The following is a 57,671-nucleotide window of genomic DNA, read 5'->3' as shown; positions in this document are numbered from 1 at the left end:
GTTCATGGGATATTCCGGCGAAAAATTACAAGAAGAAAAAGTATTCAAGGATCCGGTGCACCGATATATACATGTTCGTGACCGGGTTATATGGGATTTAATAGGGACGAAGGAATTCCAGCGGCTTCGTAGGATCAAACAGCTGGGAACGACTTATTTAACCTTTCATGGTGCGGAACACAGTCGGCTTAGCCATTCGCTTGGAGTATACGAGATTGTCCGGAGAATCGTGGATGATGTTTTCGAGGGCAGACCGGAATGGAAACCAGAGGAGCGGTTACTATCCTTGTGCGCAGCCCTCCTGCATGATTTGGGTCATGGTCCTTTCTCTCATTCTTTTGAAAAAGTGTTTGATCTGGATCATGAGCAATTCACGCAGCAGATAATCGTCGGCGATACGGAAGTGAATAAGATCCTCCTTAGAGTTGGGCGTGATTTTCCAAAAAAAGTGGCAGAAGTCATCGCGAAAACCTATAAAGGCAAATTAGTAGTCAGCCTGATTTCAAGTCAGATCGATGCTGATAGAATGGACTATTTACAGCGTGATGCTTATTTCACTGGCGTGAGTTATGGTCATTTCGATATGGAAAGGCTTTTGCGTGTGATGAGGCCAAGGGAAGAACATGCCGTCATAAAGCAGAGCGGGATGCATGCGGTTGAGGATTATATCATGAGTCGCTACCAAATGTATTGGCAGGTTTATTTCCATCCAGTTACGAGAAGTGCGGAGGTCATACTTACCAAGATCCTTCATAGGGCGAAACATTTATATGAATCCGGTTATGAGTTTGCCCAAGAACCGCACCATTTTTATTCATTGTTCAAGGGAGAAGTGACTTTAACGGACTATTTGAAAATGGATGAATCGGTGATGCTCTATTATTTCGAAGCATGGGAAGAGGAAAACGATGCGATTTTAAAAGATTTATGCACTCGCTTCGTTAACCGTAAACTATTTAAATATGTGGAATTCCATCCGTCGAACAGTCAAATGAACAGATTGATGGAATTAAGGACGCTATTCAAGAAGGCAGGCATCGATCCGGATTATTATCTTGTCGTCGATTCCTCATCAGATCTGCCGTATGATTTTTACCGGCCGGGTGAGGAAGAGGAGAGACTTCCAATTCACTTGCTTAAAAATAATGGCGAAATTCGTGAATTATCACGTGAATCCGAAATTGTCGATGCAATTTCAGGGAAAAGAAGAACGGATCATAAGTTGTATTATCCAGCGGATTTATTGCGTGATGAATCTACGAAGAAAAATATTAAAAAACAGATCCGCAAGCTTTTGGAGCTATCGGATTAAAGTGGTACATTTTTGGTGAGGAGTGACGAGCCTTGTTTAAGGATCATGCAAACATTATCAATGCAATTTCTACTGCCGGTGAAATCTCGGGTCGAAAAAAATTACAAAAAATCGTTTATATCGCGAAGAAGCTGTCCTTCCCATTTCATGAAAAGTTTCAATTTCACTTTTATGGACCGTATTCGGAGGAGTTGACCTTACGGATTGAAGAGCTCTGCGAAATGGGCTACTTGAATGAAGTAAGGGAAAAAAAAGCAGGCTATTATCAATATTGTTATTCGATAACGGATGCCGGCCAGGATTTCCTATCCATACAGGAAGTGGAGATGCCGGCACTTGAGGCATGCTTACAGGATATGAACGAACAGAATGCCAGGTTTTTGGAGCTGGTTTCAACGGTATTATACTTCGACACGCTTGAAAAAGAGGAAGTCACCGAGAAGATTTTTACGCTGAAAAGCAAACAAAAATATACCCATGAAGAAATTGATGAGGCATATGAATATATTGAGCAGTTAAAAACAAAAGCTAAGCCGAATTGATGGCTTAGCTTTTCCCATTATGTAAATCTTATAGATCGCTTTTACGGACACCGGCTACTGCTAAATGATTTTTTGACATTTCTTCAATGAAAATCGTCACGGCTTCAGCTGGTGCTCCAGTTGTTTCCGTCACGGCTGCAGTCACCTTTTCGACTAAAGCCTTTTTTTGTTCGTCTGTACGGCCTTCAAGCATTTTGACTGTTACATATGGCATCTCTTTTCCCCCCCTTCCTCTCTTATCTTGTAGTGTTTCACAATGGAAAAAGAATTGCAAGACACGGAAGTCAGAGTTTTTTCACTTCATGAGCTTTTGATGTATACTAACGGTAATAAACAATGGGGGAGAAGCTATCGATGGAATTCATTGATCAAATAGAACGGTTTTTGGTTTATCCTTTGGAAATGCTTCCATATGTCATTGTGTCACTGTTGATCGCATTTACGGTTCATGAATTTTCCCATGCGTATGTGGCCTATAAGTTCGGTGACCCGACAGCTAAGAATGAAGGAAGAGTAACATTGAATCCGATTTCACATTTGGATCCGATCGGAACTCTGTTGATATTGATAGCCGGATTTGGTTGGGCGAGACCTGTACCGGTCAATCGTTTTCATTTCAAGAATCCAAAATTGGCAGGAGTGCTCGTCTCTTTTGCCGGTCCGTTCAGCAATTTGCTTGTTGCAATTTTGGGGTACTTGATTTTTTACTGGTTGCTGGCGGCAGGCGTTGGACCTGATTTACCGTTCTTCGTTAAGCCATTCTTCGAGGTGCTCATCAACTTGAATATCCTTTTGTTTGTATTTAATCTGTTACCGCTGCCGCCTCTCGATGGTTATAGGATCGTTCAGGATCTTGTTTCCGCAGACTTGCGAGCAAAAATGACCCAGTATGAACAATATGGCTCCCTTATTTTTTTGATTCTGATCATCACACCGCTGAGTCAATATACAATTAGACCGGTTTTGGGTACTGGTACTAAGTTTGTGGGAGACACCTTGAGTCAATTTTTTTCACTTTTGTTTTTTAACCAATAATAAGGAATGACAAACAATAAAGGGGGATATGAACATGGAAGAACAACCAAAGAAAAAGGTAGGCTTCAATATTATAAAAAACGACCCAACAGAAGGTCATGGCGGATATGGGGCAGGGGTATTAACACTCGATAATATTTCCCCGGTCATCATCGATGTGGATGCGGGTGAAGCAGAGGTCGATATCGGTGCGATGCACGCAAGGAGTGCAGTGGAAAAAGGGATCAAGTTCTTAAAGACTAAAGAGGAAGTTCCGAATGCCAAACCCTACTGGCTTGTTTGGGTGACCATTGAAGCCACTCAAAATGGTCCGCACTATGCAGGTGTGACAGCATGTGAAATGACGGTCGACAGGTCAATTAGACGCGGTTACAAATCGCTTCCGGAGCATGTTAACCGGATGGATAAATCGCTAAAACGAAAGATCATCGTTGAGGAAATGGACGATAAGTCAAAACGTGTGCTCGCAGACTTCCTGAAAAACCATGATGCGGGAATGTGGGAGCGTTCTTCAGATCAGCTGAAGGAGTCATTGACGGTTTGAATCTCGTTTGATGGATGAAATGTTAAGTTTAGTGAAAAATGCACTTGTAGGAAAGCGATAAAATCAGTAAACTTAAAGACAGCAGTTTAGTCACTGTGGAACTAGGACAGAAAAACCCCCGAAGCCTCTGCAGGCTTCGGGGGTTTTTTGTTATCCCCAAGGTTTTAAGATTTTCTTGTACCAAGGGGCCTTTTTAAGTTCTTCTTCTTTTGGGGCATGTTTCGGATTCCCGCCCTTAAAGTGCTCGGCACAGTATTCGACAGGCTCGGTTCCTTTAACATAATAAGTCATTCTTGAGACGGGACAATCCTTTGTGGCCAATTTTCCGCTTACGGGATTCACGTTTACCCCGATTACGTTTTCGGTTTCCTTAAATGATTTTGCCGGTTTACCTTTTAGACCCTTTTCCATATAGGAAGCCCAGATTTTCTTTGCATAGCCTTTTTCAGCAGGGATCTCGATTCTTTTGCCTTGGTCATATCCAGTCCATACTCCTGCTACGAGCTCCGGTGTGTAACCGATCATCCAGCTATCCGTCGGGGTGGAGCCTGATTTGCCGGCATATGGGCGGGTCAGCTGGGAACTGATGGTGCTGCCGGTCACTTTCGTATAGCCATTTAACGTTTCATCGAAAACACCTGTAAGCATCTGGGTCATGACAAATGCCTTGTCCTTATCCAGAATCTGTTTGGGTTTCTCCTTTTCATCAAAAATCACTTCACCTTTTTGATTTTCCACCTTTTTGATAAACACGGGTTCCACCTTCTTGCCGCCATTGGCCAGAATGCTGTATGCGTTCACCATTTCAATCGCCCTAACACCTGACGTACCGAGTGCCAGGGAAGGGACCGCATCCATCTTTGCCGTGATTCCGAATCGGCGCGCGGTATCGACCAATGACTGTTCCCCAAGGAACAAATGCGTTTTTACGGCAAAGATATTATCAGAAAGAGCAATGGCCTGAGCCATCGTGATTTCGCCTTCCGCATACTGATGGTTATAATTATGCGGTGTGTAAGATGAGTGACCATCATCGAAAGAAAAGGTAGTTGTCTCGCTTTTCAAGGTGGTGGACGGTGTGTAACCATTCTCCAGCGCTGAATAGTATAGCAATGGCTTCATGGTTGACCCAGGCTGGCGAACGGCCTGGGTGGCCCGATTGAATGGAGACTCGGAATAATCTTTACCGCCGACCAGCGCACGGACCTCCCCGGAATCCGGATCCATTGCCACTATCGAGGCTTGAATGCCTGAAGACTTGGGTATGGTACTGGAAAGGACCTCTTCGGCAGCATCCTGCTGGGTTTCGTCCAGTGTCGTATACACCTTAAGGCCGCCGAGCTCGATCGTCCGGTCATCTAAATGAAGCTGAGATTTTAAAGCCTGCTTGACGGCATCCTGGAAATAGGGAGCGGTCTTCTTGGTGACCGTTCCGTGTTCTCCTTTTAATGTAAGGGATGTTCGCAGCGCTTCCGCGATATCCTTTTCTGAAACGTAGTTTTTGCTTTTCATGGATTGCAGGACAACTTTCTGCCTTGATTTCGCTTTTTCAAAGTTATCCAATGGAGAATAGTTTGACGGCCCTTTTGGTATTCCGGCCAGCATGCTCGCCTCTGGAAGAGTCAAATCCTTGGCATCCTTGCCAAAGTAATATTGACTTGCAGCTTGGGCTCCATATGCGCCATGGCCATAGTAAATCGTATTTAAATAGCCTTCTAGAATTTCCTTTTTGGAGTAGTTCATTTCTAAACGTATCGTATAAAAGGCCTCATTAAGTTTACGCGACCACGTTTTGTCATGCCCAAGAAACAGGTTCCGGGCATACTGCTGAGTAATGGTGCTCGCACCCTGGACCTTGGACATTGCCTTAATATCGGCAAGGATGGCACCGCCGATCCGCTTTATATCAAATCCATAATGAGTGTAAAATTGGCGATCTTCAACGGCGACAGTCGCTTTGATGAGCTGTGGTGAAATCGACTCCATTCCGGCCCAATAACGCTTCTGGCCATTATCTGTTTCACCGATCACATTTCCATCATCACTATAATAGAGAGTGGACTGCGGCACGACCAAAGGAGGCGGACCTAATATTTTTGCGTAAATCAGTAAAGAGAGAAGCAATACAAAGAGTATTGTCAGCCCGATTGCTGCAAGGATAATGAAGGCCCGTACATATTTAGTTGTCCTTTTAAATCGTTCGCTTGGAATCAATTCCATTGCTTTCACCTCTCTTATCGGGTAAGAATCTAGTATCTATTACTATTATGGAAAAAAAAGAAAATTTTAAACATAAGAACTGCATTTAAGAAATTTATCTTGCAATTCTGCTAGATTCGTCTATAATTTTTCTAGCTAATGACTATACCGATTTTGGGGAACCTATAAGGTGACTGACAATATGAAATGGAAAAGGAGCGTTAATAAATGAGCATTTGGTTTACTGAAAAACAAACAGAGAACTTTGGTATTACGATGAAAGTGAATCGTACTTTACATACGGAGCAAACTGAGTTTCAAAAGCTTGATATGATTGAAACGGAAGAGTGGGGCAATATGCTATTGCTGGATGACATGGTAATGACTTCACAGCGCGATGAATTCGTTTACCATGAAATGGTAGCCCATGTTCCTTTATTTACCCATCCTAATCCAGAAAACGTTTTGGTTGTAGGTGGAGGGGACGGAGGAGTTATCCGTGAAATCCTTAAACACCCAAGCGTAAAAAAAGCTACATTGGTGGATATCGATGGGAAAGTCATCGAATACTCAAAGAAATACCTGCCGGAAATTGCAGGCATGCTTGAAGATCCGCGTGTAGACGTACAAGTTGGGGATGGCTTCATGCACATCGCCAAAAGTGAAAATGAATATGACGTGATCATGGTCGATTCAACTGAACCTGTCGGACCTGCTGTCAATTTATTCACAAAAGGTTTTTATGCCGGGATTTCCAAAGCTTTGAAAGAAGACGGGATTTTTGTGGCACAATCCGACAACCCTTGGTTTAAAGCGGACTTAATTCGCGATGTACAACGTGATGTGAAAGAGATATTCCCAATCACGAGCCTGTATTTAGCGAATATCCCGACGTATCCAAGCGGCCTTTGGGCGTTCACGATCGGATCGAAAAAATATAATCCATTAGAAGTGACTGAAGGTCGTTTCCATGAAATGGAAACTAAATATTATACAAAAGAACTTCATAAAGCAGCATTCGTTCTGCCTAAATTCGTTCAAGATTTAGTGAAGTAAGGGAGGCATGGACCATGAAATTCGATGAAGCCTATTCAGGCAATGTATTCATTAAAAGCCACCCTGTTTTTGAGGAATCTGAAGCTGTGCTATACGGCATGCCGATGGACTGGACGGTAAGTTTCCGTCCGGGATCTCGCTTCGGCCCTACCCGGATTCGTGAAGTTTCGATTGGTTTGGAAGAGTACAGCCCGTATTTAGATCGTGAATTAGAGGAAGTTAAATTCTTTGATGCCGGGGACATTCCATTACCATTTGGCAATCCGCAGCGCAGTATCGATATGATTGAAAAATTTGTCGACAGCTTGTTGGATGCAGGTAAGTTCCCGATGGGTATGGGAGGGGAACATCTTGTCACATGGCCTGTCATAAAAGCCATGTTCAAAAAGTATCCCGATATGGCCATCATCCATATGGATGCACATACAGATTTACGTGAGGATTATGAGGGAGAGCCGCTTTCCCATGCGTCCATCATCCGTAAATCCGCAGAACTTATCGGCCCGAAAAATGTATACTCTTTCGGCATTCGTTCCGGTTTGAAGGAAGAATTCCAATGGGCAAAAGAAAATGGCATGCACATCTCTAAATTTGAAGTTCTTGAACCTTTGAAAGAAGTACTGCCGCAGTTAGCTGGCCGTCCTGTATATGTGACGATCGACATCGATGTTCTTGACCCTGCGCACGCGCCGGGAACAGGCACCGTTGATTGTGGAGGCATTACTTCCAAAGAGCTTTTAGCTTCGATTCATGAGATAGCACGGTCTGAAATAAATGTGGTCGGCTGCGATTTAGTAGAAGTCGCACCAATCTATGATCCATCCGAGCAAACTGCGAATACGGCGAGCAAGCTGATTCGCGAAATGATTCTAGGGTGGGTTCAAAAAGGTTAATGATGGAAGAATTGACTGTTCCTGTTTTTTTAGCGGGAATGGTCTTTTTTTATCCGTGGATAGAATTAAGGGCTCTTTTTGAATAATTCCGCCCAATGAGTCATTATTGCGTTAAAATCAAATGGATTGCAACAACTTGATTTCGACAGCACACTTTTGGTTTAACACTTTATTTTCCGCTCCAAGTTGAAACTTCCTTGAAGAATATTTATACTTATAAAGTTAAGAACGACATGATGAAGGAAGTGTAGCTTTGACTCTTCATGATATAGATAAGCATGCTATTAAAGTGACTTTACAGACAAAAATCAAGCACGGTTCAGAAACGGAAACGTATGAGCTGGTCACATTTGGTACAAAAATGTATAAAGGTGCAGATTTATATTTGCAATATAAAGAGGAAAATGAAACCGGTCAAACACAAACGACCATCAAGCACAAACCGGATGAAACGATCCTGCTTAGAAATGGTGCCATTAAAATGAGGCAGCTTTTCCGCCTGCAGGAAGCGACAAATGGGCATTACGAAAGTATATATGGCAGGTTAGGATTACGGACGACTACGAAGAAGATCCATCATCAATGGGATGAGCAGTCCAAACAAGGGAAACTTGTCCTTAAATATACGTTACATATGCAGGGAAGCGAACCCGGTCAATATGAGATGACTATTTCCTACAAGGAGGAAGCATAACGCATGAATATAGTAAAAGAGGTACAGGAAAAACTGAAAGAAGAGATTAAAGCGGCAGTCATTAAAGCCGGTTTAGCAACGGAAGAGCAAATTCCGAATGTTGTATTGGAGTTGCCAAGAGATAAGACACACGGAGATTATTCCACGAATATGGCCATGCAATTAACGAAGATTGCAAAGAAAGCGCCAAAGATGATAGCAGAGGCAATCATCGAAAACTTTGACAATTCAAAAGCATCCATCGAAAAAATTGAAATTGCAGGACCGGGTTTTATCAATTTCTACATGGATAATGCTTATTTGACAGAACTGGTTCCTGTCATTTTGAAAGTGGATGAAGCATATGGGGAAAGTGACTTTGGTAAAGGCGAAAAAATCCAAGTGGAGTTCGTTTCCGCGAACCCGACCGGTGATCTCCATCTTGGTCATGCCCGTGGTGCAGCAGTAGGCGATACGCTATGTAATATCCTAGCTAAAGCAGGTTATGATGTTTCACGTGAATACTATATCAATGATGCAGGCAACCAAATCAATAATTTGGCCATTTCCATAGAAGCCCGTTATTTCCAGGCACTTGGACTCGAAAAGGATATGCCTGAGGGCGGTTATCATGGCGAAGATATCATTGGCATCGGTAAGACGCTTGCAAGTGAGTATGGGGATAAATATGTAAATGCCGATGAGAAGGAACGTTTTGAATTTTTCCGTGAGTACGGCTTGAAATATGAAATGGAAAAACTGAAAACGGACTTGGGTAATTTCCGTGTCGGATTTGATGTATGGTACTCCGAGACATCCCTCTATCAAGACGGTAAAATTGATGAAGCACTTAAAGTGTTGAGGGAAAGGGGCCATGTTTACGAGGAAGATGGGGCTACATGGTTCCGCTCTACGGAATTAGGCGATGATAAAGACCGGGTGCTTATTAAGCAGGATGGGTCTTACACATATCTGACACCGGATATTGCCTATCACCGTAATAAATTGGAACGCGGCTTTGAAACGCTGATCAATATCTGGGGTGCAGATCACCACGGCTATATCCCTCGTATGAAAGCGGCGATCGAAGCATTAGGGTACAACCGCGAGCAGCTTGAAGTGGAAATCATCCAGCTTGTCCACTTGTACAAGGATGGCGAGAAAATGAAGATGAGTAAACGTACCGGTAAAGCAGTTACGATGCGTGACCTGATTGATGAAGTGGGTCTGGATGCAACACGTTATTTCTTTGCAATGAGAAGTGCGGATACCCATATGGACTTTGATTTGGATCTTGCGGTCTCACAATCCAATGAAAACCCGGTTTATTATGCACAGTATGCCCACGCCCGTATTTCCAGCATTTTGCGCCAAGGTGTGGAACAAGGGATCAGCTATGAAGGAGTCACTGATTTCTCTGCCCTATCTACTGAAAAAGAAGTGGAGCTTTTGAAGAAATTAGGAGAATTCCCGCAGGCAATAGCGGAAGCAGCCGAAAAACGGATGCCTCACCGTATGACGAACTATATATTCGACCTGGCCTCTACATTCCACAGTTTCTACAATGCAGATAAGGTTCTGGATGTTGAAGAAATGGAAAGAAGTAAGGCGCGTCTTGGACTGGTCAAATCCGTCCAAATTACGTTAAAGAATGCATTGGCCATCATCGGGGTTTCGGCACCGGAAAAAATGTAATGGAAAAAAGCGGCTGTTTCTAGCGAAACAGCCGCTTTTTTAGGTTATTTAGCACTCAATGGCTCCGCCGCTCACCCTTTTTACACCTCGAATCTTAGCCATATCTTCAATCAGCTGCAACATTGCCCGATCCTTCATCTTGGCCTCGATCATGAAATCCGCGTCCTCTCCAAGATCCTTAAGCACTTTAAAAAGGGGCATGATGAAGTCCAAATCGATATAATCTGCATGCGAGCGAAATTCACCTGCCGATTTTGGGGATGAAATATGAATCTTTGGTACCGCCCCTGCTTGAATCCAAGTGGTGAACACCTCGGTGAGCAGCTCGTTAAGCGGCTCATCTGAAAGGTTTGCGAGATGATGGTGATAATCGAATACAAGCGGGATTCCCTCCCTTTTACATACGCCGAGGGTTTCAGATGCTGTATAGGTTTTATCATCATTCTCCAAAGTCATTCTTTCCTTGATATGCATAGGCAGTGATTTAAGGTTGTCATGAACCCTTACAAGGGCGGACTCTTTATCACCATAGGCCCCACCGACATGGATATTGATGAAAGAGGTGTCCGCAATGCCCATTGCATCAAGCATTTTATAATGGAACTCCATATCTTTCACTGCATTTTGTGTGATCTCGGGCTTAGGGCTGGTGAACAGAGTAAACTGATTGGGATGAAAGCTGAGCCTCATCTTGTGTGCAGTGGCCCAATCGCCAAGCTGTCTCCACTCTTTCTTAAAAGGAGTGACGAAATCCCATTCGATTTCGGGATGTGTCGCTAAAGGAACAATGGAACTGGACATCCGGTATACTTCTATTTGGTGTGCCGTGTTATATTGAAGGACCCTTAAGGTATTTTCAATGTTCTGCCTTGTCACATCCAGAAGCTTTTCCATTCCTTTTTCTGCGCCAAGTGTGCTATATCGCTTGAAAGTAAGTGTCTTAGCCGGAGAAGCCTCCCATAAACAGGTGGCATTGGATACGAACCCAAATCTTATTTTCATTATATTTTTCTCCTTGAGCAAAGGGTTGTCAAAGAAAAGGAGAAAGGATGGAAGCCAGCGATTCTTTTGCTGAACGGACTACATTCATGCTGGAAAGAGCGTCCCCGTTCAGCGGTTTGGATTCGGCCAGGTCCACTGCCAATTCCTTTTCTACATCTTTTATAAATGTCCGGTCAAATACGGTGCAGTTCATTTCACTATTTAAAAAACAACTGCGTTTATCAAAATTAGCCGTACCGATATCACACATTATATCATCGATCAGCATCACTTTAGAATGGTAGAACCCTCTTTGAAATTGCATGATTTCCGCCCCGTCTTTTATTAGTACCCGAAAATAGGGAAAAGAAGCTTCTTTTACAAGGGCGTGGTCTGAAATTTCAGGTACGATGACCGTAACGGAAACATTGCGTGCAAGGGCATCCCTCAATTCCTGAAATAAAGTTTCACTGGGAATGAAGTATGGAGTCCCGATAATGATTTTTTTAGTCGCTTGACGAATCATGTGTGTCAGTGACTGTTCAAGATCACTGCCATTCGAGACGACAAACTGATGGGCCTGCGTCCCGGGAGTCAATGTCGGAAAATAGGCAGGCGTTCCTCTGTAATCCTCGTTTGTATCATAGAACCAATCCGAGAGGAAGACTTCCTGAAGGTCCTTTACACCTTCCCCGGTCATTTTTAAATGGTAATCCCTCCATGGGTTCAGCTTCTCCCCTTGGTTTATATACTCCTTACCGATATTAAAGCCGCCAAGATAGCCGATCTTTCCATCTATCACCGAGATCTTACGGTGATTTCTTTTTTGTATGGTATAGAAAAGGAAGGGGAGTTTCGGTTTAAAGCTGAAAGAAAAATGAACGCCGCTTTCAGTCAGCTCCTGAATGGTTTGGCGGGACATTTTTTTACTCCCTATCCAATCGACTAAAAGCCGCACTTCCACGCCCTCTTCCGCTTTTGACTGCAGTAACTTCAAAAAGTCCTTGCTGAATTTATCGTTTTTTACTATATAAAAAAGGATATGGATGGAATCCTGAGCTTGCCTGACTTCCTTGATATAATCTTCAAACAGGATTTTCCCTGATGTGAATACAGTTATTTCGCTATTCCGAGGCGGATATTTAATGTTGGTTGCGTGCTTCGAATAACGGCTATGCCCTACCTTGAGATCAACCCAGCACCAAGAGAAGATCAATAAAAATATAGAGGCAATCGTGGTGATTATCTTCAAAAAAAATCCCCCCTAAATGATTATATTTAGTTTGGCTCTAATTCCCTGTCAGTAACCATTAAAAAGAGGGAAAGGGTCTTCATTTTTTTTGAATGCGGAAGGGGAATGCATGGATTTGTCGAATTATATAATTAAGGGGCAGAAAAATTAAATGATTTTTAAAAGAAAAAAGTTGACTGAATGCTCATTCATTATATAATGGAATTAATTAAATTTCAGAAAAATGCCAAATTTCCCATAATGGTACCTGGCATTTTGCAATTTACTAAAGAGGGGGAAAGACTGCATGGAAATGAATGGTTTACTGTGGATCAACTTAGTTGCATTCCTGCTTGTAACCGCTTACGCCGCCGGTTTGTTTATCTATTTGATAAAGACTCGTATTGCTTATATAAAACTTGGCAAAAAAGTGGAATTCGATAACCGTGTGAAAGATCGTCTTGTCAAAATAGGGGTGTATGTATTTGGACAGAAGAAGCTCTTTAAAGATAAAAAGAGCGGGATCATTCATGCCTTGTTATTTTATGGTTTCATATTAGTGCAATTTGGTGCACTTGATTTTTTCGTTAAAGGCTTAAGGCCGGGGTGGCATTTACCGTTCGGCCCTGTTTATCCGGCCTTTACTTTCTTCCAGGAAATTGTGACGCTTACCGTTCTTGTTGCAATCCTATGGGCGGCATACCGCCGTTATGTCGAAAAGCTTGTTCGCTTGAAAAGGGATTTCAAAGCAGGTTTGGTTGTCATCTTCATTACCGGTATCATGATCACCGTATTACTGGGGAATGGAATGGGAATGATCTGGCATGGACACGATGCAACCTGGTCAGAGCCAGTCGCATCGAGCATTGCATTTCTATTCGGCTGGATGGGGACAACAGCGGCAACCGTCGTTTTTTATGTAGCTTGGTGGCTGCATTTACTAATCATATTATCTTTCCTTGTGTATATCCCGCAATCTAAGCACGCTCATTTGATTGCCGGTCCAATAAATGTATTCCTTAATCGCCTGGACAATCCGGGGAAACTGAAACCGGTTGATTTGGAAGAAGAGATTCTCGACAAAGAAGGCAATCAATATTACGGTGCCAAATATATCGAGGACTTGACGCAATATCAAATGGTGGACCTCTATGCCTGTGTGGAGTGCGGTCGCTGTACGAATATGTGCCCGGCCACAGGTACCGGGAAAATGCTGTCTCCGATGGATATCATAATCAAGATGCGTGACCATTTAACTAATACAGGTGCTGCCGTTACAACGAAGCAGCCATGGGTGCCATCTTTTGTTTTTGGAAATACGAAGGGAAATAAGATCGCTCTGGCTGGTGCCGCGCAGGGGGTGCAGGAATCAGCTGCAGCAACAGAAGCATACAGTCCGAGCCTGATTGGCGAAGTCATTACGGAAGAAGAACTTTGGGCTTGCACCACATGCCGGAACTGTGAAGATCAATGCCCGGTAATGAATGAACATGTCGACAAGATCATCGATATGCGCCGTTATCTAGTGCTTACTGAAGGCAGACTTGATCCCGATGCACAGCGTGCCATGACGAATATCGAGCGTCAAGGGAACCCGTGGGGATTGAACCGTAAAGAGAGAGAGGATTGGCGAAGCCTTCGGGAAGATGTCAGCGTCCCAACCGTGAAGGAATTAAAAAAGGCAGACGAAGAATTCGAGTATTTATTTTGGGTGGGTTCAATGGGGTCGTACGATAACCGAAGCCAGAAGATTGCCCTTTCCTTTGCTAAATTATTGAATGAAGCGGGCGTCACATTTGCAATTCTCGGAAATAAGGAGAAAAACTCAGGGGATACTCCACGTCGATTAGGTAATGAGTTTGTTTTTCAGGAACTTGCCATGAAAAATATAGAAGAATTCCAGAAGAATGAAATAACGAAAATCGTGACGATCGATCCGCATGCATACAATATCTTTAAGAATGAGTATCCAGATTTTGGCCTGGAAGCGGAAGTGTATCACCATACTGAGCTGTTGGCCAAACTTGTCAGTGAAGGCAGGCTGGTGCCGCAGTATCCGGTGAATGAGACGATTACATTCCACGATTCCTGTTACTTGGGAAGGTACAATGAAGTTTACAGCCCGCCGCGTGAAATCTTACAATCCATTGATGGAGTGAAACTTATTGAGATGGAGCGTAACCGTGAGAAGGGTATGTGCTGCGGAGCTGGAGGCGGTTTGATGTGGATGGAAGAAGAAACTGGAAACCGCATTAATGTCGCCCGTACCGAACAAGCGCTGGCCGTCAGTCCAACAGTGATCAGCTCAGGATGTCCTTATTGCCTGACCATGCTATCTGATGGGACGAAGGCAAAAGAAGTTGAGGAAAATGTTAAAACGTATGATGTAGCTGAACTACTCGAAAAAGCGGTCATTGGTGAAAATAAATCGATTGCCTCTTAATTTTAAATGGAATTGCCTGCTTCCTCTAAATGAGATTCAAATGGAAGCAGGCAATATTTTCAATATTTATAAACTAAATATTTTCATTTTTGAGAAAAATGTGTAATATAATATAATATTAAGCGCTTACAACACTATTTTTTTAACTCCAAATTGAGCGAGCGTTCAATCAATGTTACTTATAGGGGGAAATAATGATGGCGAAAACAGTGATTATTAGCGGTGTGAGAACACCTTTTGGTAAATTCGGCGGTGGTCTTAGCAGTTTGACGGCATCACAACTTGGTGGAATAGCAATCAAAGAGGCACTTGTTCGGGCAGGGATTGAAGGAAGCCAAGTGGACGAGGTCATCATGGGGAATGTGCTTCAAGCAGGCCAAGGCCAAATACCGTCCCGCCAGGCAGCCCGTCATGCTGGATTGCCTTGGGAAGTGAAAACGGAAACCATTAATAAAGTATGCGCATCAGGACTTCGCAGTGTCACATTGGCTGATCAGATCATTCGCTTAGGTGAAGAAGAAATCATTGTTGCCGGCGGAATGGAATCGATGAGCAATGCACCTTATATCCTTCCAAAAGCAAGGTGGGGCCTAAGGATGGGTGATGGGGAACTGAAGGATACGATGATATCGGATGGACTTAGCTGCAGTTTTACGGGCGTCCATATGGGGACTTACGGTAACAGTACAGCCGAGGATCTTGAAATCACCCGTGAGGAACAAGATAACTGGGCTTATGAGAGTCACCAAAAAGCGATAAAAGCAATCGATGGCGGAATTCTTGCAGAAGAAATCATTTCCGTACAGGTGCCGGTCCGAAAAGGCGAACCAATTACCATCGAACATGATGAAGCCCCAAGAAAAGATACATCTGCCGGAAAGTTGGCTAAACTAGGTCCAGCTTTCAATAATGAGGGGACCATTACGGCTGGTAATGCACCAGGTGTCAATGACGGGGCGGGTGCTCTCGTATTGATGAGTGAGGAACGCGCTGAAAAAGAAGGGAAAACGCCTTTTGCCTATATTTTAGCTCATGCAGAAGTAGCAGTGGAAGCGAAGGACTTCCCTAAAACGCCAGGTCTGGTCATAAATGAACTTCTGAAGAAGACAGGTAAATCGATAGAGGAAATTGATTTATTTGAAGTGAATGAAGCATTTGCTGCGGTTGCATTGGCCAGCGGGAAAATTGCCAACATCGAGCCAGGAAAAGTGAATGTAAACGGAGGGGCCGTAGCATTAGGTCACCCAATCGGGGCAAGTGGTGCCCGCATCATCATTACGCTGATGCATGAACTGAAACGCCGCGGAGGGGGATTGGGCATCGCAGCGATCTGTAGTGGCGGCGGTCAGGGAGATGCCATTTTAATAGAAGTGCCTAAGCAAGGATAATAGTTTCATAGATAAATGAGGAGGGATATTCCCATGGGCATTCAAAAAGTGATGGTCATTGGTGCGGGACAGATGGGATCTGGCATTGCCCAGGTCTGTGCAATGAGCGGTTATGAAGTTCTTTTACACGATTTAAAAGATGAGTATGTAGAAAAGGGTTTAGGGACTATTGCCAAAAACCTATCGCGGCAGGTTGAAAAAGGGAAAATGGAATCCGAGGAGAAGGATGCAATCCTTTCCCGGCTTACTTCCTCAACGAATTTGAAAAATGCAGCTGCAGTAGATTTGGTGATTGAAGCGGCAGTGGAAAACATGGAAATAAAAACAAGAATATTCGCCGAGTTGGATGAAATCACGCCCCGGCACGTCATTCTTGCATCCAATACTTCTTCGCTACCGATTACCGAGATAGCCGCTGCCACGAAAAGGCCGGAAAAGGTAATTGGCATGCACTTTATGAACCCGGTTCCAGTCATGAAGCTGGTTGAGGTCATCCGCGGCCTTGCTACAGCGGATGAAGTTTATCAAGAGGTTGAAAAGATGGCTGAATCCATGAATAAGGTACCGGTGGAAGTCAATGATTTTCCAGGTTTTGTAGCGAATCGGATTTTGATGCCGATGATCAATGAGGCCATCTATACACTTTATGAGGGCGTCGCTACTAAAGAAGCGATCGATGACGTAATGAAACTGGGCATGAACCATCCGATGGGCCCGCTTACGCTAGCTGACTTCATCGGACTGGATACATGCCTATATATAATGGAAACCCTTCACCAAGGACTGGGAGACGATAAATACCGACCGTGTCCGCTGTTAAGGAAATATGTAAAGGCAGGGTGGTTAGGCAAGAAATCAGGACGGGGCTTTTATGAATATAACTAATCATGGAAAGATGTGCAGCCAGGGAGGGATGAAGGATGGATTTCAAGTTTACCGAAGAACATGAAATGATGCGGAAAATGGTAAGCTCTTTTGCGGAGAATGAGATCACTCCTCATATCGAGGCAATGGAAACAGGCGTGTTTCCAAAAACGATTCTGCAAAAAATGGGTGAGCTTGGTTTGATGGGAATTCCGATTTCAGAAGAATACGGTGGCGCGGGTATGGACTTCATGTCTTATATCATTGCCATCAATGAGATTTCCAAAGTAAGTCCCACTCTCGGTGTCATACTGTCGGTTCATACATCTGTCGGCACAAATCCAATCGTTTATTTTGGAACGGAAGAGCAGAAGCGAAAGTATGTGCCTAAGTTAGCCGCTGGTAAAAATTTAGGGGCCTTTTGTTTGACTGAGCAAAGCTCAGGTTCCGATGCTGCGAGTTTGAAATCGAAGGCAGTGGCAGTAAAGGAAGGCGGACAATATCGAATAAATGGGTCCAAGGTTTTTATCACCAATGGCGGGGAAGCGGATGTGTTCATTGTTTTTGCCTCGACCGACCCACAGAAGGGAAGCAAGGGAATCTCTGCTTTTATTGTAGAAAAAGGGACGCCGGGCTTAATCATCGGTAAAGATGAACGTAAAATGGGCCTTCATGGTTCGAGCACCGTGCAGGTGACGTTCGAGGATATGAAAGTCCCTGCAGCCAATCTCCTAGGTAAGGAAGGGGAAGGTTTTAAGATCGCCATGGCCAACTTGGATGCTGGAAGGATCGGGATTGCCGCTCAAGCGCTAGGAATTGCAGAAGGAGCCATGGAACATGCTGTCCGATATGCAAAAAGCAGGGAGCAATTCGGAAAACCCATTGCAGAACAGCAAGGGATTGGTTTCAAACTGGCCGAAATGGCAACGAGCATAGAAGCTTCAAGGTTACTCGTCTATCGTGCGGCGTTTTTACGCTCACAGGGATTAAAGTCCGGTAAAGAGGCGGCAATGGCTAAGCTATTCGCTTCGAGGACGGCCGTTGAGGTGGCGATAGAAGCCGTCCAAGTGTTCGGGGGCTATGGATATACAACGGATTATCCGGTCGAACGATATTTCAGGGATGCAAAGGTAACTGAAATTTATGAGGGTACAAGCGAAATACAGAGAATGGTCATCAGTAAAAGTCTGTAATTACGAGAAATTTAGGAGGCATTGCCATGCAATTTAAACTAACGGAAGAACATGAAATGATCAGGAAAATGGTGCGCGACTTTGCCCAGAATGAAGTGGCTCCGACTGCTGCCGAGAGGGATGAAGAAGAACGATTCGACCGTGAAATCTTCGATAAAATGGCTGAACTTGGATTGACCGGGATTCCGTGGCCTGAGGAATACGGAGGAATTGGAAGTGATTACTTAGCGTATTGCATAGCGGTTGAGGAACTTTCCCGCGTTTGCGCTTCTACTGGGGTGACTTTATCAGCCCATACTTCGCTCGCAGGATGGCCAATATATAAGTTTGGCACTGAAGAACAAAAACAAAAATACCTTCGCCCGATGGCACAAGGTGAAAAAATCGGTGCATATGGCCTGACTGAGCCTAGCTCAGGCTCAGACGCCGGAGGGATGAGAACGACTGCAAAGCTTGTGGGTGATGAATATGTTATCAGCGGTTCCAAAATCTTCATTACGAACGGCGGGATTGCGGATACATATGTCGTCTTTGCATTGACGGATCCTGAATCGAAGCAAAAAGGAACGAGTGCTTTTATCATTGAAAAGGACTTCCCGGGCTTCAGTGTTGGTAAAAAAGAGAAGAAGCTTGGAATCCGTTCATCACCGACTACGGAAATCATCTTTGATGAGTGCCGTGTTCCTAAAGAAAATCTCCTTGGAAAAGAAGGGGAAGGCTTTAAAATCGCGATGATGACGCTTGATGGCGGCCGTAATGGAATTGCAGCCCAGGCTGTAGGGATAGCCCAAGGTGCATTGGATGCTGCGGTTGATTATGCAAAAGAGCGCGTCCAATTCGGCAAGCCAATTTCTGCACAGCAGGGAATCGGTTTTAAATTGGCGGATATGGCAACGGGTGTTGAGGCTTCAAGGCTATTAACCTATCAGGCAGCCTGGTTGGAATCAGTGGGTCTTCCTTATGGGAAAGAGTCGGCCATGTCCAAACTTTTTGCCGGAGATACAGCAATGAAAGTGACGACGGAGGCCGTACAGGTTTTCGGGGGCTATGGATATACAAAAGATTATCCAGTGGAGCGGTATATGCGTGATGCGAAAATAACCCAGATTTACGAAGGTACACAGGAAATTCAAAAGCTGGTCATCTCACGGATGGTTACTAAATAGGGTTGAAACTGTGGTTTTCCGATGAGGCTCTGCCTTTACCGGAATTCCCTTTTCAATTTCTTCAGAATATCAATGGTTGAATAATGGGCTTTCAAAAGGAGTTTGGAAATGGAAAAAAGAGAGGTTCTTGCATCTGTAAAGGATGAGCGGCTGGTTGAAAAAAGGCGTACTCAAATGATTAAAGGAGCGGTGACCCTTTTTAAAGAAAAGGGATTTCATCGTACGACTACCAGGGAAATTGCCAAAGCGGCAGGCTTTAGCATTGGTACATTATACGAGTATATCCGGACCAAGGAAGATATATTATATCTCGTTTGTGACTTTATTTATGATGAAGTCCAGGAAAAGCTTCAGAAGGAAATAGAACAGAGTGATGGGACACTTGAAAGCTTGAAGTTGACGATCGCCTATTTTTATAAAGTGATGGATGATATGCAGGACGAAGTGCTTGTCATGTATCAGGAAGTGAAGGCCCTGACGAAAGATGCTTTACCATATGTTCTGAATAAAGAACTTCGGATGGTGGGCATGTTCGAAAAAGTGATAACGAAATGTGTTGAGAATGGGGAGCTATCATTAACGGAAAAACAAATAAGCCTTGTTTCACATAACATTTTCGTACAGGGACAGATGTGGAGTTTTAGAAGATGGGCTTTGCATAAACAGTACACACTTCAAGAGTATGTTGAACTGCAGACGCAATTATTGATTCAAAATGTATCGGGTTCCAAAGTGCACTGATATAAATAAGTTTCAATAAGGGGGAGCTAAATGAGTACAGTTGAGGTGTATAAACCGAAGAACCATATTAGATTCGTTACAGCTTCGAGTTTATTTGATGGACATGATGCATCCATCAATATAATGAGGAGAATCCTTCAGTCCAGCGGGGCGGAAGTAATTCACCTAGGTCATAATCGTTCGGTGGAAGAAATCGTGAATGCGGCCATTCAGGAAGATGTCCAAGGCATAGCCATGTCATCTTACCAAGGCGGACATGTGGAATATTTTAAATATATGTATGACCTGTTGATGGAAAAGGGAGCCGGGCACATTCGGATTTTTGCCGGCGGTGGCGGGGTCATCATCCCTAGGGAAATTAAAGAACTCCATGATTATGGGATTGCCCGTATCTTTTCACCTGATGAAGGGAGGGAATATGGTCTTCAAGGAATGATAAACGTTTTGATGGAGGAGTGTGATTTCTCGACAGTCAAACCATCTTTACAGGAACGTTTTGATGAATTGATTGCCGGGGTAACGAATGCCATTGCCCAATTCATTACCTTTGCCGAAAATAGACTCGATGTTTCACAGGAATCAGCGGCAGCGGTGGAGAGTCTTTTTGAGCAGATCAAGACTTCCGAAAAGAAGGTTCCTGTTCTGGGCATCACGGGGACTGGCGGAGCTGGAAAAAGTTCATTGACTGATGAATTGATACGACGGTTCATTAACGAAATTCCGAATGAGAGAGTCGCCATTCTATCTGTAGACCCGACCAAACAGAAAACGGGCGGTGCCCTTCTTGGTGACAGGATCAGAATGAATTCGATCTTTTCAGAGCGTGTTTATATGCGGAGCCTAGCCACGCGCCATTCAAAAAGTGAGCTGTCTTTGGCGATAAAGGATGCCATTTCCGTCGTGAAGGCAGCAGGCTTCGATTTAATCATCGTTGAAACGAGCGGGATCGGTCAGGGTGATGCAGAAATTGCCGAAATATGCGATGTATCCATGTATGTAATGACGAGTGAATTCGGTGCTCCTTCGCAACTTGAAAAAATCGATATGATTGATTATGCAGACTTGATAGTCATTAACAAATACGAGCGCAAAGGTTCCGAAGATGCAAAAAACCAAGTTCAAAAGCAATACCAAAGAAGCCGTACGCTTTTTGATCAAGATCCATCTGAAATGCCAGTATACGGTACAATCGCTTCCCAATTCAATGACCCAGGCACCAATGCATTATTCGCTGCACTGATTGAAAAGCTTAATGAAAAATCAGGAACGGCTTGGAGTACGGCCTTTTCGAAAGAAGCGGATGTTTACAAGCAAAATGTCATCATTCCAACTGACCGCCGGTATTATTTACGTGAAATCAGTGATACGGTCAGATCGTATCATAAGCGTGCCGCTGAACAAGTGCGTATTGCCCGGAGGCTTTTCCAGCTTGAAGGAGCCATTGATGCAGTTAAGGAAAATGATAACAACGGCGATATGGTGGCTTCTTTAGAAAAACTGAAAAAGGAAACCGCCTCGAATTTATCACCTGAATCTAAAAAAATCCTTTCTGGATGGATGGATTTAAAAGAAAAGTATGCAGGAGAGCAGTTTGTAACGAAAGTAAGGGATAAAGAAATCGTGACAAAGCTGAAAACGAAAAGTTTATCAGGTTTAATGATCCCGAGAGTATCACTGCCGAAATATGTGGATTATGGAGAGATTTTGGGATGGGTATTCCGTGAGAACGTTCCGGGCTTCTTTCCTTACACAGCGGGAGTCTTTCCATTCAAGCGTGAAGGGGAAGACCCGAAGCGGCAATTTGCCGGTGAAGGATCGCCCGACCGTACCAACAGGCGTTTTCATTATTTATCAAAGGATGATACGGCTAAACGGCTAAGCACGGCTTTCGATTCTGTAACTTTATATGGCGAGGACCCTGATCACCGACCTGATATCTATGGAAAGGTAGGAGAAAGCGGAGTCAGCATCTGCACGTTGGATGACATGAAAAAGCTGTATGCAGGTTTTGATCTTTGCCACCCCTCAACCTCTGTATCCATGACCATCAATGGACCGGCACCAATCATTTTGGCCATGTACATGAATACGGCAGTCGATCAGCAGATTCAACGGAAAGAAGAAGAGTTAGGCCGTCCCCTTACAGACGCCGAAGCTGAAGAAGTGCAGGCTTATACGCTTCAGACGGTACGCGGAACTGTTCAGGCGGATATTCTGAAAGAGGACCAAGGCCAGAATACATGCATCTTCTCTACGGAATTTGCTCTAAGGTTAATGGGCGACATTCAAGCATATTTCATCGATCGGAAAGTCAGGAACTATTACTCTGTATCCATTTCTGGCTATCACATTGCAGAAGCGGGTGCCAACCCAATTTCACAGCTGGCTTTTACATTAGCGAATGGGTTTACTTACATCGAATATTATTTAAGCCGCGGAATGAATATTGATGACTTTGCCCCGAATTTGTCGTTCTTCTTCTCAAATGGGCTCGACCCGGAATATACGGTGATCGGGAGGGTGGCAAGAAGGATCTGGGCGACAGTCATGCGGGATAAATATGGTGCGAACGACCGCAGCCAGAAGCTCAAATATCATATACAGACTTCCGGGCGCTCGCTTCATGCCCAAGAAATTGATTTTAATGATATCAGAACGACACTTCAAGCTTTAATGGCACTGCAGGACAACTGTAATTCCCTGCATACTAATGCGTACGATGAAGCCATCACGACGCCTACAGAAGAATCCGTGCGCCGGGCAATGGCCATCCAAATGATCATTACGAAGGAGCATGGTCTCTCAAAAAATGAAAACCCGATGCAAGGTGCCTTCATCGTGGAGGAATTGACGGATCTGGTCGAAGAGGCCGTCCTGCAAGAGTTCGATCGCATCAATGATCGTGGCGGTGTGCTGGGTGCAATGGAGACGCAATATCAGCGCGGGAAAATCCAGGATGAATCGATGCATTACGAAATGAAAAAGCATACGGGAGAATTGCCGATCATCGGTGTAAATACGTATTTGAATCCAAATCCTCCTTCCGAAGAAGCGGTGAACAGCATGGAAATTGCCCGTGCAACCAAGGAAGAAAAGGAAGGGCAAATCATAAATCTCCGGGCATTCCAGGAAAGAAATAAGGAGTTCACGGATGAAGCGTTAACTAAACTGAAATTGGCAGCCATGAATGGGGAGAATATCTTTGCTGAGCTCATGAACTGCGTGAGGGTGGCCAGTCTGGGTCAGATAACGAGGGCGTTATATGATGTAGGCGGTCAATATCGAAGAAATATGTAAGGCTTAGAAGGGGGCTCCGAACGTTTAGGGGCCCTTTTTTTAAATAATTCCCGTCTTTTTTAACAAAATGAAGATTTTACCTTATAATTATTCGGAAAAGGGGCAAAAATGAAGAATCAGCCCTATTGGAGTTGAGAAAATGAACCTGAAGATGATTGGGTTGATCATAGGTTACATTCTTGCCATCATTTTTTTATTTGAGCTGTATGAGCATCAATTGGGAGCCATTTCTTTTTTTATCCTGACTGTTGTCTTTTTTACGGCAGCCTATCGTCAGAAATCGAAAAAGAAAAAAAGGAAAGATCTTTAGCTTTTGGTTTCCTGTGAATGATAGACAATAAGGTAAATCTGTGAAAGTATCATATAGAACTAGCATAAACCCATTTAGATTGTTTATAATGGAGTATATGTCTAGCAGGAATTGTCGTTATTTTATCGAACTACTGTTTTAGATTATTTTTTTATGTGAAAAAACACGGAATTCAGTGTTTGAATAGAGAAGGGAAGTGCGGAATTTGAGTTTAAAACAATACTCAAAAGAGCAATTATTGGAAATGTCCTTAATAGAGATGGCATATGATTTGTTAGTTGAAAGAAATGAACCGATTCCATTTAAAGACTTAATTAGTGAATTAGCTTCGCTGCACCATTTATCCAAAGCGGAAGTGGAAAAGAAAATTGCCCAATTCTATACGGATTTAAATGTGGATGGCCGTTTCACTTCACTTGGAGACAACCGCTGGGGATTGAAAACATGGTACCCGGTTGACCAAATCGAGGAAGAAGTCGTACATGTTGTAAAACCTAAAAAGAAAAAGAAAGCCAAAAAGGCTGCTGTCGTCATCGATGATTTCGATGAACTTGAAGACGAAGACCTTGACTTTGAAGAGGATATCGATGATCTGGACGAGGATGAAGATGACGACGATGATGATATTCTAGGTGCTCCAGTCATCGACGAAGTGCTTTTGGATGATGACGTGGATGATGACGACGACCTGGAAGAAGAAATAATCGAAGATGATGCATTTGTCCTGGAAGATGATGAGGACGAAGATGAAGACGAAGATGACTTGGATGACTTGAATAAAGAGGATGAGAAATAAATAATCGCCCTTGACTTTTTAAGGCGAAATTTGTAGAATCATTTTTGGGCTCCTTAAAAAAGGACACAATGATTAAATTATATCGCTCCCTTACTTTTTTGTAAGCGGAGCGTTTTTGTTTTTAATGATGGAATGAATAAATGACATCATTTTTTTATTTTTAAAAATGATTTCTCGTAGAATTGTAAAAACTATAGAGAACATATTTATGTTAACTGTCATTTAAGGAAATTTATTCTTGTTCATGTATCCTGCATGACTCTCACTAAAGACCTTTAAGTGATTAATGGTTTGTACTGGTTACGGTTTTTAGCTTTTAACCGCTCATGTGGCGGAAGATTTGATTCAGGTTCCAATCTATTGAAGTGAAGAACTGAATTGGAAGAAAACATTCTATTAGGAGGATATAAGATGACAAAATATATTTTTGTGACAGGTGGAGTAGTTTCTTCCTTGGGAAAAGGGATTACGGCCGCTTCTTTAGGAAGATTATTAAAAAATAGGGGATTGAATGTTACGATCCAGAAGTTTGACCCTTATATCAACTTGGATCCTGGTACGATGAGTCCATATCAACATGGTGAAGTGTTTGTAACGGATGATGGTGCTGAAACGGATTTGGATTTGGGGCACTATGAGCGTTTCATCGATATCAACCTTGGTAAACACAGCAATGTGACTACAGGCAGAATTTATTCAACCGTCCTGAGAAAAGAACGCCGTGGCGATTATCTAGGTGGAACGGTTCAAGTCATTCCCCATATCACGAATGAAATTAAAGAACGGGTTTTCCGTTCAGGCAATGAAACGAATGCCGACATAGTCATCACTGAAATTGGCGGTACTGTAGGGGATATCGAGTCTCTTCCATTCCTTGAAGCGATTCGCCAAATCAAGAGTGATATCGGCATCAATAATGTTATGTATATCCACTGTACACTGGTTCCCTACATCAAAGCTGCAGGTGAAATGAAAACAAAACCGACACAGCATAGTGTAAAAGAATTACGCAGCCTTGGCATTCAGCCAAATATCATCGTTGCACGTACAGAAAGCCCGATTTCACAAGATATGAAGGATAAAATCGCTTTATTCTGCGATATCGATAAAAATTCTGTTATCGAATGTCTTGATGCGGATACACTTTACTCCATCCCTCTAGCGCTTCAAGCCCAAAATATGGACCAAATCGTTTGTGATCACTTGCAATTGGACTGTGGCGAAGCGGATATGGAAGATTGGAAGGAACTAGTCAAAAAGGTTACTTCTTTATCAAAGAAAACGAAAATCGCCTTAGTCGGAAAATATGTTGAATTGCAAGATGCTTATCTTTCTGTAGTGGAAGCACTTAAGCATGCTGGTTACGCATTTGATGCAGATGTTGAAATCGACTGGGTGAATTCCGAAGATGTAACTAAAGAAAATGTTGCAGAACTTCTTCAAGATGCAGATGGAATCCTTGTACCTGGAGGTTTTGGAGATCGTGGAATCGAAGGGAAAATTGCAGCGACTGAATTTGCCCGCACGACAAAAAAACCATTCTTCGGAATTTGCTTAGGCATGCAGTTGGCGTCCATTGAGTATGCACGCAACGTCTTGGGATTGCCAGAAGCACATTCAGCTGAAATTAAGGAGGATACTCCTGATCCAATCATCGATCTTCTTCCTGAGCAGAAGGATGTAGAAGATTTGGGCGGAACACTTCGTCTTGGTCTGTATCCATGTAAGCTTATCGAAGGTACTAAAGCATACGAAGCTTATAATGACGAGGTTGTTTATGAACGTCACCGTCACCGTTATGAATTCAATAACCACTACCGTCAAGCTATGGAAGAGGCAGGATTCGTGTTCTCCGGTACAAGTCCAGATGGCCGTCTAGTCGAAATCATTGAACTGAAAGATCATCCTTGGTTTGTGGCTTCCCAATTCCATCCGGAATTCACGTCACGTCCTAACCGTCCACAGCCGCTATTCCGCGACTTTGTCGGTATGTCATTAAAGAACGGCGAAAATCGTTAATAAACAAAAAAAACAGCCCCTGTGGCTGTTTCAGACTGTAGGCAAACTTGAAGAAAATCGAGTTTGCCTACAGTTTTTTTTATGGTTTGTACTTTGGGAGGTTGATGGCCACTCCAAGCACCGCTTAGACTTGCTTTCCCGCATGAGTCCCGCACACCCCCGCTCCAATCAAATTTGTTTTAACATTTAGAGGGTGGTCAGTGGGTTCGGGAACATCATTTGATGAAAGATATATTTTTCCGAACCTTTCTAGATGAATTCATCATTCTTCATCTTCATATTCTTTTATGATTTCTTCAAGAGTGAATTTAATTCCATGATAAGCGAAAAGAGCGGTAAGGAGGGTAGGGTACCCATATCGATTTCCGGTTTCATCGGGAATCAATCCCCGTTGGATGCGTAAATCAATATGTACGTCAGCCAACTCCAAAAGGGAATCTTCTTCGGAAGGGACGGATGTAGAAACCGCAACAAATGGGATATCTTTTTCCTTGAGTTGTTTTGCCAGCATCAATGCTTCTGAATCATCCGAATGGCGGCTGAATATAAGAAATCGATCTTCCTTGGAAATCGTTTCACTTAAATCATAGCTTTTTGCCTTAGGAAAGGGTTCTTCCCCATGCAATGCCTCGGCAGTGACGCCCTGCATTTCACCAAAACCGTGAATGAACACAGAACCGTCCCCAACCACAGCCTGAGCCAGCAGGCGTCCGGCATCCTCCATTTCAAAGGCTTCATTTTCAATCATTTTTTTAAATAAACCGCTTATCTGTGTCGAGAAAATTTTTAACATGATCAGGGACTCCTTTAAAAAATAATATACTTATTATAAAGGACTTTCCTTTGCATTGACAGGTTTCAGGGTTTTTGGTCCAAAGGGCAGAATTAACTAAATCGGTCGAAAAAACAAAAAAATTAAAATTCCTTTTAGCCATACAGCAGGAATTTTGTTACAATTATCGAATATGAACATAGATGTCATGAATGAATAAATGCGTTGCTCAAGTAATTTGACGCAATCTATGTAACTACCCTTTTTCGGGTAATAGGCCGAATAGGCTAATATATTTAATGGATGAATCGGGAAGGGGAGAGGTGATAAAATGCCAGGGAAAATATTGATTGTTGATGATCAATTCGGGATTCGTATTTTATTGAACGAGGTGTTACATAAAGAAGGGTATGAAACATTTCAAGCAGCTAATGGCATTCAAGCCTTGGAAGTGCTAAATAACCATTCACCCGATCTTGTATTGCTGGATATGAAGATTCCGGGAATGGATGGCATTGAGATCTTGAAAAGGATGAAAGTCGTCGATCCGGACATCCGGGTCATAATCATGACGGCATATGGTGAACTTGATATGATTCAAGAAGCAAAGGATTTAGGTGCAATGACACACTTTGCAAAGCCGTTTGATATTGATGATATTAGAAAAGCCGTTCGTGAATACTTACCGATTCAATCGAGTTAACGGTCTTGAAAGTTTAATATTATTGACGGGGAAATTACCGCGGCTATCTTTTTTTTAGATGGGCCGTGTTTTTTTGGAATAAAATTTGAGACATGGTACAGTTGTAATTGTTGCTGTTTTTTTGATGTATTGATATGCTAAAAGAGGAGAGATATTCTGATTTATAAAGCGTATGCTACTTTGGTTTTAGGGAATATCTAGAAAGAATTAACTTTAAAAATAAACATCCACTAGTAGGAGGAAATCAAATGCCTTTAGTTTCTATGAAAGATATGCTGAATAAAGCCCTTGATGAAAAATATGCAGTAGGTCAATTCAATATCAATAACCTTGAATGGACTCAAGCTATCCTAGCTGCTGCTGAACAAGAAAAATCTCCAGTCATCCTTGGTGTTTCCGAAGGCGCTGCCCGTCATATGGGTGGTTTTAAAACGACTGTCATGATGGTTCAAGGTTTGTTGGAAGACATGAAAATCACTGTTCCTGTGGCCATTCACCTTGACCATGGTTCAAGTTATGATAAATGTAAGGAAGCCATCGAAGCGGGATTCACTTCAGTAATGATCGATGCTTCACATCATCCAATTGAAGAAAATATCGAAACAACCAAGAAGGTTGTCGAATTCGCTCACGCACGTAATGTTTCGGTAGAAGCGGAAGTGGGCACGGTTGGCGGACAAGAAGATGATATAATCGCTGATGGAGTCGTATATGCAGACCCTCAAGAATGTGAACAGTTGGTTAAAGAAACGAATGTCGACTGTTTTGCTCCAGCTTTGGGATCCGTTCACGGACCATACAAAGGTGAACCTAACCTAGGCTATAAAGAAATGGAAGAAGTACGGGATTTAACGAACAAACCTCTTGTTCTTCATGGCGGTACAGGCATCCCTACGAAAGATATCCAAAAAGCGATTTCTCTTGGAACATCAAAAATCAATGTGAATACGGAAAATCAAATTGTGTTCACAAAAGCGGTTCGTGAAATCCTGAATAACGATTCTGAAGTGTACGATCCTCGTAAATACATGGTTCCTGGCCGTGAAGCTATTAAAGAAACGGTCATCGGCAAAATTCGTGAATTCGGTTCAAACGGCAAAGCATAATTTCAAAAGGGTTCCATCCCTTTAAATGTTAGGCAATATTCCCATTGGGGGGCTCCCCCCTAATGGTTTCTTTTAGATTTGGGCTTAATCCGATCTCTATTTTTCGAACAATTAGAATCAATAGAGAAATAAAAAATCGATTACATACGGAGGATATTTTATGAAATTCTTTATAGATACAGCAAATATGGAAGAAATCAAACAAGCGCACGAACTTGGCGTTCTAGCAGGTGTTACGACTAACCCATCACTTGTTGCAAGGGAAAAGGGAGTTTCTTTCCATGACCGGCTAAAAGAAATCACAAGCCTTGTTAAGGAATCCGTTTCTGCTGAAGTCATTGCGCTTGATTTTGAAGGAATGATGGCAGAAGCCAAGGAGCTTGTTGCGATTGCACCTAATATCACGATCAAAGTGCCAATGACTCCAGATGGCTTGAAGGCTGTTTCAGCACTTACAAAACAAGGTGTCAAAACAAATGTCACGCTTATTTTCAGTGCAAACCAAGCATTATTGGCAGCTAGGGCGGGAGCAACTTATGTATCGCCATTTTTAGGACGCTTGGACGATATCGGCCAAAATGGTTTGGATTTAATTTCGGATATTGCGGACATATTTGCAATTCATGATATCAATGCTGAGATCATTGCAGCTTCCATCCGCCATCCGATGCATATTACAGAAGCGGCTCTTAAAGGAGCACATATTGCAACGATTCCTTATAAAGTTTTAATGCAATTATTCCACCACCCATTAACGGATAAAGGGATTGAAGCTTTCTTGAATGATTGGAATTCACGTACAGAAGCATAATGCCTTGCCGCTAAGTCGCTATAGATTGCACTGTTTTAATAAAATTAACATAAATTAGAAATTTTTATCTTTTTTTACATGAATTTTCTACTTTTGTGTAAACTAAAGAACTAGATAGTAAATGTTGTCGGATTATGCAAATTTCTTGTGGTAAAATATTACTTTTTGGAAGTAGCTTCTAAGTGCTTAGCGTGGAAGGGAGTTTATTATGGAAAAACTTAAAATTGCCGGTGGCTATCCCCTAAAGGGAAGCATTCGTGTCAGCGGAGCAAAAAATAGTGCGGTTGCCCTTATTCCGGCAACAATTTTGGCGGACTCTCCCGTAACGATTGAAGGCCTGCCTGATATCTCGGATGTACAGATGCTGAAAGAGTTAATGGAGGAAATTGGCGGTGAGGTGTCCTTTGACGAAGGACAGATGACAGTCAACCCCAGCAGGATGATTTCAATGCCTCTTCCGAATGGCAGGGTCAAGAAGTTACGTGCTTCGTATTATTTAATGGGGGCAATGCTTGGCAAATTCAAAAAGGCAGTGATCGGCTTGCCAGGAGGCTGCCATTTAGGACCCCGTCCGATAGATCAGCATATTAAGGGGTTCGAAGCACTTGGCGCACAAGTGACGAATGAACAAGGAGCCATTTACCTTAGGGCAGACGAGCTCCGGGGAGCACGCATATATTTGGATGTCGTTAGTGTAGGGGCAACGATCAACATCATGCTTGCCGCCGTTTTGGCCAAAGGCCGCACTGTGATTGAAAACGCTGCGAAAGAACCGGAAATCATCGATGTCGCCACATTGTTGACCAATATGGGAGCGAAAATTAAGGGTGCTGGAACGGATATCATTCGTATTGATGGTGTGGAAAGTTTGCATGGTTGCAAGCATACGATCATACCGGATCGGATTGAAGCCGGTACTTTCATGATTTTAGCCGCTGCTGTCGGTGAAGGGATTCTGATCGATAATGTCATTCCCCAGCATTTGGAGTCATTGACTGCCAAATTGAGGGAAATGGGGATCAATATTGAAGCGGGTGATGACCAGATATTTGTCTCACCGGGAGAAAATTATAAATCCGTTGATATCAAGACGTTGGTTTACCCTGGATTCCCAACAGATCTTCAGCAACCTTTCACTTCCCTTTTAACAAAAGCAAGCGGTTCTAGCATGGTGACCGATACGATATACGGGGCACGATTTAAGCATATTGATGAACTGCGACGCATGAATGCGAAGATCAAAGTCGAGGGCAGAGCGGGCATCGTCGATGGTCCTGTCCAACTTCATGGGGCAAAAGTGAAGGCAAGCGATTTACGTGCCGGAGCAGCTCTGGTAATTGCCGGTTTAATGGCAGAAGGAATTACAGAAGTGACAGGGCTTGAACATATAGATCGCGGATATAGCCATCTTGTTGAAAAACTTTCAGGTTTGGGAGCGACGATTTGGCGTGAAGAAATGACTCAAGAAGAAGTGGAGCAGCTTAAAAGCTGATCCCTTTTCTTGTTACCTCATTGTGTTACTATATATGATATAATGTGTTATACTAATATATAAATAAATCATGCTAGTGTACATGAGGGGGAACCGGAAATGGAAAGAAGTTTATCGATGGAGCTAGTCCGCGTAACAGAGGCGGCGGCACTAAATTCAGCTCGTTGGATGGGAAGAGGAAAGAAAGACGAAGCGGATGATGCAGCAACAACTGCGATGCGGGATGTTTTCAATACCATTCCCATGCAAGGAACGGTTGTAATCGGTGAAGGGGAAATGGATGAGGCGCCAATGCTTTATATTGGCGAAAAACTTGGCACTGGTCTTGGGCCACTAGTGGATGTTGCGGTTGATCCATTAGAAGGAACGAACATCGTTGCATCTGGCGGCTGGAATGCATTGGCTGTATTGGCGATAGCCGATAAGGGGAACTTGCTTCATGCCCCGGATATGTATATGGATAAAATAGCAGTCGGACCCGAGGCGGTTGGTCAGATTGATATCAATGCTTCCGTGTTGGACAACCTGAAAGCGGTAGCCAAGGCAAAAAATAAAGATATCCAAGACGTGGTTGCAACAGTATTGAACCGCGATCGTCATTCGAAGATCATTCATGAACTTCGTGAGGCAGGGGCACGTATCAAGCTGATCAATGATGGAGATGTCGCAGGAGCGATAAATACGGCCTTCGATCTTACCGGTGTTGACATCTTATTCGGATCTGGCGGAGCTCCAGAGGGAGTCATTGCAGCCGTTGCCTTGAAATGCCTTGGAGGGGAAATTCAAGGTAAGCTCGTTCCACATACTGATGAAGAAGTGGAACGCTGTGGGAAAATGGGCCTTGAATTAGGAAAAGTCCTCAGAATGGAAGATCTTGTTCGCGGAGATGACGCAATTTTTGCTGCAACAGGTGTGACTGACGGAGAACTTTTACGCGGTGTACAATTTAAAGGGCATTACGGCGAAACGCAATCCGTAGTCATGCGTGCTAAATCTGGTACCGTTCGATTCATTGATGGGCGTCACAGTCTTAAGATTAAACCGAATGGTTTGATTGACTGATAGCATTTTTTAGAAAAATCACTTTTAAAAAGCGAGCGGTTTCATCGCTCGCTTTCTCTTTAAAAAAATTTAAGTTGAATAATTAAAATAAAAAAAGTAAAATAAAGCTTGGTCTACTATTAATAATTTAAAATCTGCCCTTTCACTCCAAACTTCAAGAAGCCTTCAAATAATTTTCTTCTTTACATGTAAAAATGTATCATCCTTTCTAAGAAAACTCTGGTCGGGTACATGGATTGCGGTTTTTCTTCCATCTAACAAACCAATTCTTTTTCAGTATGGGTGAAAACGTTTAATTAATAAAAGTGTGGTGTCATAATGAATTTAACTATTTCTAATTTAGAAAACATGAAACTTAAGGATCTCTATGAGCACGCTCGTGAATATAAAGTTTCCTATTACAGCAAACTTTCCAAAAAGGAACTTATTTTCGCTATCCTGAAAGCGCAAGCTGAGCAGGACGGTCTCCTATTCATGGAGGGCGTTTTAGAGATCATCCCTTCAGAGGGCTTCGGTTTCCTGCGTCCAATTAATTATTCTCCAAGCTCGGAGGATATTTATATTTCGGCTTCACAGATCCGCAGATTCGATTTGCGAAATGGAGATAAAGTGTCCGGTAAGGTTAGGCCTCCAAAAGAAAACGAGCGCTATTATGGATTGCTGCATGTTGAAGCGGTCAATGGCGATAATCCGGAATCAGCTAAAGAGCGTGTCCACTTTCCAGGTTTAACACCGCTGTATCCTAACAGGCAAATTAAACTGGAAACGACACCGAAGAACTTATCGACCAGGATTATGGATGTCCTGGCACCGGTCGGTTTTGGACAGCGTGGTCTGATTGTTGCACCGCCAAAAGCCGGTAAAACGATGCTCATCAAGGAAATTGCCAATGCGATAACCACAAACCATCCCGAATCGGAATTGATTGTGCTGTTAATCGATGAACGCCCGGAAGAAGTGACAGACATTGAACGTTCCGTCGCAGGAGACGTGGTAAGTTCAACATTCGATGAAGTGCCGGAAAACCATATCAAGGTGGCTGAGCTGGTGTTGGAACGAGCCATGCGCCTTGTGGAGCATAAACGGGATGTCATCATTTTAATGGACAGCATCACTCGCCTAGCCCGTGCTTACAACCTTGTCATTCCGCCGAGCGGACGTACACTGTCAGGGGGTATTGACCCTGCTGCATTCCATCGTCCGAAACGCTTTTTCGGTGCGGCGAGGAATATCGAGGAAGGCGGCAGCCTGACGATCCTTGCTACAGCATTGGTAGATACGGGTTCAAGAATGGATGATGTCATTTATGAAGAATTTAAAGGTACGGGTAATATGGAGCTGCATCTAGATCGTGCCCTTGCCGAAAGGCGGATCTTCCCGGCAATCGATATTCGTCGCTCAGGCACGCGTAAAGAAGAATTGCTAATTCCGAAAGATCGCCTGGATAAACTATGGGCCATCAGGAAAACGATGTCAGATTCGCCTGATTTCTCGGAGAAATTCCTTCGCCGTCTAAAACAGACAAAAGGCAATGAAGAATTTTTCAGTAAGCTGGATGAAGAGATGTCAGAAATGAAAAAGGGTCCAGCGAGCGTAAAACGTTCTTAAACCCTGTAAGAAACAAACAGTTGCACAACTAGTCTTAAGTTGTTATAATGAGTTCATGTGTTTTTACAATAAATGTGAGGGTGCTTTTCCCTCAACTTGAAGTATATAACTCTGTTTCGAATGATTCAGGGCATAAGGAGATGAAAAGAATGAAAACTGGAATTCATCCAAATTATAAGCTTTCAAAAGTAATTTGCTCTTGCGGAAACACTTTTGAAACTGGTTCAGTTAAAGAAGAGATCAAAGTTGAGACTTGTTCAGAGTGCCATCCATTCTATACTGGTCGTCAAAAATTCGCTGAAGCTGGCGGACGTGTTGATCGTTTCAACAAAAAATACGGTATTAAATAAGCCGGACTTTTTAAAAAACAGGCAAGTATTTTTCTTGCCTGTTTTTTCTTTTCCATAAACAAGTAAGAATTTATACAAAGCCAGGTCGACTTCAATTATGGCCAATGGATCGACAGGTGGAAGGGAGTAGCTGTTTCCATGTATGTAATGAAACAAACAGGCTGGATCGAGCTTATTTGCGGAAGCATGTTTTCAGGTAAATCTGAAGAATTGATTAAACGAGTCAGCCGTGCTCAATTTGCTAAAGAGCAGATAGCTGTATTTAAACCAGCTATTGATAATCGCTATGCGGAAGAGGCTGTCGTATCACACAATGGCTCTTCTGTGATGGCAAAACCGATTGCCCATTCAACGGATATTTTTAAGTATTTGGACAAGCCCTTGGATATCATTGCAATAGATGAAGTGCAATTTTTTGATCATGAAATTATCGGGGTTGCCCAGCATCTTGCGGACAGCGGTTATCGAGTGATTATGGCTGGACTCGATCAAGATTTCAGAGGTGAACCATTCGGCCCTATGCCTGTTCTATTATCGCTTGCAGAATCGGTGACTAAGCTGCAGGCAGTGTGTGAAGTATGCGGATCACCTGCGAGCAGGACACAGCGCCTGATAGATGGGGAGCCGGCCTCCTATGATGAGCCGATCATCCTTGTGGGTGCATCGGAATCGTACGAGCCCCGCTGCCGCCATCATCATGAAGTTCCGGGTAAGCAGGCTGTTGGGATTAAAGAACATATTTGAATGATGGTGCCCTATGATCCAATGAGATCACAGGGTGCTTTTTTTATGCGGAAAAATGGAAAAACTGTCGAGTTATTCAGGTAGCCTGACCAATACATGGAAGGGAAATAAAAGATAAATATTGCCCCATTTTGGGTAGGCTAACGAGGAAATGTTCTTCTTAACCAGTCAAAATGGAGGGAAAAAATAATGAAATCAAAACTGCTTATCATGACGGCCTTTCTGCTTGCTGCACTAACGGCATGCGGTCAAAATGACAATGCAATAAATAATGATTCGGAATATGGAGATCAATCCCGGGATGGCAGGGTTGGCAATGGTTTAAATCAAGTATCCAATAAAGATTGGGATAATGAAGCGGAACGACCATCAGATCAGGTCCTCAACACACCGCATCATACATCCAATAATTCTCCATCCATGGGTCAGCAAATTGATGAAATCCGCGGGGTGATCGAATCGGAAACTAATTATGAGGCCGGTTCCGTTTGGTTTAATGGAAATACCATACACGTTACGGTCCATGATAAAGGCAAAATCAAGACCGAAAAAGAAAGAAAAAAGGAAATGCAGCGAATACAAGGCATGATAAACAGGGTTGTGCCTCAATATAATGTAGATGTCAAATTAAATAAGTAACGGCACGACATTTTTGAATCTCTTTGACGTTGATTATTCACCTATACTATAATTAACCTAGAAGTGAACTGAGCTGGGGCACTGAGCTACTTATTTATAGTAATAAGAGATGGATTACTTCCAAATCGTTTAAGATGTTTTGGAAAATTTATGAGGTGAATAATTTGTTTGATCGTTTGCAAGCAGTAGAAGATAGATATGAAAGATTGAATGAACTATTAAGTGACCCGGAGATCATTAATGACTCCAAGAAGCTAAGGGAATATTCCAAGGAGCAATCCAGCATTCAAGAGACCGCGTCGACTTATAAAGAATATAAAGCGGTTCGTGAGCAACTTCAGGAAGCGAAGGCAATGCTGGAGGAGAAACTTGATGCGGAAATGCGTGAAATGGTAAAAGAAGAGATCAATGAACTTGATGAGACCATACAAGGCCTTGAGGATAAGCTGAAAATATTGCTTATTCCGAAAGACCCCAACGATGATAAAAACGTAATCATGGAGATCCGCGGTGCGGCTGGCGGAGATGAGGCGGCCTTATTTGCAGGCAGTCTATACCGGATGTATAGCCGTTTTGCCGAGGTGCAGGGCTGGCGGACTGAAGTCATTGAAGCAAATCCTACTGGGCTTGGCGGCTACAAGGAAATCATATTCATGATTAATGGCAATGGCGCTTATTCAAAGTTGAAATTCGAAAATGGAGCCCATCGCGTTCAGCGAGTACCTGAAACGGAATCAGGCGGTCGGATTCATACATCTACAGCCACGGTTGCCGTTTTACCTGAAGCTGAGGAAGTGGAAGTTGAAATCCATGATAAGGATATTCGTGTCGATACCTTTGCATCAAGCGGTCCTGGAGGGCAAAGTGTCAATACGACAATGTCAGCGGTGCGCTTGACTCATATTCCGACTAATACGGTTGTATCCTGTCAAGATGAAAAATCACAAATCAAGAACAAAGAAAAGGCAATGAAAGTTTTGCGTGCCAGGGTGTTCGATAAAATCAATCGCGAAATACAGGCGGAATATGATCAAAACAGGAAGCTGGCCGTTGGAACGGGCGATCGATCTGAAAGGATTCGGACTTATAACTTCCCGCAAAACCGCGTTACCGACCACCGCATTGGTTTAACGATTCAAAAACTGGATCAAATCATGGAAGGTAAACTGGATGAAGTCGTTGATGCATTAATCATGGAAGACCAATCTTCAAGGCTGGAAAATGCAGATGAGTAATTCTGCCGTGAAAGTTTTTGAAGCCCTTAAATGGGCTTCTTCTTTTTTAAAGGAAAATGATCGTGATGCCAATGCTGGGGAAATCCTGTTACAGCACTTTTTAAAACAAACTCGCTCCCAAATGCTGGCCAACCTTCATGATGAGCTTAGTGAAGCGGATTTTGGGCAATTTAAGGACGCTATTGAGCTGCATGCTGAGGGGACGCCCATCCAATATATAATCGGCAGTGAAGAATTTTATGGACGGACCTTTTTTGTGAATGAAGAAGTGCTCATACCGAGACCGGAAACAGAAGAATTGATTTATTATACATTACGTAAACTCCCGGCCATTTTTATGGAGGGACAGAGGCTCCGTTTAGTTGATATTGGGACTGGCAGCGGCGCAATTGCCATAACGATGAAACTTGAAAAATCAAACCTGATGGTGACGGCCACGGACATAGCTCAACCATCGCTTGAGGTGGCGAGGAAAAATGCCGAATCACTTGGTGCCGAAGTGGAGTTCATGCAAGGTGATTTGCTTTCGCCTTTCATGAATATAAACGAGAAGGTGGACATTCTTTTATCGAATCCGCCATATATACCAGAAGATGATCATAAATCCATGTCAGTGGTCGTGACTGGTCATGAACCACACCGTGCGTTGTTTGCCGGTATCGATGGGCTGGATTTTTACCGCCGCTTTATGGAACAGTTACCTTTGGTGATGAAGGTGCCTGGACTGATCGGTTTTGAAGTGGGTGCAGGACAGGGGGCGGCGGTTGCCGATTTATTGAAGCGAACCTTTCCTGCCGCGGAAGTATCCATCATAAATGACATTAATGAAAAAGATCGAATGGTCTTTGCTGAATTAAAATGATCCGTCTCCCTTATGTGAGACGGTTTTTTTAGGGACAGCACCCTCATTATCCTTTGGAATCTATATTTCCAGCTATCAACTTTTTTTGTTTTTACTAGTTTAAGATAGCTGAAAAATGGTGAGACTGATTCATGTGAGGGGGCGAAGGCGATGAAAACTAAACATTTAGCCATTATTTATCTATTAATCTTAACTATAGGAACGATCGTAAGTATATATATGCCTAAAGCGGAGATGGTCGGTGCAGAAGATACAAAGGTAATCCCGGATGAGGCGATTCGGCTGCGGATACTCGCCAATAGTGATAAAGAAGAGGACCAAGCGGTTAAACGGCTGATTAGGGATAAGGTAAATGAAGATATCACAAAGTGGGTCGCTGAGCTTACTTCTTTGGATGAGGCGAGGGATGTGATCACCTCGCATCTGCCGGATATCCAGGCGACGGCTGAGGCGGTAATAAAGGAACAGGGTTTGGAGCAGTCGGTGAAAGTGGATTTTGGACAAGCTGAATTTCCGACAAAGCTGTACGGGCAGTATTTATATCCGGCAGGGGAATATGAAGCAGTGATTATCACGCTTGGTGAAGGGGACGGTGCTAATTGGTGGTGTGTGTTATTTCCCCCATTGTGTTTCTTGGATTTTTCAAATGGGACGGCTGTAAGTCAAAGTCCGATTGTCGAGGATGAAGAGGAAGGTTCCTTGACTTCGGAAGGAACGGCGTATGCTGCAACGAATGAAGAGAGTGAACCTGTTGCGGAGGAAGTGGTTGAAGAAGAAGTGCTGGCTGAAAAGGAAAAAAGGCCGGAGGAAGTAGTTGAAGAAGAGGTAATCGAGGAGAGTGTAAAAGAGGAAGCGCCGGAAGTAACGGTAAAAGAAGAGGTTGTAGAGCCAGAGGTAAAAGAAGAAGTGGCAGTGAAAGATAAGGAACAAGTGACAGAGGAAGTCATTGAAGGGAAAGCTGAAGAAAACAAGGTTGAACTTGCGGCATCCAATGAAAAAGGTCAACAATTATATGAAGGGGAAAAGGAGCCCGAGGTGGAAGTGAAGTCCTTGTTTGCAGAAATCTTCAATGATCTATTTTAAGGAGGGGGCAGAGTCCCTCTTCTTTAAATTCAGATAATTTTAAAAACATATCCACAGGGTTATTAACAAAAAATCAAAAAAGTCTGTCATTAATCATTAATATCCACAAAGTTATCCACGGATTCGATGTGGTTATCCCCAATTTGTGGATAACACTTGAAATATGTGTATACTTCTTTTATACTTTCAAAGTATCTTTTAAGTGGAATTCGTACGTTAAGTTGAAAATACCGTTCATATTAAAGCGATTATATAAAATAAGAAATGTTAAAAGGCGATGATGTTCAAGATGAAAACGAAAATTTGGTCAGTGGATAAAAATGTGGATAATTTACAAAGTTATCCCCAGATTACACAATCAGCTGAATTATTAAAGGCTAATCAAGTGGTTGCTTTTCCTACAGAGACCGTTTATGGACTCGGCGCGAATGCCAAAAATGACGAGGCGGTCAAAAAAGTGTTCGAAGCAAAGGGGCGTCCAAGTGATAATCCTTTAATCGTTCATATAGCCTCCGATGACCAGTTGTCGGGTATTGTAGAAGAGATTCCGGAACAGGCCCGGAAGCTAATGGCAGAATTTTGGCCGGGTCCTTTGACTTTGATCATGAAACGGAAACCGGGCCAGCTATCGAATCTTGTGACAGCTGGATTGGACACGGTGGCTGTCAGGATGCCGGATCATCAGGTTGCCCTTGGCCTTATTCGTGCGAGTGGTTTGCCCATTGCGGCTCCAAGTGCAAATACTTCCGGGAAACCAAGCCCCACTTCAGCAAAACATGTTGAAGATGACTTGATGGGCCGGATTGCAGGTATAGTCGATGGCGGGAATACAGGTGTGGGCGTGGAATCCACAGTACTGGATTGCACTGTGGAAGTCCCTGTTATTTTAAGGCCTGGCGGGGTGACCCTGGAACAGCTGGAAGCGGTAATTGGGGAAGTCAGGCAAGATGTCGCTTTGAAGAATCAGGAAACGGCGCCAAAGGCTCCGGGCATGAAATATACCCACTATGCTCCGAAGGCCCCTCTATTTTTAGTCAAGGGTAATCAAGCTTTCCTTCAGAAGCTTGTGGATGAAAAAAGAAGTGACGGGTTAAAGGTGGGCATCATTACGGCTCATGAACATCAACAGGATTATAAGGCGGATTATGTGGTTGTCCCAGGTTCACTAGCCGATTTACATACAGTTGCGACAGGCTTATATGATGCCTTAAGACAGTTTGACGAGCTGGAGGTCGATGTCATTTTTAGTGAAATGTTTCCTGACCATGGAATAGGGGCTGCGGTCATGAACCGGCTTGAGAAGGCAGCAGGTCATCAAATCATCAAGGAACATGTGTAATAAGGACTGATTTATCCTTCTATTTCTTTTCGGACATGCATAACATGTAGTAGGCACGTCCGAGGGGGATTGGAATGAATACATTTGCTGGAGAAATCATCACCTTATTGCTAATGGCCTTCGCTTTGGGAATGGATGCCTTTTCAGTGGGCCTTGGAATGGGAATGTTTAAGCTAAGGTTGAGGCAAATTCTGTTTATAGGTTTGACAGTCGGCATTTTTCATATTTGGATGCCCTTGCTTGGAATGGGGGCAGGCCGTTTCATTTCAGAAAAATTCGGGACCTTCGCTACATACGCCGGCGGTCTATTGTTGATCATTCTTGGTATACAGATGTTTATTCCTGGTAAAAAGGATGGGGCTGGTGCCATGCAAAATAAGATGCTGGCTCCTGTCGGGAAAGGTTTAATCATTTTTGCTTTAGGGGTAAGCCTGGATAGCTTCTCGGTAGGGTTGACTCTGGGGATTTACGGTGCCAAAACGATTTTAACGGTTCTTTGTTTTGGGTTTGCCGCCACTCTATTAACGTGGGCGGGGCTTTTACTGGGTAGAAAAATGCAGGGTTTGCTTGGCGTGTATAGTGAGATTCTTGGCGGAAGCATCCTGTGTGCGTTTGGATTGAAACTATTGTTCTCTTTTTGATCCGCCTGAATTCATATCATTCCTACCTCAACTGTTCCGATTAACGGAGCGGTTTTTATTTTTCTTCGGACAAAATGACAGTGATTTTTTGACTATAATAAACGGGCGATAGCTTATAATGAATAAAAAAGGAGGCGTTAAAATGATCCGAGTATTATTTGTATGTACAGGTAACACATGCCGAAGCCCGATGGCAGAAGCGATATTGAAAAACAAGAATATTGCGGGTGTTGAAGTGAAGTCCGCAGGCGTGTATGCTTCGACAGGTCAGGATGCTTCAATGCATGCTAAAAATGTATTGGTTGAAAATGACATAGTGCATAATCATCATTCAACGCCTTTATCCGCGAAGGAAATGGAGTGGGCGACTTATATCTTCACCATGACGGAAGGGCATAAATCGGCCATTACCCGTTCATATCCCCAAATGATCGATAAGACCTTTACTTTAAAAGAATTCATTCTCGGAGATAAATATGATAGAGATATAATGGATCCGTTCGGCGGTTCTGAAGGCATTTATCGGGAAACGTTTAGAGAGCTGCAGGAATTGATAGATGAATTAGTCAAAAGGCTTAAAAATTGAACTGGCGTACATAATGTTGCTGCTGGGGTAAAAGATACTACTAAGCTTGGTATAGGATCAAGGCAGCATTGGCTGCCATTGCAGAATAAGCATCTGCTGGAGCGGAAGAAGTGACGGCTGTCACAAGCGAACAAGGGGCAGTCATGGAAAATGTCGAAAAATCGGCAATGGAACTTAGGGCGAAAGCGGAAAAGTTGAACAGGACCATTACCCGCTAGCAGGAAACCAGAGTAGGTTTCCTGCTTCTTTGCGGGGAAAAGGATGGACATCCTTTATCTTTTCATAATTTTGTGACACAATAAAATCAAATGAAAAAGCTAGAGGAGGATTATGATGAAAGTTGCGATTGCTTCGGATCATGGTGGTATACATATCCGTGAAGAAATAAAGAATTTATTGAATGAGTTACAGATTCCATTCGAGGACTTTGGCTGTGAATGCAGTACGTCGGTGGATTATCCTGATTATGCCTTGCCGGTTGCTGAAAAAGTGGCACGGGGTGAGTTCGATCGGGGCATTTTAATCTGTGGAACTGGAATCGGAATGAGCATTGCTGCCAATAAGGTCAAAGGAATACGATGTGCATTGGTTCATGATGTCTATAGTGCGAAATTGACCCGTCAGCATAATGATACCAATATGTTAGCGATGGGGGAACGTGTCATTGGCCCGGGTCTAGCCAGGGAAATTGCCCAAACGTGGCTGACTTCGGAATTTGAGGGCGGACGCCATCAAAACAGGATTGGTAAGATTGCGGAGTACGAAGGTAAGCACAGCTAATTCTTTTGGTTTTTGGAGAGTTCCGATGGCAAGTTTCTTATTGAAAGGATGCGTTTTCATGACAAGTGATGCTACATTTTCAAATGAGCTTGAGATGTGGGAAAACCAGTTTCGGGAACTTTTATACGAGTTCCAAGAACAGACGGCTTTAAAAGAGAAACAGCTACTGGTTATCGGCTGCAGTACAAGTGAAGTGATCGGGAAAAGGATCGGTACTGAAGGGACGCTCGATGTTGCTGGGATGATTTTTTCCGTAGTGAGGGATTTTCAAGGAAAAACGGGTGTTCAGGTTGCATACCAATGTTGTGAGCATCTAAATAGGGCCTTGGTTTTACAAAGGGAAACCGCGATTCGTTATGGTTATGAAGAAGTTTCGGTCGTACCTGTAAGAACAGCTGGGGGATCGATGGCGACGTACGCCTATCAGCAATGGAAAGATGCAGTAGTCGTTGAACATATCAAAGCGGATGCGGGGATAGATATTGGAGACACATTCATTGGTATGCATCTGAAGCATGTTGCAGTTCCGATTCGCTCTGCCATTAAAGAAATAGGACATGCACATGTGACGATGGCAAAAACCCGCCCGAAGCTGATTGGCGGGGAGCGTGCTGTTTATCGGGACCTCTCTGAAAACAAAAGTTGTACTTAATGGGTAAGTAAGACAGCATTTCTCGGATGGGGAATGCTGTTTTTTAATTAAGGCGGGCAAAATCGTAACGCTCAAGGTAAAGGATCAAAAGAAAAAACTTTCCTTTATAGTGCTAATAGAATGGTGATTTCGCTCTTGTAATATAAGGTGAAAGAGCTATTTACCATAATTCTGATGTTAAATACGAACATTTTTAAATGAAAAAACATTTAATGTTCGATAAAATTAGACTATCACTTCTAAATTAGACATGTTAAAATGGAGTAGAATTTTCTAATAACTATTGATATGGCTTTTTCATGCTTTTTGAAGGCATGTTGCACATAAATACTAAAAAGCGAATCACGCACAATTTAAGGAGGAATTACGGAATGAATCGTTTAGCAAAGCAAGATGAGCAAGTGTTTAACGCAATTCAACTGGAATTAGGGCGTCAAAGAAGTAAAATTGAGCTTATTGCTTCTGAAAACTTCGTGAGTGAAGCTGTCATGGAAGCGCAAGGATCGGTCTTGACTAATAAGTATGCAGAAGGATACCCTGGAAAACGTTACTATGGCGGATGTGAGTATGTAGACATCGTTGAAGATCTAGCACGTGAGCGTGCGAAAGAAATTTTCGGAGGCGAGTATGTGAACGTACAGCCTCACTCTGGAGCTCAAGCCAATATGGCCGTTTACTTTACAGTGCTTCAAACTGGCGACACAGTGCTTGGGATGAACCTTTCGCATGGCGGTCACTTAACACATGGAAGTCCAGTAAACTTCAGTGGTGTTAACTACAACTTTGTTGAATATGGTGTAGACGAAAAAGATCACCGTATCGATTACAATGATGTATTGGAAAAAGCGCGTCAACACAAACCTAAATTGATCGTAGCGGGTGCAAGTGCATATCCACGGGAAATCGACTTCAAGCGATTCCGTGAAATTGCGGATGAAGTCGGGGCATATTTAATGGTCGACATGGCGCATATTGCAGGTTTAGTTGCGGCTGGATTACATCAAAGTCCAATTCCTTATGCTGACTTTGTAACGACAACTACTCATAAAACACTTCGCGGACCACGCGGCGGGATGATCATCTGTAAAGAAGAATTCGGTAAGAAGATCGATAAATCCATCTTCCCTGGAATTCAAGGCGGTCCTTTGATGCATGTTATATCAGCTAAGGCTGTTGCATTCGGCGAAGCGCTTCAAGATGATTTTAAAGTATATGCTCAACAAATCATCGACAATGCTAAACGTTTGGGTGAAGGTTTGAAGAAAGAAGGGTTCACTCTTGTTTCTGATGGAACGGACAATCACTTGATTCTTCTTGATGTACGCTCTACAGGGTTAACGGGAAAAATCGCAGAGCATGTTTTGGATGAAATCGGTATTACCGTGAACAAAAATGCGATTCCTTATGACCCGGAAAAACCATTCGTTACCAGCGGTATACGTATTGGGACTGCGGCAGTGACATCACGTGGCTTCGGATTGGAAGACATGGATGAAATAGCTGCTATCATCGGACTTGTATTGAAAAATAATGAAGACACAGCTAAGCTTGAAGAAGCAAAACAGCGTGTTGAATCATTAGCGAACAAATTTGAATTATATCCTTCATTGTAATATCGGGCCGCTCCCTTTAAAGGGAGCGGTTTTTTCATTTATGGAAGTCGGTGTGTTAGAAGAATCCGAATAGTGAAAATAGGTCTGACAACTAAACCTTTATTGAAGATTGAAACATTTTTCTGTAAAATAGGTTGAAGTGAAATTTAAAAGACACGAAAATTTTTCTATTCGATTAGGGAAATCATAAAAAAGCGCAAAACTAAGCAATGGAATTGGAGAGATGCCAAATGGGAAAAGTTTATGTTTTCGATCACCCGTTAATTCAACACAAATTAGCCTATATACGTGATATAAATACAGGAACAAAAGAATTCCGTGAACTAGTGGATGAAGTTGCATCATTGATGGCATTTGAAATCACGAGAGATATGCCGCTGGAAGAAGTGGAAATCCAAACGCCTGTAAGCACAGCGAAAGTGAAAATGCTTTCTGGTAAAAAAGTGGGAATCGTCCCGATTTTACGTGCGGGCATAGGGATGGTGGACGGAATCATTAAGCTGATTCCTGCTGCAAAGGTCGGACATGTTGGACTTTACCGTGATCCTGAAACATTGAAACCGGTTGAATATTATGCGAAGATGCCAAGTGACTTGGCAGAAAGGGAATGCATTGTCGTTGACCCGATGCTAGCCACTGGCGGATCAGCCATCGAAGCGATCCATTCCATTAAAAAACGCGGTGCAGTCAATATTAAATTCATGTGTTTGATTGCAGCTCCAGAGGGTGTGGAAGCTTTAAAAGAAGCTCATCCTGATGTTGATATCTATATTGCGGGTCTTGACGAAAAACTGAATGAACATGGTTATATCGTTCCGGGTCTTGGAGACGCAGGAGATCGTTTATTCGGCACAAAATAAGGAAAGAAACTGAGGTGTCACGAATGAACAAACCGATTAAAGTTATGACCATTTTCGGGACGAGACCAGAAGCTGTCAAAATGGCTCCCTTAGTACTCGAATTTCAAAAACACCCAGAATATTTCAAGCCGATCGTTGCTGTTACGGCTCAGCATCGCCAAATGTTAGATCAAGTTCTCGAACTATTTTCCATACAGCCGGACTATGACTTGGACATAATGAAGGAAAGGCAAACGCTTGCTGACATTACAACAAGAGCATTGAATGGTCTTGATTCCGTAATGAAGGAAGCTAAACCAGATATTGTTCTCGTTCATGGTGATACAACCACAACGTTTGTTGCCAGTCTGGCAGCTTTTTATAATCAAATTGTCATTGGGCATGTAGAAGCGGGGCTGCGCACATGGAATAAGTATTCCCCCTATCCGGAAGAGATGAATCGACAGCTTACGGGTACGATGGCGGATTTGCATTTTGCGCCGACTTCGAAAGCCGAGGAGAATCTGCTGAACGAGAACAAGAAGGATAATATCTTCGTGACGGGAAATACGGCAACGGATGCTTTAAAAACGACTGTAAGGTCGACATATTCCCATCCGGTTTTAAATGGACTTGGAGAAGACAGGCTCATTTTGCTTACCGCCCATCGCAGGGAAAATCTAGGGGAACCCATGAGGAATATTTTCAGGGCCGTTAAGAGAATCATTGTTGAGCATGATGATGTTCAAGTGGTATATCCTGTCCATTTAAATCCGCTTGTTAAAGAATTGGCAAACGAAGTTCTCGGGGACGATCCGCGGGTTCACTTGATCGAACCGCTGGATGTATTGGATTTCCATAACTTCGCTTCTAGAGCCTTTCTGATTTTGACTGATTCTGGAGGAATCCAGGAAGAGGCACCGTCACTTGGTGTACCCGTCCTGGTTTTAAGGGATACGACCGAACGTCCTGAGGGGATTGCGGCTGGAACCTTAAGATTGGCTGGTACTGATGAACAAACCATATATGATTTGGCACATGAATTGCTCACCGATCAAGAGGTGCACGAAAAAATGTCCAAAGCTTCAAATCCATATGGGGACGGAAATGCTTCGGTCCGCATAGCTGAAGCCATCCGTTACTATTTTAAGCAAGTGAATATGCCGCCAACTAGATTTGAACCATAAAAGAGGAAAAGCCATGCGCTTTTCCTTTTTTTATTTGCATACTCCAAGGTTGTTGAGAAAAGCTAACTGCTAAGGGGATGATTATGTTGGGAAAGAAAACGTTCATAGTGTTTGTTTTCCTTTTTATATTTATTTATCAATATGAAAAGGGCTTTGCAAAAGTCATTCTGCCGCCTTTACCAAAACTATCTGAATCTAAGGAAGTAACGGTTGTTGTCACGATGGATAAGGCGTTTAATCGAAAAAAGATCGAAAAACTGCTTGAAAAATATCCATCTCTTCAATTACGGAATGTTTATTCGGTTGCCCTGGATGGATTTTCCCTTCATGGGAAAATGAATGAAATAGAACAACTTAAAAAGGAGGGTGGAATTCAGGCAGTAACGGAAGTATCCGTTTATCAAGCCGTGTTGGATAAAAGTGTCCCATACATAGGAGGAGACAGGGTCAGGGGTTTCTTTGATAAGGAGAATCACCGGATCACCGGGAAAGGGATAAAGGTAGGGATAATCGATACTGGCATCGATTATACACATCCAGATTTGCAACGAGCTTATAAAGGAGGTAAGGATCTGGTTGATGGTGATGCAGATCCGATGGAAACCAAAAATCAAGGCGACCTGGATACATTGCATGGCACTCATGTGGCGGGCATCATTGCAGCCAATGGAAAAATGAAAGGCGTCGCACCTGAAGCGGAGATTTACGCATATCGAGCATTGGGGCCAGGCGGTTCTGGAGATACAGATCAAGTGTTGACGGCCATTGAGTCAGCCATGAAGGATAAGGTGGATGTATTGAACCTCTCTCTAGGTAATAACGTCAATGGTCCTGATTTACCTATCTCCCTTGCGTTGAATAAAGCTGTGGAAAGCGGCATTGTTGCCGTGACATCAAACGGGAATTCCGGTCCGGCTGTATGGACCGTCGGTTCACCCGGTACAGCGGAAAAAGCGATTTCCGTTGGGGCTTCGACTCCGCCCTTAAGGGTGCCGTATATGATTTACGGACTTGGATCAAAAAAGCATCAATCGCATTTAACCTTGTTTCAAGGCTCTAAAAAATGGAACCTGACGTTTTCCGAGGATGTCATATATGGGGGACTGGGTAATAAAAAGGACCTAAAGAATGTTCGGGATAAGATTGTGTTATTGGAACGTGGCACACTTACCTTCCAGCAGAAAGTATCCAATGCAGAAAAGGCGGGTGCGAAGGGGGTAATTGTTTTTAATAATACGAGCGGGACCTTTACTGGAAGCTTGGAAAAAGAAATGAACATCCCGGCTTCTTCTATTAATAGAAGAGATGGATTGCAGCTCAAGCAAATCATGGAGCAAGGGCAGAGCAAAACCGTTCAATTTGTTTATAAGAACGAGCAGGATAGGCTCGCGGATTTCAGTTCCAGGGGACCGGTAACCGTATCATGGGGAATAAAGCCTGACGTATTGGCACCGGGAGTGGAAATTGAAAGCACCATTCCTAAAGGATATATGTCCCTGGATGGAACAAGTATGTCCGCACCGCATGTTGCAGGAGCATGCGCCTTAATCCTGCAAAAACACCCGGAGTGGACTCCTGATCAAGTCAAATCTGCATTGATGAGCACTTCCAAGCCATTGAGGAAAACAGCAAATCAATTGTATCACACATATGAACAGGGGGCTGGGCGCATCCAGGTCGACGAAGCGTTAAAAGCGGACACGCTCTTGAACCCAAGCTCATTGTCTTTTGGGATGTATACAAAAAAAGAAGGAATTGAAGAGCATCATGAAACGATAGTCATAGAAAATACCGGTACGGAAATGAGGAAGTACTCATTCATGGTCCCATTAAAAGAGACGGGACTCACTTGGGAATTGCCGAAATCCCTTACTTTGAAACCGAAGGAAAAGAAACGGATAAAAGTCGGATTGCAGGTCAACCCAGCCAAGCTTAAAAAGGGAGTCTTTGATGGATACCTCATTATAATGGAAGGAACCAAAAGAATATCCCTTCCTTATTTATATGTAAAAGAAGAGCCTGATTATCCAAGGATAATGGGATTTGATTTTGGTCAAGGGGACCAGGAAGGCACATATCGATACGAAATGTATCTTCCGCGCGGGGCTGAAGAATTCGGTATTGCCCTTTATGAGGAAGATAGCTTGAAATTCGCTGGATATTTGGATTGGTCCAGATCGGCTCCTTCCGGTTTGATCAAAAAAGATGTATTGAAAAAGGACTTGCCTCCTGAAGGAGTTTATAAAGCGATAATCTTTGCAAGAAGGGGCGGAAGGGAAGATCGGATAGAAAAGACGTTACTTATTGAGTGAACAGAGGCTAATAAGTAAAATAAAACGGATGTCAATAGAAGAAAAAAGATAATTTGTGAACAATTCGTTAATAATTACAAACCTGTGACAAATTTCACTAACCACTCATTGACAATGATTCTAGCCTATTGTATGCTAACTAAGGATGTAAAATGAGAGGGGTTTCATACGTTAATAACGTGTCAAATAGAAGTAAGTTTTTGACCTTCTATTTGGACTTGTTACGGGCAAATTCTCCTAAGCTAAACAAGATACTACAATATTTCTAGGGAGATTACATGACAAAATGCTAGAATTGGAAAAGATGTTCAATAGGCAGCTAAAATACATGTTGTATTTAATGGGTATTTATCTACTTGGGGTGGTTTTCACTTCCCATGATTCAGTCTTCCAAGGATTATTGCTTGGAACTGCCTTCAGCCTATTTATATTCTGGTCAATGGTCAAAAAGAACAAGAAGTTCGCCCAAGAGGTTGCCGAAGGAAAGAAAACGCGCTCCCTTGGTAGTTTAACTAGAATGTCTGTAGCGGGTTTAGCTGCAATTATTGCATTGAGATATCCTGGTGAATTTCAGGTTGTCTGCGTGGTTGTGGGATTAATGACAGTTTACTTTGTCATTATGATAGATTATTTTATGCAAAACATACGTAGGTAGTAAAGAAGAGAGGTGAATACTGTTGAATCATGAAGCTCCTATGTGGGAATTTATGAATACCGGAATACATTTCAACTTGGCTAATGTTCTTATGATGACCATCGCAAGTCTCATTGTCTTCATTATTGCTGTAGCAGCAACGCGAAAACTTGCGATGAAGCCAACAGGTATCCAAAACTTTATCGAATGGGTTATGGATTTTGTGAAAAATATCATCAACAGCAATATGGATTGGCGTACGGGTGGTCAGTTCCTAATGTTGGGAATGACGTTAATATTGTACGTATTTGTTTCAAACATGTTAGGGTTGCCGTTCTCGATTGTAATAGGACATGAACTTTGGTGGAAATCACCTACATCTGATCCGGCAATAACTTTAACTTTGGCAGTTATGGTAATGGGTTTAACTCATTATTATGGTATCAAGATGAGAGGCATGAAAAATTATGCCAAAACTTATGTTCAGCCAATGGGTTTCTTGTTTCCGTTAAAGATTATTGAGGAGTTCGCTAATACGTTAACTCTAGGATTGCGGCTTTACGGGAATATTTATGCGGGTGAGTTACTATTAACTTTACTTGCTGGACTAGGAACAAGTGGTGTTGTGGGTGCAGCCACTGCTGCATTACCGATGTTAGCTTGGGAAGGGTTTAGTATCTTTGTCGGGTCCATTCAAGCTTTTATCTTTACTATGTTAACGATGGTTTATCTTTCCCATAAAGTAAGTGACGACCATTAATTATAAATATTGTTCATTTAGAACATTATATTGATGAAAAAATAAAACAACATTTCAAGGAGGAAATTTATCATGACAGGTTCTTTAGGTCTTATAGCTGCTGCTATCGCAGTTGGATTAGGTGCACTAGGTGCGGGTATTGGTAACGGTCTTATCGTTGGGCGTACAATTGAAGGAATGGCTCGTCAGCCAGAAGCTCGTGGTATGCTTCAAACTACAATGTTCGTTGGTATTGCATTAGTTGAGGCACTTCCAATCATCGCTGTAGTTATCGCGTTTATTGTAATGGGTAAATAAGATAACTTGAAAAAGTTCAATAATGGCGAAGATGATCCAAGGAGACCCTTCGCCATTGCTCTGTGTTAAAGTGAACATTTATGGCAGTGATACTGTCAATCGAAAATACAGAACTTCAATAGTGAATCTCATGAAGGGAGTGAACCGAGCGTGTTAACAAGCAATTTTGTTCTTGGTCAAGTCCACTTTAATGGTGGAGATATCATATACCAGCTTGTAATCTTTATTATTTTGTTAGCGTTGCTTAAGAAGTTTGCATGGGGTCCGCTAATGGGCATCATGAAAGAACGTGAAGAGCATGTTGCGAATGAAATTGAAGCAGCTGAAGTTAGCCGAAAAGAAGCACTGAAATATTTAGAAGAACAGCGTGAAATCGTAAAACAATCTCGCACTGAAGCGGGACAACTTATAGAGAATGCTAAGCAGCAAGGCGAAGCACAACGCGAAGATATTATTAATCAAGCGCGTGCAGAGGCTGAACGTGTTAAAGAATCAGCAAAACGTGAAATCGTTCAAGAGAGAGAAAAAGCAGTTGCCGCCTTACGCGAGCAAGTAGCTTCATTATCTGTCATGATCGCCTCTAAGGTGATTGAGAAAGAACTTTCATCAGCTGATCAAGAAAAACTAATCAATGAATATATTCAAGAGGCAGGAGAAGGTAAATGAGCGATATAACTGTAGCAGGACGTTATGCTGTAGCTCTTTTCCAAATTGCAAAAGAGCAAAATCTCATTAACCAACTTGAAGAAGAGCTTCGCATAGTGAATGAAGTTTTCACAAATGATAAAGATCTATTAAGCTTCTTGGCTCATCCTAAAATGACTAGAGATGCAAAAAATACAATGCTTGCAAATGCATTTGCAAGTCTTTCGTCTTCCGTTCGAAACACTGTAATGTTAATGGTGGAGCGTCATCGTACAGATGAAGTGATTCCTATGGCACAAGAGTTCATTGAACTTGCGAATGAAGAAAATTCAGTTGCGGATGCGACTGTTTATACAGTAAATCCATTAACTGAAGCTGAAGCGGAGGCTGTGTCTTCAGCTTTTGCTGCAAAGATCGGCAAACGTAATTTGCGTATCACTAATGTTACGGATAGCAATATTCTTGGCGGTATCAAACTTCAAATCGGTAACCGTATTTATGACGGAACGATACGTGGGAAGCTTGATCGCCTTAGCAAACAACTATTAGGTTAATATTCACAGATAGGGGTGAAATTCATGAGCATCAAAGCTGAAGAAATCAGTGCGCTGATTAAAAAGCAGATTGAAAACTATCAGTCGGAAATTAAAGTAAGCGATGTAGGTACAGTAATCACTGTTGGTGATGGTATCGCTCGCGTTCATGGTTTAGACAATGCAATGGCTGGGGAGCTCTTAGAATTTTCTAATGGTTCAATGGGATTGGCACAAAACCTTGAGCAAAATAACGTAGGTGTTGTTATTCTTGGACCATTCAGAGACATTCAAGAAGGCAGTGAAGTACGCCGTACTGGCCGTATCATGGAAGTACCAGTTGGAGAAGAATTAATCGGGCGTGTCGTGAATCCGTTAGGACAACCATTAGATGGTCTTGGTCCAATCGCTACAACAAAAACTCGTCCAATCGAAAGCCCTGCTACAGGTGTTATGGACCGTAAATCCGTTCATGAACCATTACAAACAGGAATTAAAGCAATCGATGCGCTAGTACCTATCGGACGTGGACAACGTGAGTTAATCATCGGTGACCGTCAAACTGGTAAAACATCAGTTGCGATCGATACAATCCTTAACCAAGCTGACCAAGATATGATCTGTATCTATGTGGCTATCGGTCAAAAAGAATCAACTGTTCGTGGAACTGTTGAAACACTGCGTAAAAATGGTGCATTGGATTACACAATCGTTGTATCTGCATCAGCTTCTCAACCAGCACCACTTTTATACCTAGCGCCATATGCTGGTGTGACTATGGGTGAAGAGTTCATGTTCGCTGGCAAGCACGTTCTTGTGGTTTATGATGATCTTTCTAAACAAGCATCTGCATACCGTGAACTTTCCTTGCTACTTCGCCGTCCTCCAGGTCGTGAAGCATTCCCAGGGGATGTATTCTACTTGCACTCCCGTTTACTTGAGCGTGCAGCTAAATTGAATGACACTTTAGGTGCCGGTTCAATCACTGCGCTTCCATTTGTTGAAACACAAGCAGGCGACATCTCTGCTTACATTCCAACAAACGTAATTTCCATCACTGATGGACAAATCTTCTTGCAATCCGATTTGTTCTTCTCGGGTGTACGTCCTGCGATAAACGCTGGTCTATCCGTATCCCGTGTTGGTGGATCTGCACAAATTAAAGCGATGAAGAAAGTTGCTGGTACTTTACGTCTAGACTTAGCTTCTTATCGTGAATTGGAAGCATTCTCTCAATTCGGTTCTGATCTTGATGCTGCAACTCAAGCAAAACTTAACCGTGGTGCTCGTACAGTTGAAGTTCTAAAACAAGATCTAAACAAACCGATCAAAGTTGAAAAACAAGTCATGATTTTCTATGCATTGACTAAAGGTCATTTAGATGATATTCCAGTATCGGATATCCTTCGTTTTGAAGAAGAATACTATGTATTCCTAGATCGTTCTCATCCGGAATTATTAGATCACATTCGCACAACGAAAGGTCTTCCTGAAGATGCTGCTATCGTTGCTGCAATTAACGAGTTCAAAAAGAACTTCGTTATTTCTGAATAATAAGGTCTAACTAATTTATAAAGGGTGGTGAGAATGAATGGCCTCTTTACGCGATATTAAGTCTCGGATTACTTCAACGAAAAAGACGAGTCAAATTACAAAAGCGATGCAGATGGTATCTGCTTCTAAAATGAACCGTGCTGAAGCTAATGCTAAAGCATATGTTCCATATATGGATAAAATTCAAGAAGTAGTATCAAGTATTGCGAACGGAAGTACGGGTGCATCTCATCCAATGCTTGTCTCGCGGCCAGTTAAGAAAACCGGTTACCTGGTAATCACATCGGACCGCGGATTGGCAGGAGCATACAATAGTAGTATCCTTCGCCACGTTCATAAAACCATTCTTGAACGCCATAAATCCAATGATGAGTTCGTCATTATCGCAATCGGAAGGGTTGGCCGTGATTTCTTTGTCAGCCGTAACATGCACGTAGAGCTTGAAGTAACTGGAGTTCCTGATCAGCCTTCTTTCGCTGACATTAGCTCCCTTGCAAAATCAACAGTGAATTTGTATCTAAATGAACTGTGTGATGAGCTTTACATGTACTATAACCATTATGTCAGCCCAATCCAGCAGGATGTAACGGAAACGCAAGTCCTTCCGTTAGCTGACTTTAATACTTCCAATGCAGCAATGACTTCTTATGAATTTGAACCGAATGCAGAAGAAATCCTTGAGGTATTACTGCCTCAGTACGCAGAAAGTTTAATTTATGGTGCTTTGCTAGATGGTAAAGCAAGTGAGCACTCTGCACGTATGACTGCAATGAAAAATGCGACCGATAATGCTAAAGAATTGATTGATTCACTTTCATTGCAATATAACCGTGCACGTCAGGCCGCAATTACTCAAGAAATAACGGAAATTGTCGGCGGTGCAGCAGCTTTAGAATAAAAATTATTAAAGGGACGGTCGGACCGGACGATGCTTGGCCGTTCCATAAACTAGATTGTCGTTACAAGCAACGTTAGGAGGGAAAACGATGAATATAGGACGCGTTACTCAAGTTATGGGTCCGGTTGTTGACGTGAAATTCGAAGACGGACAACTTCCTAAGATCTATAACGCGTTAAGAATCGAAAATACAGCGTCTGGTACAGGACTAACTCTTGAAGTAGCCCTTCAACTAGGTGATAATACAGTTCGTACTGTAGCAATGTCTTCCACTGATGGTTTAACCCGTGGTGCAGAGACTGTTGATACAGGAGCTCCAATTTCCGTTCCTGTAGGTGAAGTAACACTAGGCCGCGTTTTCAACGTATTAGGGGAAAACATTGACCTATTCGAACCACTTACAGCAGAGGTGCGCCGTGATCCAATTCACAGACAAGCACCAACTTTTGAGGACTTATCAACAACAGTTGAAATCCTTGAAACTGGTATTAAAGTAGTAGATTTACTTGCTCCTTACATCAAAGGTGGTAAAATCGGTCTCTTCGGTGGAGCCGGTGTTGGTAAAACTGTACTTATCCAAGAACTTATCAATAACATCGCACAAGAGCACGGCGGTATCTCGGTATTCGCTGGTGTAGGTGAGCGTACTCGTGAAGGTAATGACCTTTTCTACGAGATGACTGATTCCGGTGTTATCAAGAAAACGGCAATGGTATTCGGACAAATGAACGAGCCGCCAGGTGCACGTATGCGTGTAGCTCTTAGCGGTTTGACAATGGCTGAATATTTCCGTGACGAACAAGGACAAGACGTTCTATTCTTCATCGATAACATTTTCCGTTTCACACAAGCAGGTTCTGAGGTTTCCGCCCTACTAGGACGTATGCCTTCAGCGGTTGGTTACCAACCAACTCTTGCTACTGAAATGGGCCAATTGCAAGAACGTATCACTTCAACAAATAAAGGTTCAGTTACATCCATTCAAGCGATCTATGTACCTGCCGATGACTATACGGATCCGGCTCCAGCTACAACTTTCGCTCACTTGGATGCAACAACTAACCTTGAGCGTAAACTTTCTGAAATGGGTATCTACCCTGCAGTTGATCCATTGGCGTCTTCTTCTCGTGCCCTTAGCCCAGAAATCGTTGGGGCTGAGCACTATAAAGTGGCTCGTCAAGTGCAATCGACATTACAGAAATATAAAGAACTTCAAGATATTATTGCCATCTTAGGTATGGACGAATTAAGCGAAGACGAAAAAGTAATCGTTCAACGTGCTCGTAGAATTCAAAACTTCTTGTCACAAAACTTCCACGTGGCTGAACAATTCACTGGTCAAAAGGGATCTTATGTACCAGTTAAAGAAACAGTCCAAGGATTCAAAGATATCCTAGCTGGAAAATATGACGAACTTCCAGAAGATGCTTTCCGTCTAGTTGGCCGCATCGAAGAAGTTGTTGCTAAAGCAAAAGAAATGGCTTAATTAAAGGGACCTAGGAGGGAATGAAATGAAGACCATTAAAGTCAATGTTGTTACTCCCGATGGCCCAGTATATGATGCAGAAGTTGAAATGGTAAGCACTAAAGCTAAAAGCGGTGAGCTGGGAATCATGGCTGGACACGTTCCAACTGTAGCCCCGCTTACCATTGGTGCTGTCCGTCTTAAAAATGGAAGCAACACAGACTATGTAGCTGTAAATGGTGGCTTCTTAGAAGTTCGCCCTGATGTGGTAACCATTTTAGCTCAATCTGCTGAAAGAGCTGAAACTATCGATCTTGCACGTGCTCAAGCAGCAAAAGCCCGTGCTGAACAAAGATTGCAGAACAATGATGGATCAAATGATGCCAAAAGAGCTGATTTAGCGCTTAAACGTGCAATCAACCGAATCCAAATTGCAGAAATGCGATAACTTTAATTGATGAAAACACCTGATCAAACCATTCGTGGTAAGATCAGGTGTTTTTTTATCCAGATGGTTTTTGAAGATTATTGACATGGAATATCAGAATTAGGAGTAAAATGTCGAATTATAGAGTAAAGTATTTTCCATTTTAAACCTTAACTCGTCGACATGCTTTTATCCTAATGTTATAATGTATACGCTTACATTTATTGCTTCATACCCCTCCTTTCACGTTGCTTCTAAAAGAATGTTACCCTGCATAATATTTATAACGTATCCAAAATGAAGACAAGCAAACTTAAATTGTAGCCATTTAACATGATATATCCATAAAGGGAGATGAGCATGGGACAGCTGCATATTTACCAAAATAATTATTTAATTGTATTTGTTTTCCTTTGTCTCGGAATTTTATTACCTGTGATCGCTTTATTTCTTGGTAGACTGCTAAGGCCTTATAAACCGACAGATATGAAGTATACGACTTATGAAAGCGGAATCGAACCTTTTCAGGATTCAAGGGTTCAATTCAATGTCAGGTATTATCTATTTGGATTGATGTTCGTCATATTTGATGTAGAAACGGTTTTTCTTTACCCATGGGCGGTTGCCTATGATGAACTCGGACTGTTTGCATTGATTGAAATGCTGTTTTTTGTCGTGATCCTTATGCTAGGGCTAATCTATGCTTGGAAAAAGAAGGTGTTAAAGTGGAATTGAAGTTGGATGAACTTACCCCTAAAGAAATGGAAGAAATGCGCCACAGTATTTTCTTATCCACACTTGAACAAATAAAAGGCTGGGCTAGAAGTAACTCACTCTGGCCAATGACTTTCGGTTTGGCATGTTGTGCAATTGAAATGATGGGTGTCGGCTCCTCTCATTATGATTTGGACCGATTTGGTTCTTTTTTTCGGACATCCCCCAGACAATCGGATGTCATGATTGTTTCAGGAACGGTAACGAAAAAAATGGCTCCAATAATAAGTAGATTATACGAACAAATGCCAGAACCGAAATGGGTTATTGCAATGGGCTCCTGTGCAACTGCTGGCGGGCCTTATGTTCACTCTTACTCAGTGGTCAAAGGAGTAGATCAAATTGTACCTGTCGATGTGTATATACCGGGTTGTCCCCCAAACCCAGCTGCACTTATTTACGGAATCAATAAATTAAAAGAAAAAATCCGTTATGAGGCGAAAACCGGAAAGCGGGTGATATAGATGAGTGAAAAGGAAGACTTAGCGAAACAAAAGGCAGAGGCCGCGGCCAGGGCGAAGGCTGTAGCTTTGGCCCGAAAACAGGCGAAAGAAGAAGCGGCAGAAAAGCCGGAAGTCGACATGGATATAGCGAAGCAGAAGGCGGCGGCAGCGGCCAAGGCGAAAGCAGCCGCGCTGGCCAAAAAACAGGCGAAAGAAGCGGCAGAAAAGCCGGAAGGTGAAATGGATATAGCGAAGCAAAAGGCGGCGGCAGCGGCCAAGGCAAAGGCAGCCGCGCTGGCCAAAAAACAGACGAAAGAAGCGGCAGAAAAGCCGGAAGGTGAAATGGATATAGCGAAACAAAAGGCGGCGGCAGCGGCCAAGGCAAAGGCAGCCGCGCTGGCCAAAAAACAGGCGAAAGAAGCGGCAGAAAAGCCGGAAGGCGAAATG

The 57,671-nt window shown here is 42.8% G+C and carries 55 protein-coding genes and 1 pseudogene; 51 read left to right on the top strand and 5 right to left on the bottom strand.

Translation table 11 applies throughout. The features are described 5' to 3' along the window. The first annotated feature begins 4 nt into the window (after nucleotides 1-4). Together AC3WLU_RS04170 and AC3WLU_RS04165 are read left to right on the top strand one after the other, a co-directional pair. Complete coding sequence (locus AC3WLU_RS04170; RefSeq protein ID WP_034315900.1) at nucleotides 5-1,312, top strand: HD domain-containing protein; 1,308 nt, start codon at nucleotides 5-7, stop codon at nucleotides 1,310-1,312. A 32-nt stretch (nucleotides 1,313-1,344) separates the two neighbouring features. Then, the gene (locus AC3WLU_RS04165; RefSeq protein ID WP_268591315.1) at nucleotides 1,345-1,854 is read left to right on the top strand and encodes a YwgA family protein; all 510 of its coding nucleotides are present in this window, start codon (nucleotides 1,345-1,347) and stop codon (nucleotides 1,852-1,854) included. A 28-nt stretch (nucleotides 1,855-1,882) separates the two neighbouring features. Here the strand turns inward: AC3WLU_RS04165 and thmT are convergent, their stop codons facing one another. Next, complete coding sequence (thmT, locus tag AC3WLU_RS04160; protein ID WP_034315897.1) at nucleotides 1,883-2,068, bottom strand: 2-hydroxymuconate tautomerase; 186 nt, start codon at nucleotides 2,066-2,068, stop codon at nucleotides 1,883-1,885. Between the two features lie 140 nt (nucleotides 2,069-2,208). Between thmT and AC3WLU_RS04155 the strand changes: the two genes are divergently transcribed. Beyond that, on the top strand, nucleotides 2,209-2,889 hold the full coding sequence (locus tag AC3WLU_RS04155) for a site-2 protease family protein (protein ID WP_492596852.1): 681 nt from the start codon (nucleotides 2,209-2,211) through the stop codon (nucleotides 2,887-2,889). Between the two features lie 34 nt (nucleotides 2,890-2,923). After that, on the top strand, nucleotides 2,924-3,433 hold the full coding sequence (locus AC3WLU_RS04150; RefSeq protein WP_098185023.1) for a YwhD family protein: 510 nt from the start codon (nucleotides 2,924-2,926) through the stop codon (nucleotides 3,431-3,433). A gap of 150 nt (nucleotides 3,434-3,583) precedes the next feature. On the opposite strand, the gene AC3WLU_RS04145 is transcribed toward AC3WLU_RS04150, so the two are convergent. Then, nucleotides 3,584-5,653 carry a transglycosylase domain-containing protein gene (locus tag AC3WLU_RS04145; RefSeq protein WP_492596851.1) on the bottom strand — a complete coding sequence of 690 codons (2,070 nt, stop codon included), beginning with the start codon at nucleotides 5,651-5,653 and terminating at the stop codon, nucleotides 3,584-3,586. Nucleotides 5,654-5,860: 207 nt separating this feature from the next. Between AC3WLU_RS04145 and speE the strand changes: the two genes are divergently transcribed. From speE to argS, 4 genes are all read left to right on the top strand, one after another. Then, on the top strand, nucleotides 5,861-6,688 hold the full coding sequence (gene speE / locus AC3WLU_RS04140) for a spermidine synthase (protein ID WP_367234753.1): 828 nt from the start codon (nucleotides 5,861-5,863) through the stop codon (nucleotides 6,686-6,688). A 14-nt stretch (nucleotides 6,689-6,702) separates the two neighbouring features. After that, entirely contained in the window at nucleotides 6,703-7,581 is an 879-nt protein-coding gene (gene speB, locus AC3WLU_RS04135; protein ID WP_034315888.1) for an agmatinase, read from the top strand. A gap of 253 nt (nucleotides 7,582-7,834) precedes the next feature. Then, on the top strand, nucleotides 7,835-8,275 hold the full coding sequence (locus AC3WLU_RS04130) for a YwiB family protein (protein ID WP_268935969.1): 441 nt from the start codon (nucleotides 7,835-7,837) through the stop codon (nucleotides 8,273-8,275). Nucleotides 8,276-8,278: 3 nt separating this feature from the next. Continuing rightward, a complete protein-coding gene (gene argS / locus AC3WLU_RS04125; RefSeq protein ID WP_145506359.1) occupies nucleotides 8,279-9,949 on the top strand; it encodes an arginine--tRNA ligase in 1,671 nt (556 codons plus the stop codon). A 48-nt stretch (nucleotides 9,950-9,997) separates the two neighbouring features. On the opposite strand, the gene uvsE is transcribed toward argS, so the two are convergent. Together uvsE and cls are read right to left on the bottom strand one after the other, a co-directional pair. Next, entirely contained in the window at nucleotides 9,998-10,951 is a 954-nt protein-coding gene (gene uvsE / locus AC3WLU_RS04120) for a UV DNA damage repair endonuclease UvsE (protein WP_492596850.1), read from the bottom strand. Nucleotides 10,952-10,979: 28 nt separating this feature from the next. Further along, nucleotides 10,980-12,182 (bottom strand): cardiolipin synthase, encoded by a 1,203-nt coding sequence (cls, locus tag AC3WLU_RS04115; RefSeq protein ID WP_283929675.1) that lies wholly within the window; start codon nucleotides 12,180-12,182, stop codon nucleotides 10,980-10,982. Nucleotides 12,183-12,474: 292 nt separating this feature from the next. Between cls and AC3WLU_RS04110 the strand changes: the two genes are divergently transcribed. From AC3WLU_RS04110 to pyrG, 10 genes are all read left to right on the top strand, one after another. After that, complete coding sequence (locus tag AC3WLU_RS04110; RefSeq protein WP_095678807.1) at nucleotides 12,475-14,604, top strand: (Fe-S)-binding protein; 2,130 nt, start codon at nucleotides 12,475-12,477, stop codon at nucleotides 14,602-14,604. A 197-nt stretch (nucleotides 14,605-14,801) separates the two neighbouring features. Continuing rightward, the gene (locus AC3WLU_RS04105; RefSeq protein ID WP_063574642.1) at nucleotides 14,802-15,992 is read left to right on the top strand and encodes an acetyl-CoA C-acetyltransferase; all 1,191 of its coding nucleotides are present in this window, start codon (nucleotides 14,802-14,804) and stop codon (nucleotides 15,990-15,992) included. 33 nt (nucleotides 15,993-16,025) lie between these two features. Then, nucleotides 16,026-16,877 (top strand): 3-hydroxybutyryl-CoA dehydrogenase, encoded by an 852-nt coding sequence (locus AC3WLU_RS04100; protein WP_413007780.1) that lies wholly within the window; start codon nucleotides 16,026-16,028, stop codon nucleotides 16,875-16,877. Nucleotides 16,878-16,912: 35 nt separating this feature from the next. Continuing rightward, entirely contained in the window at nucleotides 16,913-18,049 is a 1,137-nt protein-coding gene (locus tag AC3WLU_RS04095; protein WP_063574644.1) for an acyl-CoA dehydrogenase, read from the top strand. Between the two features lie 26 nt (nucleotides 18,050-18,075). Next, nucleotides 18,076-19,215 (top strand): acyl-CoA dehydrogenase, encoded by a 1,140-nt coding sequence (locus tag AC3WLU_RS04090; protein WP_034315870.1) that lies wholly within the window; start codon nucleotides 18,076-18,078, stop codon nucleotides 19,213-19,215. Between the two features lie 108 nt (nucleotides 19,216-19,323). Continuing rightward, the gene (locus AC3WLU_RS04085) at nucleotides 19,324-19,956 is read left to right on the top strand and encodes a TetR/AcrR family transcriptional regulator (RefSeq protein WP_034315867.1); all 633 of its coding nucleotides are present in this window, start codon (nucleotides 19,324-19,326) and stop codon (nucleotides 19,954-19,956) included. Nucleotides 19,957-19,986: 30 nt separating this feature from the next. After that, complete coding sequence (gene icmF, locus AC3WLU_RS04080; RefSeq protein ID WP_440439622.1) at nucleotides 19,987-23,253, top strand: fused isobutyryl-CoA mutase/GTPase IcmF; 3,267 nt, start codon at nucleotides 19,987-19,989, stop codon at nucleotides 23,251-23,253. A gap of 139 nt (nucleotides 23,254-23,392) precedes the next feature. Then, nucleotides 23,393-23,563, top strand: a complete 171-nt coding sequence (locus tag AC3WLU_RS04075; protein WP_369315163.1) for a hypothetical protein — start codon at nucleotides 23,393-23,395, stop codon at nucleotides 23,561-23,563. A gap of 205 nt (nucleotides 23,564-23,768) precedes the next feature. Continuing rightward, entirely contained in the window at nucleotides 23,769-24,359 is a 591-nt protein-coding gene (gene rpoE / locus AC3WLU_RS04070) for a DNA-directed RNA polymerase subunit delta (protein WP_413007785.1), read from the top strand. A gap of 411 nt (nucleotides 24,360-24,770) precedes the next feature. Further along, nucleotides 24,771-26,378: a CTP synthase gene (gene pyrG, locus AC3WLU_RS04065; RefSeq protein ID WP_048683527.1), complete on the top strand. Its 1,608-nt coding sequence runs from the start codon at nucleotides 24,771-24,773 to the stop codon at nucleotides 26,376-26,378. 262 nt (nucleotides 26,379-26,640) lie between these two features. Here pyrG and AC3WLU_RS04060 read toward each other — a convergent pair whose 3' ends face one another. After that, entirely contained in the window at nucleotides 26,641-27,171 is a 531-nt protein-coding gene (locus AC3WLU_RS04060) for a DUF2529 domain-containing protein (RefSeq protein WP_145506368.1), read from the bottom strand. A gap of 310 nt (nucleotides 27,172-27,481) precedes the next feature. On the opposite strand from AC3WLU_RS04060, the gene AC3WLU_RS04055 reads away from it, so the two are divergent. The 33 genes and pseudogenes from AC3WLU_RS04055 to AC3WLU_RS03895 form a co-directional block, all read left to right on the top strand. Then, nucleotides 27,482-27,853, top strand: coding sequence for a response regulator (locus tag AC3WLU_RS04055; protein WP_034315860.1), 372 nt, complete (start codon nucleotides 27,482-27,484; stop codon nucleotides 27,851-27,853). Nucleotides 27,854-28,101: 248 nt separating this feature from the next. Then, nucleotides 28,102-28,959, top strand: coding sequence for a class II fructose-bisphosphate aldolase (locus AC3WLU_RS04050; RefSeq protein WP_048683519.1), 858 nt, complete (start codon nucleotides 28,102-28,104; stop codon nucleotides 28,957-28,959). Between the two features lie 160 nt (nucleotides 28,960-29,119). Further along, on the top strand, nucleotides 29,120-29,770 hold the full coding sequence (fsa, locus tag AC3WLU_RS04045) for a fructose-6-phosphate aldolase (protein WP_034315855.1): 651 nt from the start codon (nucleotides 29,120-29,122) through the stop codon (nucleotides 29,768-29,770). Nucleotides 29,771-29,978: 208 nt separating this feature from the next. Beyond that, on the top strand, nucleotides 29,979-31,262 hold the full coding sequence (gene murA, locus AC3WLU_RS04040; protein ID WP_034315853.1) for a UDP-N-acetylglucosamine 1-carboxyvinyltransferase: 1,284 nt from the start codon (nucleotides 29,979-29,981) through the stop codon (nucleotides 31,260-31,262). 99 nt (nucleotides 31,263-31,361) lie between these two features. Then, nucleotides 31,362-32,324 carry a class II fructose-bisphosphatase gene (gene glpX / locus AC3WLU_RS04035; protein WP_034315852.1) on the top strand — a complete coding sequence of 321 codons (963 nt, stop codon included), beginning with the start codon at nucleotides 31,362-31,364 and terminating at the stop codon, nucleotides 32,322-32,324. 318 nt (nucleotides 32,325-32,642) lie between these two features. Continuing rightward, nucleotides 32,643-33,932, top strand: coding sequence for a transcription termination factor Rho (gene rho, locus AC3WLU_RS04030; protein WP_034315849.1), 1,290 nt, complete (start codon nucleotides 32,643-32,645; stop codon nucleotides 33,930-33,932). A gap of 149 nt (nucleotides 33,933-34,081) precedes the next feature. Continuing rightward, the gene (rpmE, locus tag AC3WLU_RS04025) at nucleotides 34,082-34,282 is read left to right on the top strand and encodes a 50S ribosomal protein L31 (RefSeq protein WP_034315847.1); all 201 of its coding nucleotides are present in this window, start codon (nucleotides 34,082-34,084) and stop codon (nucleotides 34,280-34,282) included. A 138-nt stretch (nucleotides 34,283-34,420) separates the two neighbouring features. After that, nucleotides 34,421-35,026 carry a thymidine kinase gene (locus tag AC3WLU_RS04020; protein ID WP_034315845.1) on the top strand — a complete coding sequence of 202 codons (606 nt, stop codon included), beginning with the start codon at nucleotides 34,421-34,423 and terminating at the stop codon, nucleotides 35,024-35,026. Between the two features lie 189 nt (nucleotides 35,027-35,215). Continuing rightward, the gene (locus tag AC3WLU_RS04015) at nucleotides 35,216-35,665 is read left to right on the top strand and encodes a hypothetical protein (protein ID WP_057278192.1); all 450 of its coding nucleotides are present in this window, start codon (nucleotides 35,216-35,218) and stop codon (nucleotides 35,663-35,665) included. 164 nt (nucleotides 35,666-35,829) lie between these two features. Then, complete coding sequence (gene prfA / locus AC3WLU_RS04010; RefSeq protein WP_048683507.1) at nucleotides 35,830-36,900, top strand: peptide chain release factor 1; 1,071 nt, start codon at nucleotides 35,830-35,832, stop codon at nucleotides 36,898-36,900. Between the two features lie 7 nt (nucleotides 36,901-36,907). Beyond that, nucleotides 36,908-37,762: a peptide chain release factor N(5)-glutamine methyltransferase gene (gene prmC / locus AC3WLU_RS04005; RefSeq protein WP_057278310.1), complete on the top strand. Its 855-nt coding sequence runs from the start codon at nucleotides 36,908-36,910 to the stop codon at nucleotides 37,760-37,762. Nucleotides 37,763-37,912: 150 nt separating this feature from the next. Next, nucleotides 37,913-38,845: a stage II sporulation protein R gene (gene spoIIR / locus AC3WLU_RS04000; RefSeq protein ID WP_063574647.1), complete on the top strand. Its 933-nt coding sequence runs from the start codon at nucleotides 37,913-37,915 to the stop codon at nucleotides 38,843-38,845. 289 nt (nucleotides 38,846-39,134) lie between these two features. Continuing rightward, a complete protein-coding gene (locus AC3WLU_RS03995) occupies nucleotides 39,135-40,184 on the top strand; it encodes an L-threonylcarbamoyladenylate synthase (protein WP_106027217.1) in 1,050 nt (349 codons plus the stop codon). Nucleotides 40,185-40,258: 74 nt separating this feature from the next. Further along, nucleotides 40,259-40,825: a manganese efflux pump MntP gene (locus AC3WLU_RS03990; protein ID WP_048685870.1), complete on the top strand. Its 567-nt coding sequence runs from the start codon at nucleotides 40,259-40,261 to the stop codon at nucleotides 40,823-40,825. Nucleotides 40,826-40,967: 142 nt separating this feature from the next. Continuing rightward, a complete protein-coding gene (locus tag AC3WLU_RS03985) occupies nucleotides 40,968-41,411 on the top strand; it encodes a low molecular weight protein arginine phosphatase (protein WP_492596849.1) in 444 nt (147 codons plus the stop codon). Between the two features lie 333 nt (nucleotides 41,412-41,744). Beyond that, the gene (rpiB, locus tag AC3WLU_RS03980; RefSeq protein WP_034315832.1) at nucleotides 41,745-42,191 is read left to right on the top strand and encodes a ribose 5-phosphate isomerase B; all 447 of its coding nucleotides are present in this window, start codon (nucleotides 41,745-41,747) and stop codon (nucleotides 42,189-42,191) included. Between the two features lie 58 nt (nucleotides 42,192-42,249). Then, nucleotides 42,250-42,843 (top strand): TIGR01440 family protein, encoded by a 594-nt coding sequence (locus AC3WLU_RS03975; RefSeq protein WP_400449998.1) that lies wholly within the window; start codon nucleotides 42,250-42,252, stop codon nucleotides 42,841-42,843. A 371-nt stretch (nucleotides 42,844-43,214) separates the two neighbouring features. Continuing rightward, nucleotides 43,215-44,456, top strand: coding sequence for a serine hydroxymethyltransferase (glyA, locus tag AC3WLU_RS03970; RefSeq protein WP_098864408.1), 1,242 nt, complete (start codon nucleotides 43,215-43,217; stop codon nucleotides 44,454-44,456). A gap of 230 nt (nucleotides 44,457-44,686) precedes the next feature. Continuing rightward, a complete protein-coding gene (upp, locus tag AC3WLU_RS03965; protein WP_034315825.1) occupies nucleotides 44,687-45,316 on the top strand; it encodes a uracil phosphoribosyltransferase in 630 nt (209 codons plus the stop codon). 23 nt (nucleotides 45,317-45,339) lie between these two features. Then, nucleotides 45,340-46,482 carry a non-hydrolyzing UDP-N-acetylglucosamine 2-epimerase gene (gene wecB, locus AC3WLU_RS03960; RefSeq protein ID WP_492596848.1) on the top strand — a complete coding sequence of 381 codons (1,143 nt, stop codon included), beginning with the start codon at nucleotides 45,340-45,342 and terminating at the stop codon, nucleotides 46,480-46,482. An 83-nt stretch (nucleotides 46,483-46,565) separates the two neighbouring features. Continuing rightward, nucleotides 46,566-48,794 (top strand): S8 family serine peptidase, encoded by a 2,229-nt coding sequence (locus tag AC3WLU_RS03955; protein ID WP_098864407.1) that lies wholly within the window; start codon nucleotides 46,566-46,568, stop codon nucleotides 48,792-48,794. A 286-nt stretch (nucleotides 48,795-49,080) separates the two neighbouring features. Then, nucleotides 49,081-49,449, top strand: a complete 369-nt coding sequence (locus AC3WLU_RS03950; protein ID WP_034315821.1) for an ATP synthase subunit I — start codon at nucleotides 49,081-49,083, stop codon at nucleotides 49,447-49,449. Nucleotides 49,450-49,471: 22 nt separating this feature from the next. Continuing rightward, on the top strand, nucleotides 49,472-50,188 hold the full coding sequence (atpB, locus tag AC3WLU_RS03945; RefSeq protein WP_034315819.1) for a F0F1 ATP synthase subunit A: 717 nt from the start codon (nucleotides 49,472-49,474) through the stop codon (nucleotides 50,186-50,188). Nucleotides 50,189-50,260: 72 nt separating this feature from the next. Further along, the gene (atpE, locus tag AC3WLU_RS03940) at nucleotides 50,261-50,485 is read left to right on the top strand and encodes a F0F1 ATP synthase subunit C (RefSeq protein WP_034315818.1); all 225 of its coding nucleotides are present in this window, start codon (nucleotides 50,261-50,263) and stop codon (nucleotides 50,483-50,485) included. 150 nt (nucleotides 50,486-50,635) lie between these two features. Next, complete coding sequence (atpF, locus tag AC3WLU_RS03935; RefSeq protein WP_034315815.1) at nucleotides 50,636-51,151, top strand: F0F1 ATP synthase subunit B; 516 nt, start codon at nucleotides 50,636-50,638, stop codon at nucleotides 51,149-51,151. Further along, complete coding sequence (locus tag AC3WLU_RS03930; RefSeq protein ID WP_034315814.1) at nucleotides 51,148-51,684, top strand: F0F1 ATP synthase subunit delta; 537 nt, start codon at nucleotides 51,148-51,150, stop codon at nucleotides 51,682-51,684. Before atpF ends, AC3WLU_RS03930 begins: the two co-directional genes overlap by 4 nt. A 24-nt stretch (nucleotides 51,685-51,708) precedes the next feature. Then, on the top strand, nucleotides 51,709-53,217 hold the full coding sequence (gene atpA, locus AC3WLU_RS03925; RefSeq protein ID WP_034315812.1) for a F0F1 ATP synthase subunit alpha: 1,509 nt from the start codon (nucleotides 51,709-51,711) through the stop codon (nucleotides 53,215-53,217). 37 nt (nucleotides 53,218-53,254) lie between these two features. After that, nucleotides 53,255-54,115, top strand: coding sequence for a F0F1 ATP synthase subunit gamma (locus tag AC3WLU_RS03920; RefSeq protein ID WP_034315808.1), 861 nt, complete (start codon nucleotides 53,255-53,257; stop codon nucleotides 54,113-54,115). 88 nt (nucleotides 54,116-54,203) lie between these two features. Beyond that, nucleotides 54,204-55,601, top strand: coding sequence for a F0F1 ATP synthase subunit beta (atpD, locus tag AC3WLU_RS03915; protein WP_034315806.1), 1,398 nt, complete (start codon nucleotides 54,204-54,206; stop codon nucleotides 55,599-55,601). A gap of 25 nt (nucleotides 55,602-55,626) precedes the next feature. Then, nucleotides 55,627-56,028 carry a F0F1 ATP synthase subunit epsilon gene (locus AC3WLU_RS03910; protein WP_034315803.1) on the top strand — a complete coding sequence of 134 codons (402 nt, stop codon included), beginning with the start codon at nucleotides 55,627-55,629 and terminating at the stop codon, nucleotides 56,026-56,028. Between the two features lie 339 nt (nucleotides 56,029-56,367). Beyond that, a complete protein-coding gene (locus AC3WLU_RS03905; protein ID WP_057278185.1) occupies nucleotides 56,368-56,742 on the top strand; it encodes an NADH-quinone oxidoreductase subunit A in 375 nt (124 codons plus the stop codon). A 26-nt stretch (nucleotides 56,743-56,768) separates the two neighbouring features. Next, nucleotides 56,769-57,245, top strand: coding sequence for a NuoB/complex I 20 kDa subunit family protein (locus AC3WLU_RS03900; protein ID WP_170946902.1), 477 nt, complete (start codon nucleotides 56,769-56,771; stop codon nucleotides 57,243-57,245). After that, nucleotides 57,246-57,671, top strand: a pseudogene (locus AC3WLU_RS03895) (NADH-quinone oxidoreductase subunit C); the annotation flags it as partial.

This window comes from Peribacillus sp. FW305-BF15 (assembly GCF_058783805.1).
The sequence above is the reverse complement of the archived record's forward strand: the minus strand, read 5'-3'. Positions and strand labels throughout refer to the sequence as shown.

Bases quoted from the DNA above. Each gene is read 5' to 3' on its own strand.
- AC3WLU_RS04170 (WP_034315900.1), top strand. From the start codon at position 5: ATGGGATATTCCGGCGAAAAATTACAAGAAGAAAAAGTATTCAAGGAT.
- thmT (WP_034315897.1), bottom strand. From the start codon at position 2,068: ATGCCATATGTAACAGTCAAAATGCTTGAAGGCCGTACAGACGAACAA.
- AC3WLU_RS04155 (WP_492596852.1), top strand. From the start codon at position 2,209: ATGGAATTCATTGATCAAATAGAACGGTTTTTGGTTTATCCTTTGGAA.
- AC3WLU_RS04150 (WP_098185023.1), top strand. From the start codon at position 2,924: ATGGAAGAACAACCAAAGAAAAAGGTAGGCTTCAATATTATAAAAAAC.
- AC3WLU_RS04145 (WP_492596851.1), bottom strand. From the start codon at position 5,653: ATGGAATTGATTCCAAGCGAACGATTTAAAAGGACAACTAAATATGTA.
- speE (WP_367234753.1), top strand. From the start codon at position 5,861: ATGAGCATTTGGTTTACTGAAAAACAAACAGAGAACTTTGGTATTACG.
- speB (WP_034315888.1), top strand. From the start codon at position 6,703: ATGAAATTCGATGAAGCCTATTCAGGCAATGTATTCATTAAAAGCCAC.
- argS (WP_145506359.1), top strand. From the start codon at position 8,279: ATGAATATAGTAAAAGAGGTACAGGAAAAACTGAAAGAAGAGATTAAA.
- uvsE (WP_492596850.1), bottom strand. From the start codon at position 10,951: ATGAAAATAAGATTTGGGTTCGTATCCAATGCCACCTGTTTATGGGAG.
- AC3WLU_RS04110 (WP_095678807.1), top strand. From the start codon at position 12,475: ATGAATGGTTTACTGTGGATCAACTTAGTTGCATTCCTGCTTGTAACC.
- AC3WLU_RS04105 (WP_063574642.1), top strand. From the start codon at position 14,802: ATGGCGAAAACAGTGATTATTAGCGGTGTGAGAACACCTTTTGGTAAA.
- AC3WLU_RS04100 (WP_413007780.1), top strand. From the start codon at position 16,026: ATGGGCATTCAAAAAGTGATGGTCATTGGTGCGGGACAGATGGGATCT.
- AC3WLU_RS04095 (WP_063574644.1), top strand. From the start codon at position 16,913: ATGGATTTCAAGTTTACCGAAGAACATGAAATGATGCGGAAAATGGTA.
- AC3WLU_RS04090 (WP_034315870.1), top strand. From the start codon at position 18,076: ATGCAATTTAAACTAACGGAAGAACATGAAATGATCAGGAAAATGGTG.
- AC3WLU_RS04085 (WP_034315867.1), top strand. From the start codon at position 19,324: ATGGAAAAAAGAGAGGTTCTTGCATCTGTAAAGGATGAGCGGCTGGTT.
- icmF (WP_440439622.1), top strand. From the start codon at position 19,987: ATGAGTACAGTTGAGGTGTATAAACCGAAGAACCATATTAGATTCGTT.
- AC3WLU_RS04075 (WP_369315163.1), top strand. From the start codon at position 23,393: ATGAACCTGAAGATGATTGGGTTGATCATAGGTTACATTCTTGCCATC.
- pyrG (WP_048683527.1), top strand. From the start codon at position 24,771: ATGACAAAATATATTTTTGTGACAGGTGGAGTAGTTTCTTCCTTGGGA.
- AC3WLU_RS04060 (WP_145506368.1), bottom strand. From the start codon at position 27,171: ATGTTAAAAATTTTCTCGACACAGATAAGCGGTTTATTTAAAAAAATG.
- AC3WLU_RS04055 (WP_034315860.1), top strand. From the start codon at position 27,482: ATGCCAGGGAAAATATTGATTGTTGATGATCAATTCGGGATTCGTATT.
- AC3WLU_RS04050 (WP_048683519.1), top strand. From the start codon at position 28,102: ATGCCTTTAGTTTCTATGAAAGATATGCTGAATAAAGCCCTTGATGAA.
- fsa (WP_034315855.1), top strand. From the start codon at position 29,120: ATGAAATTCTTTATAGATACAGCAAATATGGAAGAAATCAAACAAGCG.
- murA (WP_034315853.1), top strand. From the start codon at position 29,979: ATGGAAAAACTTAAAATTGCCGGTGGCTATCCCCTAAAGGGAAGCATT.
- glpX (WP_034315852.1), top strand. From the start codon at position 31,362: ATGGAAAGAAGTTTATCGATGGAGCTAGTCCGCGTAACAGAGGCGGCG.
- rho (WP_034315849.1), top strand. From the start codon at position 32,643: ATGAATTTAACTATTTCTAATTTAGAAAACATGAAACTTAAGGATCTC.
- rpmE (WP_034315847.1), top strand. From the start codon at position 34,082: ATGAAAACTGGAATTCATCCAAATTATAAGCTTTCAAAAGTAATTTGC.
- AC3WLU_RS04020 (WP_034315845.1), top strand. From the start codon at position 34,421: ATGTATGTAATGAAACAAACAGGCTGGATCGAGCTTATTTGCGGAAGC.
- AC3WLU_RS04015 (WP_057278192.1), top strand. From the start codon at position 35,216: ATGAAATCAAAACTGCTTATCATGACGGCCTTTCTGCTTGCTGCACTA.
- spoIIR (WP_063574647.1), top strand. From the start codon at position 37,913: ATGAAAACTAAACATTTAGCCATTATTTATCTATTAATCTTAACTATA.
- AC3WLU_RS03995 (WP_106027217.1), top strand. From the start codon at position 39,135: ATGAAAACGAAAATTTGGTCAGTGGATAAAAATGTGGATAATTTACAA.
- AC3WLU_RS03990 (WP_048685870.1), top strand. From the start codon at position 40,259: ATGAATACATTTGCTGGAGAAATCATCACCTTATTGCTAATGGCCTTC.
- AC3WLU_RS03985 (WP_492596849.1), top strand. From the start codon at position 40,968: ATGATCCGAGTATTATTTGTATGTACAGGTAACACATGCCGAAGCCCG.
- rpiB (WP_034315832.1), top strand. From the start codon at position 41,745: ATGAAAGTTGCGATTGCTTCGGATCATGGTGGTATACATATCCGTGAA.
- AC3WLU_RS03975 (WP_400449998.1), top strand. From the start codon at position 42,250: ATGACAAGTGATGCTACATTTTCAAATGAGCTTGAGATGTGGGAAAAC.
- glyA (WP_098864408.1), top strand. From the start codon at position 43,215: ATGAATCGTTTAGCAAAGCAAGATGAGCAAGTGTTTAACGCAATTCAA.
- upp (WP_034315825.1), top strand. From the start codon at position 44,687: ATGGGAAAAGTTTATGTTTTCGATCACCCGTTAATTCAACACAAATTA.
- wecB (WP_492596848.1), top strand. From the start codon at position 45,340: ATGAACAAACCGATTAAAGTTATGACCATTTTCGGGACGAGACCAGAA.
- AC3WLU_RS03955 (WP_098864407.1), top strand. From the start codon at position 46,566: ATGTTGGGAAAGAAAACGTTCATAGTGTTTGTTTTCCTTTTTATATTT.
- AC3WLU_RS03950 (WP_034315821.1), top strand. From the start codon at position 49,081: ATGCTAGAATTGGAAAAGATGTTCAATAGGCAGCTAAAATACATGTTG.
- atpE (WP_034315818.1), top strand. From the start codon at position 50,261: ATGACAGGTTCTTTAGGTCTTATAGCTGCTGCTATCGCAGTTGGATTA.
- AC3WLU_RS03930 (WP_034315814.1), top strand. From the start codon at position 51,148: ATGAGCGATATAACTGTAGCAGGACGTTATGCTGTAGCTCTTTTCCAA.
- atpA (WP_034315812.1), top strand. From the start codon at position 51,709: ATGAGCATCAAAGCTGAAGAAATCAGTGCGCTGATTAAAAAGCAGATT.
- AC3WLU_RS03920 (WP_034315808.1), top strand. From the start codon at position 53,255: ATGGCCTCTTTACGCGATATTAAGTCTCGGATTACTTCAACGAAAAAG.
- atpD (WP_034315806.1), top strand. From the start codon at position 54,204: ATGAATATAGGACGCGTTACTCAAGTTATGGGTCCGGTTGTTGACGTG.
- AC3WLU_RS03910 (WP_034315803.1), top strand. From the start codon at position 55,627: ATGAAGACCATTAAAGTCAATGTTGTTACTCCCGATGGCCCAGTATAT.
- AC3WLU_RS03905 (WP_057278185.1), top strand. From the start codon at position 56,368: ATGGGACAGCTGCATATTTACCAAAATAATTATTTAATTGTATTTGTT.
- AC3WLU_RS03900 (WP_170946902.1), top strand. From the start codon at position 56,769: ATGGAAGAAATGCGCCACAGTATTTTCTTATCCACACTTGAACAAATA.